This is a genomic window from Cupriavidus sp. UBA2010 (assembly GCF_002335265.1).
GTDB lineage: Bacteria > Pseudomonadota > Gammaproteobacteria > Burkholderiales > Burkholderiaceae > Cupriavidus > Cupriavidus metallidurans.
Genome location: NZ_DDCI01000022.1, coordinates 111,135 through 156,375, shown reverse-complemented (window position 1 = coordinate 156,375; position 45,241 = coordinate 111,135). Strand labels below are relative to the sequence as shown.

Sequence of the window (45,241 nt, the reverse complement as noted above, 5' to 3'; positions counted from 1 at the left end):
GTGGCAAAGATCCTCGACTAAGCAACCTTCCTGGGACATGCCCGCGGGCATGTCCCCTTTCATCCGGGCCACTGGCCCATCGCTCTTTTAAGGAACAATCATGCAGAACCAGAAGATCCGTATCCGCCTGAAGGCTTTCGACTATCGCCTGATCGACCAGTCGGCAGCCGAAATCGTGGATACCGCCAAGCGTACCGGTGCTATCGTCAAGGGTCCCGTGCCCCTGCCGACCCGTATTCAGCGCTTCGACATCCTGCGTTCGCCGCACGTCAACAAGACCAGCCGCGATCAGTTCGAGATCCGCACTCACCAGCGCCTGATGGACATCGTCGACCCGACCGATAAGACCGTCGACGCGCTGATGAAGCTCGACCTGCCGGCAGGCGTGGACGTCGAGATCAAGGTGTAAATATGTTTCGGGCCGCATCGGCGGCCTGTTGCAGCAAAACGGCGAACTTCGGTTCGCCGTTTTTGTTTTGTGGTGACCAGATTTCTTGCCTGGCTCAGCCCCGACCGCGTCGCCGCAAGGTCTCCCCAGGGCACTCACCAAACGCACGCCGGTACTCGACGCTGAATCGCCCCAGGTGAGCAAAGCCCCAGCGCAACGCGGCGGCCGTTACCGAAGACAGCGTTGCGTCATTGAGCAGATCCTGCCTCACTCGTTCCAGACGGACCGTGCGCAGATAGATCATTGGACTCAGGCCCCGATGCTCGCGGAATCCCGCATACAGGCTGCGCAGACTGACCCCCGCCATCTCGGCGAGCAGCGCGGGCGTCACCGCTGCATCGGCGTGGGCATGGATATATTCCTCGACAACCTTCACGTGCCTTGGCGCCAGCGGCTTGCCGTGTTCGCGTAATACGTCGGACAGGCTGTGCGGCTGGAACGTCAGCAATGTGCCGATTGCCAACTGCTCGAGCTGGCAGGCGGTTAGCGGGTGACTCGCGGTCTGCGGCGCGTGGTTCAAGGTGTCGGCCAGATACTGGACGAGCGACTGCCACCCCGTGTTGCGCCAGGCCATGCCGAGCTGGAAGCGCAGCGGCTGGTTCGGCCGCCGGCCCAGATATGCCGCGCAAACGCGTTCCAGCGCGCTGCGCTCGATGCGTACGATGAGTTGGTCGTTGTCGGCGCTCCACCGCATCCGCAGGGGTTCGCTCGGTGTCAGCACCGAGGCGCATTCTGAATCCGAGACAACGTGCTGCCCGCCGCAGTGAATATCCGCCTGGCCAGCCATCGGCATCTGTATCAGCAAGAAATCACCGAGCGGGCCGGGGTCGATGGTCACGTCGCCGCCGTAACTGAGCCGGTTGAAGGACACCGCGCCCACGGGCACGTGATGCATTCGCGCACGCAGTGCATTGCCATGCAGGGTGAGCCGATGGGGCTTGAAGACCGACGCAACCCGCGCACGCGTGGTGTCGAGGTCGTCGGAATCGAACACCAGACGTGCAGTGTTGTGAAGCAGGGCACCTGCCAGCGGCACCATGGCCGGGGCAGTGGGGGGCATCTGCGGCATGTCTCGCTCCTGGCGGGGCCGGCCCGGGCGCTGCCGCATCTGCCGGTGGATCGCCACCCTGACCGAACGTGCGCGCCGCGTGATTCCGGCTGCTGTCAGCCGGCTGGCACGGTGCGCAGCGGCTGATTCGCTGCGCACCACTATAGCGGATTCGTCCCCGGCCCCTACGTCCCCCTTGAACGGGGACGCACTTTCCTGCACTAATCGGATAGCCGCTGCACTAGGCGGCTAGTTTGCTGCGGTGCGGGTCTCCGATCATGTAGGCAACGGCGGGGCACGCACGGCGGCCATACCCACAAAACATACAGGAGCAAAAGGCATGGGCCAGACCATCCAGATCCAGACCCAGGACGGCAACTTCAGTGGCTATCTCGCCACTCCGGCAGTAGGTAAGGGCCCGGGCATCGTGCTGTGCCAGGAGATCTTCGGCGTCAACGCCACCATGCGGCAGGTGGCCGACTACTACGCCGAGGAAGGCTATACCGTGCTGGTGCCGGATCTGTTCTGGCGCATCAAGCCCGGGATCGAGCTAACCGACCGCGGGGCGGACTTCCAGCGTGCACTCGGCTTGTACCAGCAATTTGACGAAGATAAGGGCGTGCAGGACGTCGGCGCCGCTCTCGCCACGCTGCGCCAACGCCCCGAATGCGCTGGCCAGACCGGTGTGCTCGGCTTCTGCCTCGGCGGCAAGCTGGCCTATCTGGCGGCGTGCCGACTGCCGGACGTAGCCTGTGCCGTCGGTTACTACGGGGTTGGTATCGAGCGCGCGCTTGGCGAGGCCAGAAACATCCGTGGCCGGCTGGTACTGCATGTCGCCGAGCGCGATGGCTTCTGCCCGCCCGAGGCGCAGGCGAGCATCCGTGAAGCGCTGTCCGGCCAGCCAGGTGTCGAGTTGTACGTCTATCCGGGGATGGATCACGCGTTTGCGCGCGCCGGCGGCGAGCACTTCGACAAGGCCTCGGCCCTGATGGCGCACCAGCGTTCGATCGCGGCGTTCCGCGCCGAGATGGGGCCGCACTACGATTTCTCCGCGTTGTGGGACAAGCATTGCGAGTACGAATTCGCCACGCGCGATGTCGATGCCACGATGGCGACGATGGTGCCCGAGCCATACGTCAACCACATCCCGACGATGACCGGCGGCGTGGGCTACCGGCAGCTCAAGCGCTTCTACCAGCACCATTTCGTCCACAGCAATCCGCCCGACACCACGCTGATTCCGCTGTCCCGCACGATCGGTGCCAGCCAGGTGGTGGACGAGATCCTCTTCTGCTTTACCCACACCTGCGAGATCGACTGGATGCTCCCCGGCGTGCGTCCAACCGGCAAGCGCGTCGAGATCCCGCTGATCGCCATCATCAAGTTCCGTGGCGACAAGCTCTATCACGAGCATATCTACTGGGACCAGGCCAGCGTGCTGGTGCAGGTCGGCCTGCTCGATCCCAAGGGGCTGCCAGTGGCCGGTATCGAGACGGCACGCAAGCTGCTGGACGAGACGCTGCCATCCAACACGCTGATGGCGCGCTGGAGCGAGAGCGAAGGCAAGTAACGCCCGCAGCCAACGTCGCGGAACGGGCGCAACGCGGGGACGGCACGTCAGAGGCCGCCCCGCACATCAACCGAGGAGACACCATCATGCAAGGCTTGCAGGACAAGGTAGCCATCGTCACAGGCGGCGCCACACTGATCGGCGCGGGAGTTGCACGTGCATTTGCCGAAGCGGGTACCCGCGTGGCGATTCTCGATATCGACGCCGCCGGCGGCGAGCGTGTGGCGGCATCGTTGGGGCCGATGGCCATGTTCGTGCCCACCGACATCACCCAGGACGATCAGGTCCGCAGCGCGGTCGCGCAGGTGGTCAGCCGCTTTGGCGGCGTGGATTTTCTGGTCAACCTGGCCTGCACCTACCTGGATGATGGCTTTCGCTCTTCCCGTGCTGACTGGCTGGCGGCTCTCGATGTGAACGTGGTGTCCGGCGTCATGCTGGCGCAGGCCGTGCACCCGCACATGCGCACGCGTGGCGGCGGTGCCATCGTCAATTTCACCAGCATCTCGGCACGGGTCGCGCAGACCGGACGCTGGCTCTATCCGGTCTCCAAGGCCGCCATGGCGCAACTGACGCGCAGCATGGCGATGGACCTCGCGCCGGACCGCATCCGCGTCAATGCCGTCTCGCCGGGATGGACCTGGTGCCGGCTGATGGACGAAGTCAGCGGTGGCAACCGCGCGCGCACCGATGCTGTGGCCGCGCCCTTCCACATGCTCGGACGCGTTGGTGAGCCGGACGAGGTCGCACAGGTGGTCCTGTTTCTCTGCTCGGATCACGCCAGCTTCGTCACCGGAGCGGACTACGCGGTGGATGGCGGATACGCCGCCATGGGCCCTGAACAGAACGTGCCGGCCATCGGCAAGCTGGCTGGCTGAATCGCCTTCCGAAAACAGATCACGGAGACAACCATGAGCCAACGTATTGCCATCGTCGGTGCCGGCCAGTCCGGATTGCAGATGGCCCTGGGGCTGCAGGCCAGAGGCTATCGGGTGACTTTGCTGTCTAATCGCACCGCGGACCAGATTCGCGCGGGAAAGGTGATGTCCAGCCAATGCATGTTCGATCGCGCGCTGCAGACCGAGCGCGATCTCGATCTCAATTGGTGGGAGGAAGCGTGCCCGCCCGTGGAAGGTATCGGCCTGGCCATTCCCCATCCGGAACGGCATGGCGAGAAGCTGATCGACTGGGCGGCCCCGCTAGACCGCGTGGCGCAGGCAGTGGACCAGCGCCTGAAGATGCCGGCGTGGATGGATGCCTTCGTCGAACGCGGCGGCGATCTGCGCATTGTCGATGTCGGGCTGGATGAACTGGAAGCCCTCACGCTCGAGCACGACCTGGTGCTGCTGGCCGCCGGCAAGGGGGAGATCGTGAGCCGCTTCGAGCGCGACGCCGCACGCAGCCCTTTCAGTGCGCCCCAGCGCGCGCTGGCGCTGACGTACGTCACGGGCATGGTGCCGCGCACACCTTTCTCGCGGGTTTGCTTCAACCTGATCCCGGGGGTAGGGGAGTACTTCGTGTTCCCAGCGCTCACGCTATCCGGGCCATGCGAGATCATGGTGTTCGAAGGGGTTCCGGGCGGCGACATGGACCGCTGGTCCGAAGCGCGTACGCCGGAAGCGCACCTTGAGGAGAGCCTGCGCATTCTGCGTACCTATCTGCCCTGGGAGGCCGAGCGTTGCGATCACGTGGCGCTGACCGATGCCAATGGCATCCTGTCGGGCCGCTTCGCGCCGACGGTGCGCAAGCCGGTGTTGACCCTGCCTTCCGGTCGACTGGTATTCGGAATGGCCGACGCCGTGGTCGTCAACGATCCCATCACTGGCCAGGGCTCGAACAACGCCGCCAAGTGCTGCAAGGTGTATCTGGACGCCATCCTCGCGCGGGATGGGCTTCCCTATGACGCGGACTGGATGAACCAGACGTTCGAGCGGTACTGGGCGTATGCGGGCGATGTGGTCAACTGGACCAACTCGCTGCTGACCCCGCCGCCGCCTCATATCCTCGGCCTCCTGGGCGCCGCGGGCCAGTCGCCGGCATTGGCCGCGCGCATTGCCAACGGATTCGACAATCCACCGGACTTCTTCCCGTGGTGGTCCGATCCGGTGGCATGTCAGCAGTTGATTGACCAGCAACTGGCCAAGGCAGCGTGACATGGACTCGACCAAGATAGTCGCAAGCGCGCCGGCGGGCGCGCCCGATCCCCGGGCCTTGCGAAGGGTCTGCGGACGGTTCGCGACGGGCGTGGCGATCATTGGCGCGTGCGCCCCGCAAGGCCGGCCGGTGGGGCTGACCGTGAACTCGTTCGCCTCGCTGTCGCTGGATCCGCCGCTGATCGTTTGGAGCCTGGCGCGCCATTCGCCCAATGTGGCCCTGTTCCAGTCAGGAGAGGCCTTCGGCGTGAGCATCCTCCGGGCAGGGCACGACGAACTGGCGCGTCGATTCGCCAGACCCCAGCCTGACAAGTTCGCCGGCGTGCCGCACTGGCGCTGTCCGCGTGGCGTGCCGTATCTTGACGAGGCGCTCGCGACGCTCTCGTGCCGTGTCGAGCGTGCCGACCCGCTCGGCGATCACCTGCTGATCGTCGGTGCAGTAGAGGATTTTGCCGCCTCCGATGGTGATCCGCTGGTGTTCTATGGGGGTGATTTCGTCCGCGTGGCCGCCTGAAATGCACACTTCGGCAGCCATCGCGCCGCCACGAGTTGGCTTTACGCCGCAATTTCGCCGAATTCTGCCACTACAGATGTAGTTCTGCGCGGGATTCGGCAATTGAACTTGCCCTTTCCAAGCTCCTGCGATATAGTGTAAGGCTACCCGTTTCTCCGGGTAGCGGGGGCCGTTTTGGTCGTGCGCAATTTCTTTCGCGCAACCCGCACTCACACAGTTTTCGTGTATCAATCAGCCCCGGCCAATCGCAGCTGGGAATGGAGCAAACCATGAGCCTTGGCCTTGTAGGTCGCAAGGTTGGCATGACCCGTATTTTCACGGACGACGGTGATTCGATTCCCGTTACCGTGGTCGAGGTCGGCGACAACCGCGTGACGCAAATCAAGACGGACGAGACCGACGGTTACACCGCCGTTCAAGTCACCTTTGGCAGCCGACGCGCAAGCCGCGTTACCAAGCCGCTGGCGGGTCACCTCGCCAAAGCCGGTGTGGAAGCTGGCGAAGTCATCAAAGAATTCCGCATCGATGCAGCCAAGGCTGCCGAGCTGCAAGCTGGCAGCTCGCTCTCCGTCGACCTGTTCCAGGTTGGCCAGAAGATCGACGTGCAGGGCGTGAGCATCGGTAAGGGCTACGCCGGTACCATCAAGCGCTACCACTTCGCATCGGGTCGTGCCACCCACGGTAACTCGCGTTCGCACAACGTTCCGGGTTCCATCGGTATGGCGCAGGATCCGGGCCGCGTGTTCCCGGGCAAGCGCATGACGGGTCACCTGGGTGACGTTACCCGCACCGTGCAAAACCTCGAGATCGCCAAGATCGACGCAGAGCGCAAGCTGCTGCTGGTCAAGGGCGCCATCCCCGGTTCCAAGGGCGGCAAGGTCATCGTGACCCCGGCCGTCAAGGCCAAAGCTTAAGGAGCGCATGTAATGGAACTCAAGCTCCTCCAGGACAACGGTCAAATCGGCGCCGGCGTTGCCGCGTCTGCCGAAGTGTTCGGCCGTGACTACAACGAAGCCCTCGTTCACCAGATCGTCGTCGCTTACCAGGCCAACGCGCGTAGCGGTAACCGTAAGCAGAAGGATCGTGAAGAGGTCAAGCACACGACCAAGAAGCCGTGGCGCCAGAAGGGTACGGGCCGTGCTCGTGCCGGTATGTCGTCCTCGCCCCTGTGGCGTGGCGGTGGCCGTATCTTCCCGAATTCGCCGGAAGAGAACTTCAGCCAGAAGGTCAACAAGAAGATGTTCCGTGCCGGTATGCGCTCGATTTACTCGCAGCTCGCACGTGAAGGTCGTATCAACGTGGTGGACGGTTTCGCTGTCGACGCGCCCAAGACCAAGCTCTTGGCCGACAAGTTCAAGGCCATGGGCCTGGACTCGGTGCTGATCATCACCGACAACCTCGACGAGAACCTCTACCTGGCTTCGCGCAACCTGCCGAACGTGGCAGTCGTGGAGCCGCGTCATGCTGATCCGCTGTCGCTCGTGCACTACAAGAAGGTGCTGGTGACGAAGGCGGCTGTCGCGCAGATCGAGGAGTTGCTGAAATGACGCAAGTAGCCAAGAACGATCATCGTTTGATGCAGGTGCTGCTCGCGCCGGTGGTTTCCGAAAAGGCAACCCTGGTAGCCGACAAGAATGAACAAGTCGTGTTCGAAGTGGCTCGCGATGCCAACAAGGCAGAAGTGAAGGCCGCAGTCGAACTGCTGTTCAAGGTCGAGGTGCAGTCCGTTCAGATCCTGAACCAGAAGGGCAAGCAAAAGCGCTTTGGCCGCTTCATGGGCCGTCGCAACCACGTGAAGAAAGCTTACGTGTCGCTGAAGCCGGGTCAGGAAATCAATTTTGAAGCGGAGGCCAAGTAATCATGGCACTCGTCAAGACCAAGCCGACTTCCCCGGGCCGTCGCTCGATGGTGAAGGTGGTCAACAAGGACCTTCACAAGGGCGCCCCGCACGCTCCGCTGCTGGAAAAGCAATTCCAGAAATCGGGCCGTAACAACAATGGTCATATCACCACCCGCCACAAGGGCGGTGGTCATAAGCACCACTACCGCGTGGTCGACTTCAAGCGCAACGACAAGGACGGCATCGCCGCCAAGGTCGAGCGCCTGGAATACGATCCGAACCGCAGCGCGAACATCGCGCTGGTGCTGTTCGCCGACGGCGAGCGCCGCTACATCATTGCCACGAAGGGCATGGTGGCTGGCCAAGCCCTGATGAACGGCTCGGAAGCGCCGATCAAGGCTGGTAACAACCTGCCGATCCGCAACATCCCGGTTGGTACCACGATCAACAACGTGGAAATCCTGCCTGGCAAGGGAGCGCAAGTTGCGCGTGCTGCTGGTGGTTCCGCCGTGCTGCTGGCCCGCGAAGGCCTGTACGCTCAGGTTCGTCTGCGCTCCGGTGAAGTGCGTCGCGTGCATATCGAATGCCGCGCCACCATCGGTGAAGTGGGCAACGAAGAGCACAGCCTGCGCGTCATCGGCAAGGCCGGTGCAACCCGCTGGCGCGGTATTCGCCCGACCGTTCGCGGCGTGGTGATGAACCCGGTCGACCACCCGCATGGTGGTGGTGAAGGCAAGACTGCTGCTGGTCGCGATCCTGTGTCGCCGTGGGGTACCCCTGCTAAGGGTTACCGTACCCGCAGCAACAAGCGCACGGACAGCATGATCGTCCAGCGCCGCCACAAGCGCTAATCGGTAGGTAGGAGCTAAAGATATGACTCGTTCCGCAAAAAAGGGTCCGTTCTGCGACGGCCACCTGCTGAAGAAGGTGGAAGCGGCCGTTGGCGGCAAGGACAAGAAGCCCATCAAGACATGGTCGCGTCGTTCGACCATTCTGCCGGACTTCATCGGCCTGACGATCGCCGTGCACAACGGCCGTCAACACGTGCCGGTGTACGTGACGGAAAACATGGTTGGCCACAAGCTCGGCGAATTTGCGATCACTCGCACGTTCAAGGGCCACGCGGCTGACAAGAAAGCGAAGAGGTAAGGTGCCATCATGGAAGTGAAAGCGATTCATCGCGGTGCCCGCATCTCCGCCCAGAAGACGCGTCTGGTTGCTGACCAGATCCGTGGTCTGCCGATCGAGCGTGCGCTCAACATCCTGGCTTTCAGCCCGAAGAAGGCCGCCGGGATCGTGAAGAAGGTGGTCGAATCGGCCATCGCCAACGCTGAGCACAACGAAGGCGCTGACATCGACGAGCTGAAGGTCAAATCGATCTTCGTCGACAAGGCAACCTCGCTCAAGCGCTTCACCGCACGGGCGAAGGGCCGCGGCAACCGCATCGAGAAACAAACCTGTCACATCACTGTGACGCTCGGCAACTAAGGAGTCACGATGGGACAGAAGATTCATCCGACTGGCTTCCGTCTGGCCGTCAGCCGTAACTGGGCTTCGCGTTGGTACGCCAACAACACGAAGTTCGCCGGCATGCTGAAAGAAGACATCGAAGTTCGCGAGTTTCTGAAGAAGAAGCTCAAGAACGCATCGGTTGGCCGCGTCGTGATCGAGCGTCCTGCCCGTAATGCACGTATCACCATTTACAGCTCGCGTCCGGGCGTGGTGATCGGCAAGAAGGGTGAGGACATCGAACTGCTGAAGGCCGAGCTGCAACGTCGCATGGGTGTGCCCGTGCACGTGAACATCGAGGAAATCCGCAAGCCGGAAACCGATGCGCAGCTGATCGCCGATTCGATCACGCAGCAGCTCGAGCGCCGCATCATGTTCCGTCGTGCGATGAAGCGCGCGATGCAGAACGCGATGCGTCTGGGTGCCCAAGGCATCAAGATCATGAGCTCGGGTCGTCTGAACGGTATCGAAATCGCACGTACCGAGTGGTACCGCGAAGGCCGTGTGCCCCTGCACACCCTGCGCGCCGACATCGACTACGGCTTCTCCGAAGCCGAAACCACTTACGGCATCATCGGTGTCAAGGTGTGGGTCTACAAGGGTGATCACCTGGGCCGCAACGATGCGCCTGTGGTTGAAGAGCCGCAAGAAGACCGTCGTCGTCGCCCGGGTCGTCCGGAAGGCCGTCGCCGCGAAGGTGAAGGCCGTCCGGCTGGTAACCGCCGCGGTGGTGCCGGTGCTGGTCGTCGTGCTGCGCCTGGCGCAGATGCGAAGAGTGGAGAATAACAATGCTGCAACCGAAGCGTAGGAAGTATCGCAAGGAGCAGAAGGGCCGCAACACGGGTAAGGCTACCCGTGGTAACGCCGTGTCTTTCGGCGAATTCGGCCTGAAGGCAATGGGCCGTGGTCGCCTGACCGCTCGTCAAATCGAGTCGGCACGTCGTGCGATGACCCGTCACATCAAGCGTGGCGGCCGCATCTGGATCCGGATTTTCCCGGACAAGCCGATCTCGAAGAAGCCTGCCGAAGTTCGTATGGGTAACGGTAAGGGCAACCCGGAATACTACGTGGCTGAAATTCAGCCGGGCAAGATGCTGTACGAAATGGATGGCGTGAGCGAAGAGCTGGCGCGTGAGGCGTTCCGCCTCGCGGCCGCCAAGCTGCCGATCGCCACGAATTTCGTGGTGCGTCAGGTCGGTACGTAAGGAGAGTTAGGGATGAAAGCATCCGAACTGCGCGGCAAGGACGCCGCAGGCCTGAACCAGGAGCTCTCCGAGCTGCTGAAGGCCCAATTTAGCCTGCGCATGCAAAAGGCCACCCAACAGCTGCAGAACACCAGCCAGCTGAAGAAGGTGCGCAAGGACATCGCGCGTGTGCAAACCGTGCTGACCGAAAAGGCGAACGCGAAATGACTGAAGCTGCGAAGACTGAAACGTCGCTTCGCCGTACCCTCGTGGGTCGTGTCGTGAGCGACAAGATGGACAAGACCGTGACGGTCCTGATCGAAAACCGCGTCAAGCACCCCCTGTACGGCAAGTACGTGCTGCGTTCGAAGAAGTACCACGCACACGACGAAGCCAACCAGTACAAGGAAGGCGACAAGGTCGAGATCCAGGAAACCCGTCCGCTGTCGCGGACCAAGTCCTGGGTGGTTTCCCGGCTGGTAGAAGCTGCGCGCGTCATCTAAACACAACAGTGTCGCGATGACTTGCAAGTCCAGGGTTATATGCTATAATCCTGGACTTCCGCTTTGTTGCGCTTGCCCTTGCAGTATCACCCGGGCGGGCCTGTGAAGCGAGCCAGGGTCTGGCGCTCCATGTTTTACGGGGCAACAGGCACTACCGACTTCCAAGTTGATCAACCCAAGCGGTGCGGGGCGCAATGCCAGGTACCGACGGGACCAAGACTGACCGGCGGGCTTCGTATATAGAAAGTCTGGCGGATTAAGTTGGGAAGATAACACCATGATTCAGACAGAAAGCCGGCTCGAAGTGGCCGATAACACCGGTGCGCGCGAAGTGCTGTGCATCAAGGTACTGGGTGGGTCCAAGCGCCGCTATGCGAGCGTGGGCGACATCATCAAGGTGACCGTGAAGGACGCAGCGCCGCGCGGTCGCGTGAAGAAGGGCGACATCTACAACGCAGTCGTCGTGCGTACCGCCAAGGGCGTGCGCCGCGCTGATGGTTCGCTCGTCAAGTTCGACGGCAATGCTGCTGTCCTGCTGAACAACAAGCTCGAGCCGATCGGCACCCGTATCTTCGGGCCGGTGACTCGTGAACTCCGTACCGAGCGCTTCATGAAGATCGTGTCGCTCGCTCCGGAAGTGCTGTAAGGAGCCGCCATGAACAAGATTCGCAAAGGCGACGAAGTCATCGTGCTGACCGGTAAGGACAAGGGCAAGCGCGGCACGGTGCAAGCAGTGCAGGGTGACAAGGTCGTGGTTGAAGGTGTGAACGTTGCCAAGAAGCACGCTCGCCCGAACCCGATGCTGGGCACCACCGGTGGTGTGGTCGACAAGCTCATGCCGCTGCATATTTCCAACGTTGCGCTCGTAGATGCCAATGGCAAGCCGTCGCGCGTCGGTATCAAGGTCGAAGACGGCAAGCGCGTGCGCGTGCTGAAGACGACCGGTGCCGTCCTGGCCGCTTGATTCTGGGCACAGATAGGAGTTGAGCATGACAGCACGTCTGCAAGAGTTTTACAAAGAACAGGTTGTGCCGGCGCTGATGAAGCAGTTCGGCTACAAGTCGGTCATGGAAGTGCCGCGTTTCACCAAGATCACCCTGAACATGGGCCTTGGCGAAGCCATCAATGACAAGAAGGTCATTGAACTGGCCGTTGGCGACCTGACCAAGATCGCCGGTCAGAAGCCTGTGGTGACGAAGGCCAAGAAGGCCATCGCCGGCTTCAAGATCCGTCAGGGCTACCCCATCGGTGCGATGGTGACCCTGCGCGGTGAGCGTATGTTCGAATTCCTGGATCGTTTCGTGACCGTGGCCCTGCCGCGCGTGCGTGACTTCCGTGGTGTGTCGGGCAAATCGTTCGACGGTCGTGGTAACTACAACATCGGTGTGAAAGAGCAGATCATTTTCCCCGAAATTGAGTACGACAAGATCGACGCACTGCGTGGTCTGAACATCAGCATCACGACGACGGCTAAGAACGACGAGGAAGCCAAGGCTCTCCTGAATGCGTTCAAGTTCCCGTTCCGTAATTAAGGGGTAACCGTGGCTAAACTGGCTCTGATTGAACGTGAGAAGAAGCGCGCAAAGCTCGTGGCGAAGTACGCCGACAAGCGCGCAAACCTCAAGGCCATTATTGACGACCAAGAAAAGTCGGAAGAAGAGCGTTATCTGGCGCGCCTCGAGCTGCAAAAGCTCCCGCGCAACGCGAACCCGACTCGCCAGCGTAATCGCTGCGCGATCACCGGTCGTCCCCGCGGTACCTTCCGCAAGTTTGGCCTGGCGCGTAACAAGATTCGTGAAATCGCCTTCAAGGGCGAAATTCCGGGTCTGACGAAAGCCAGCTGGTAATTACGCACAGGCTACAGGAGAAACAGTATGAGCATGAGCGATCCTATCGCCGATATGCTGACGCGCATTCGCAACGCCCAGGGCGTGCAGAAGGCGTCGGTGGTCATGCCCTCGTCCAAACTGAAGGCTGCGATCGCCAAAGTCCTGAAGGACGAAGGCTACGTCGAAGACTTCTCGGTGCAGGAAGAAGGCGGCAAGGCGCAACTGACCATTGGTCTGAAGTATTACGCCGGCCGTCCGGTTATCGAGCGCATTGAGCGCGTTTCGAAGCCCGGTCTGCGCGTGTACAAGGGCCGCAGCGACATTCCCCAAGTGATGAACGGCCTGGGCGTAGCGATCATCTCGACCCCCCAGGGTCTGATGACCGACCGCAAGGCACGTGCCACTGGCGTGGGCGGCGAAGTTCTCTGCTACGTCGCGTAAGGAGCAAACATGTCCCGTGTAGGTAAGGCTCCCATCGCGCTGCCGAAAGGCGCGGAAGTTAATGTGGCGGCTGGCGTGCTCTCCGTGAAGGGCCCGCTCGGTACGCTGTCCCAGCCGATTCATAGCCTGGTGAAGGTCAACGTTGCCGAAGGCACGCTGACGTTCGAACCGGCCGACGAATCGCGCGAAGCTAATGCCCTGCAAGGCACCATGCGCGCGCTCGTCGCGAACATGGTCAAGGGCGTGACCACCGGTTTCGAGCGCAAGCTGCAGCTGGTTGGCGTGGGTTACCGCGCTCAACTGCAGGGCGCCGCTCTGAAGCTCCAGCTTGGTTTCTCGCACGACGTGATCCATGAGATGCCGGAAGGCGTGAAGGCGGAAACGCCGACGCAGACCGAGATCATCATCAAGGGTGCGGACAAGCAGAAAGTCGGTCAGGTTGCCGCGGAAGTTCGCGCGTACCGTCCGCCTGAGCCCTACAAGGGCAAGGGTGTTCGCTACGCTGACGAGCGCGTCATCCTGAAGGAAACCAAGAAGAAGTAAGGGGTGCAATGATGAACAAGAAAGACGCTCGTTTGCGCCGTGCACGTCAGACCCGCGCCAAGATCGCGGAACTGAAGGTGAATCGTCTGACCGTGTTCCGTACGAATTCGCATATTTACGCTCAGGTGTACTCGCCGTGCGGCACGCAAGTGCTGGCTTCGGCTTCGACCGCCGAGGCAGAAGTGCGCAAGGAACTGAATGGCAACGGCGCTACCGTCGCTGCCGCCACCGTGGTGGGCAAGCGTGTTGCCGAGAAGGCAAAGGCTGCCGGCGTGGAAACCGTCGCGTTCGATCGCGCTGGCTTCCGCTTCCACGGCCGCGTGAAGGCTCTGGCTGACGCTGCGCGCGAAGCCGGCCTCAAGTTCTAAGCGCTCACAGAGAGATACGTCATGGCAAAGATGCAAGCAAAAGTCCAACAGGACGAACGCGACGACGGCCTCCGCGAGAAGATGATCTCGGTCAACCGTGTCACCAAAGTGGTGAAGGGTGGTCGTATCCTCGGTTTCGCTGCGCTGACCGTGGTGGGTGACGGCGATGGCCGCATCGGCATGGGCAAGGGCAAGGCCAAGGAAGTTCCGGTGGCCGTGCAGAAGGCAATGGACGAAGCCCGTCGCAAGATGGTCAAGGTCGCACTGAAGAACGGCACGCTGCAGCACGAAGTTGTTGGTCGTCACGGCGCAGCCAAGGTTCTGATGATGCCCGCCAAGGAAGGTACCGGCGTGATCGCCGGCGGCCCGATGCGCGCGATCTTCGAAGTGATGGGTGTGACGAACGTTGTGACCAAGTCGCACGGTTCGACGAACCCTTACAACATGGTTCGTGCCACCCTCGATGGTCTGACCAAGATGAGCACGCCGGCAGAAATCGCCGCCAAGCGTGGCAAGTCGGTTGAAGACATCCTCGGCTAAGGTGAACGAAATGTCGCAGAAAACCGTAAAAGTGCAACTCGTGCGCAGCCTGATCGGCACGCGCGAGGATCATCGCGCCACCGTTCGTGGCCTGGGCCTGCGCCGTCTGAACTCCGTTTCGGAGCTGCAGGACACGCCCGCCGTGCGCGGCATGATCAACAAGGTCTCGTACCTGGTCAAGGTTCTGGCCTGATCGGGACTTGGAGAGCAACATGCAACTGAACAACCTGAAACCGGCTGACGGTTCGAAGCACGCTAAGCGTCGCGTCGGCCGCGGTATCGGCTCCGGCCTGGGCAAGACGGCTGGTCGCGGTCACAAGGGTCAGAAGTCGCGTTCGGGCGGCTTCCACAAGGTGGGCTTCGAAGGCGGTCAAATGCCGCTGTATCGTCGTCTGCCGAAGCGTGGTTTTACCTCGCTGACCAAGGCCTTCACCGCCGAAGTGACGCTGCGCGACATCGAGCGCCTGGAAGCTGCTGAAGTGGACCTGCTGGTCCTGAAGCAAGCTGGCCTGGTAGGCGAGCTGGTCAAGAGCGCAAAGGTCATCAAGGCCGGTGAACTGTCCCGCAAGGTGACGATCAAGGGTCTGGGTGCCACCGCTGGTGCCAAGGCTGCGATCGAAGCCGCTGGCGGCCAGATCGAAGCGTAATTACGCAGTAGCATTCGCAGCATAGGCGAAGTCACAGTCGGAGCATCGTTTGGCCACGGCGAAACCCAATGCAAGCGCGCAGGCCAGGAACACGGCGAAGTACGGCGATCTCAAGCGCCGGTTGATGTTCCTGGTGCTGGCTCTGATCGTTTACCGCATCGGTGCGCATATTCCGGTGCCGGGGATTGATCCGGACCAGCTTGCGAAGCTTTTCCAGTCTCAGTCAGGTGGCATCCTCGGGATGTTCAACCTGTTCTCGGGCGGTGCGCTGTCGCGCTTTACCGTCTTCGCGCTCGGCATCATGCCGTACATCTCGGCATCGATCATCATGCAGTTGTTGACGATCGTACTGCCGCAGTTGGAGTCGTTGAAGAAGGAAGGGCAGGCAGGGCAACGCAAGATTACGCAGTACACGCGTTACGGCACCGTGGTTCTGGCCACGTTCCAGGCGCTGTCGATTGCGGTTGCGCTGGAATCGCAGCCTGGTCTCGTGTTGGAACCGGGTCTGATGTTCCGGGCCACGGCGGTGATCACGCTGGTGACTGGCACGATGTTCCTGATGTGGCTGGGTGAACAGATCACCGAGCGTGGTCTGGGCAACGGTATCTCGATCATCATCTTTGGCGGTATCGCGGCGGGCTTGCCCAATGCGATTGGCGGACTGTTCGAACTGGTCCGTACGGGTTCCATGAGCATCATCGCGGCGATCTTCATCGTGGCGATCATTGCGGGTGTGACCTTCGCCGTGGTGTTTATCGAGCGTGGCCAGCGCAAGATTCTGGTGAACTATGCCAAGCGTCAGGTCGGCAACAAGGTGTACGGCGGTCAGTCGTCGCACCTGCCGCTGAAGCTGAACATGGCAGGGGTGATCCCGCCGATCTTTGCATCGTCGATCATCCTGTTCCCGGCAACGATTGCGGGCTGGTTTACGTCGGACTCGACGAGTGCGGTCGGTCGGTTCATCAAGGACCTGGCTGCCACGCTGTCGCCGGGTCAGCCGGTGTACATCCTGCTGTATGCAACTGCGATTGTTTTCTTCTGCTTCTTCTATACGGCTCTGGTGTACAACAGCCGGGAAGTAGCGGATAACCTGAAAAAGAGTGGTGCCTTCATTCCGGGCATCCGTCCGGGCGAGCAAACGACGCGCTATATCGACAAGATCTTGGTGCGCCTGACGCTGGCTGGTGCGATTTACATCACACTAGTCTGCCTGTTGCCGGAATTCCTGGTGCTGCGCTGGAACGTTCCGTTCTATTTCGGCGGAACCTCGCTGCTGATCATCGTGGTCGTCACGATGGACTTCATGGCACAGGTACAGTCCTACGTCATGTCGCAGCAGTATGAGTCGCTGCTGAAGAAGGCGAATTTCAAGGGTAACCTGACCTTGCGTTAAAAACAGGTTGGGACAGGCTCAGGTATGGCAAAAGACGACGTCATCCAGATGCAAGGGGAGGTCCTGGAAAATCTCCCCAACGCGACGTTCCGCGTCAAGCTTGAAAACGGCCACGTAGTACTGGGCCATATCTCCGGCAAGATGCGAATGAACTACATCCGGATTCTTCCGGGTGACAAGGTGACTGTCGAGCTGACCCCATATGATCTGTCACGCGCACGCATCGTCTTCCGGACGAAGTGAAGCGAACAGGAATTGAAGGAAGAGGAAAATCATGAAAGTGCTGGCTTCTGTTAAGCGCATTTGCCGCAACTGCAAAATCATCAAGCGCAACGGTGTCGTGCGCGTGATCTGCTCGTCGGATCCCCGCCACAAGCAACGCCAAGGCTAATCGGAAAGAGGATTGACGAATGGCACGTATCGCAGGGGTTAACATCCCGAACCACAAGCATACCGAAATCGGCCTGACGGCCATTTACGGTATCGGCCGCTCGCGCGCCCGCAAGATTTGCGAGGCCACCGGTGTACCGTTTGACAAGAAGGTCAAGGACCTGACCGACGCCGACCTGGAAAAGCTTCGTGATGAAGTGGGCAAGGTCACGGTCGAGGGTGACCTGCGTCGTGAAACCACGATGAACATCAAGCGTCTGATGGACCTTGGTTGCTATCGTGGCATGCGTCACCGCAAGGGTCTGCCGATGCGCGGTCAGCGTACCCGCACCAATGCTCGTACCCGTAAGGGTCCGCGCAAGGCCGGCGTGGCACTGAAGAAGTAAAGCCGAAGGCATAGGAAGAATCGAATGGCAAAAGGTCCGAATAACGCCGCCCAGCGCGCGCGTAAGAAGGTCAAGAAGAACGTTGCCGACGGCATTGCGCACGTCCACGCTTCGTTCAACAACACCATCATCACCATCACCGACCGCCAGGGCAACGCTCTGTCGTGGGCGACCGCAGGTGGCCAGGGCTTCAAGGGTTCGCGTAAGTCGACCCCGTTCGCTGCCCAGGTTGCTGCCGAGAACGCCGGCCGTGTTGCGCAAGACCAGGGTATCAAGAACCTGGAAGTGCGCATCAAGGGCCCCGGTCCCGGCCGTGAGTCGGCTGTCCGTGCGCTGAACGCGCTGGGCATCAAGATCGCGGTGATCGAAGATGTGACGCCGGTGCCGCACAACGGCTGCCGCCCGCCGAAGCGCCGCCGTATCTAAGCGCTTGGTTTGCCGGAGAACCGCAAGGGGGTTTTGATCCCTTGCCTCCGGACTGTGGTAGTATCGCGCGTTCGCCTGCTGCAATCTGATTGCAGCAGGTTTTCGTTTTGCGTCTGGACGAAGGGGTCATTGCCTCCGCAGTCCGGCGTGTTGTCATGCTTTTGCGTTGCGTCCGTGCGGCAGGCTGCCTGTCGTTGGCGGATGAAGAACCATAAGCCCACCGTCCGTTACAACCGGTGACGGACTCATGGCGCGTCATGATGGCGCCGTGATCGATCAAAGGAAGATAAAGTGGCACGTTATACCGGCCCGAAGGCCAAACTCTCCCGCCGCGAAGGCACAGATCTGTTCCTGAAGAGCGCACGCCGCTCGCTGGCCGACAAGTGCAAGCTGGACAGCAAGCCTGGCCAACACGGTCGCACTTCGGGCGCCCGTACGTCCGACTACGGCAACCAGCTCCGCGAAAAGCAGAAGGTCAAGCGTATCTACGGCGTACTCGAGCGTCAGTTCCGCCGTTACTTCGCCGAAGCCGATCGCCGCAAGGGCAATACCGGTGAAAAGCTGCTGCAACTGCTGGAATCGCGTCTGGACAACGTCGTGTACCGCATGGGCTTCGGCTCGACCCGCGCTGAAGCGCGTCAGCTGGTGTCGCACAAGGCGATCCTGGTGAACGGTCAGACGCTGAACGTTCCGTCGGCCCAGATCAAGGCGGGCGATATCGTGTCGGTGCGCGAGCAGTCGAAGAAGCAAGTGCGTATCGCCGAAGCACTGTCGCTGGCTGAGCAGTCGGGCTTCCCGACCTGGGTTGCTGTGGATGCCAAGAAGTTCGAAGGCACGTTCAAGCAAGCCCCGGATCGCGCCGACATCTCCGGCGACATCAACGAAAGCCTGATCGTCGAATTGTATTCGCGTTAATCGCCGAATCGATCATCGAACGGTTCAGCGCTTGCCTTTCAAGCAAGGCTTCGCTTTCAGCCCGACGCGCTCTGTGGCGCGTCGGGCTTATTGCCCATCGTACGATGGGATTCTCAGGTTCCAAACGTCAGCCTTATCGGTGTAACGAGCCGAGGGTATTGAAAAGGACAACCTAATGCAAACAGCACTCCTCAAGCCAAAAATCATCGCCGTTGAACCGCTGGGCGACCATCACGCCAAGGTCGTGATGGAGCCGTTCGAGCGCGGTTACGGTCATACGCTCGGTAACGCCCTGCGTCGCGTGCTGCTGTCGTCGATGGTCGGTTATGCGCCGACTGAGGTCACGATCGCTGGGGTGGTCCACGAGTACTCCACCATCGATGGCGTGCAAGAAGACGTCGTCAACCTGCTCCTCAATCTGAAGGGCGTGGTGTTCAAGCTGCACAACCGCGACGAAGTCACGGTTTCTCTGCGCAAGGACGGTGAAGGCGTGGTGACGGCAGCCGATATCGAACTGCCGCACGACGTCGAGATCATCAACCCGGGTCACGTCATTGCTCACCTGTCCGCCGGTGGGAAGCTCGACATGCAGATCAAGGTTGAACAAGGCCGCGGCTATGTGCCGGGTAACGTTCGCAAGTTCGGTGACGAAGCCAGCAAGGTGATCGGCCGTATCGTGCTGGACGCCTCGTTCTCGCCGGTCCGCCGGGTTTCGTACGCCGTCGAATCGGCGCGTGTGGAACAGCGTACCGATCTGGACAAGCTGGTGATGAACATCGAAACCGACGGCGTGATCTCGCCCGAGGAAGCGATTCGTCAGTCGGCCCGTATCCTGGTTGACCAGCTGTCGGTGTTCGCCGCCCTGGAAGGCACCGAATCGGCTGCCGAGGCCGCTTCGAGCCGCGCGCCGCAGATCGATCCGATCCTGCTGCGCCCGGTCGACGACCTCGAACTGACGGTGCGTTCGGCCAACTGCCTGAAGGCCGAGAACATCTACTACATCGGCGACCTGATCCAGCGTACCGAGAACGAACTGCTCAAGACTCCCAACCTGGGTCGCAAGTCGCTCAACGAGATCAAGGAAGTCCTGGCTTCGCGTGGTCTGACGCTCGGCATGAAGCTCGAGAACTGGCCGCCCGCAGGTCTGGAGAAGTAATTGAAGTCGTGGGGTAGCGGTAACGCCGCCCCACGCTTCGTACGCGCCACAGGCATTCCGTCCGTGGCATGGAAGCCCCACCGGCCCGCGCCGTTGCGCAAGCAAAGGCGATAGAAGAGCTGGTTAAACACTGAAATCGAAAGGAATCATCATGCGTCACCGTCATGGTTTGCGGAAACTGAACCGCACCTCGTCGCACCGTCTCGCGATGCTGCGCAACATGTCCAACTCGCTGTTCCAGCACGAGCTGATCAAGACCACCCTGCCCAAGGCGAAGGAACTGCGCAAGGTTGTCGAGCCGCTCATCACGCTGGCCAAGAAGGACACCGTTGCCAACCGCCGTCTGGCTTTCGCCCGTCTGCGCGACCGCGACATGGTTACCAAGCTGTTCACCGAACTGGGCCCGCGCTATGCCACCCGTCCGGGCGGCTACACCCGCATCCTGAAGTTCGGCTTCCGTCAGGGCGACAACGCGCCGATGGCGCTGGTCGAGCTGGTGGATCGTCCGGAAATCACCGAAGCCCCGGCTGAAGAAGCGGCGGAATAAGTGATGCCTGATCCCGTCTTTCGCTGACGGGATTTTGGACACGGCACTACAATCGAGCCAGGCTTTTGCCTGGCTCTTTTGTTTTGTGCCTTGTTTTGCGCCGGAATCTGGAAATGACCGCTTCGAATGCTTCCCTTTCCGCTCAGTCGGCAGATCCGGCGGAGTCGGTGCTGATTGCGATGACGAACCTGCCGGACGAGGCGTCGGCGATCCGCCTGAGCGCGGCCATTCTCGAGGCGCGCGTAGCGGCGTGTGTGAACCGGATGGCACCATGCCAGTCGGAGTACTGGTGGCAGGGTCGGCTGGAGCAAGCGCAGGAGTGGCCGCTGCTGATCAAGACGACGCAGCGTCAGTACGGGGCCCTGGAGGCGTTGATCCGCGCCGCGCATCCTTACGACGTACCGGAGCTTGTCGCATGGCCGCTAGCGGCCGGTTTGCCGGCCTATCTGGACTGGGTCCGGAGCGAAGCGACGGGTGCTGACGACAAGGTCTGAAGCTACTGAAGCTTCTCAAGTATCGGAATATCAACACATGGTAATGACGGGTAGCAGCATCGGAACAATGTGGAAAACCGGTGCGACGCGCGGGAATCTGGTGCGACATATCGCCGCACTATGGCTGACGGTATTCGCCTGCCTCTTCTTCTGGACCGTTGCACATGCGGCGACCGAAGACGATTTCCTGCCGCCGGAGCAGGCCTTCCGATTTGTCGCCAGGCAGATCGACCAGAAAACCGTCGAGGTTCGCTTCGACGTAGCCGATGGCTACTACCTCTACCGGGAGCGCTTCGCCTTTGCTGCCCAGCCGGCTGACGTAAAGCTCGGCAAGCCGGAGATGCCTGCCGGAAAGGTCCATTTCGATGAGACCTTTGGCAAGGACATGGAGACGTATCGCGGTGCCGTCGTGATCAAGGTGCCGGTGGAGCAGGCGCCCGCAGATGGCCGCTGGTCGCTCGTTGTGACGTCGCAGGGCTGTGCGGACAAGGGGCTTTGCTATCCGCCGATGGAAAGCATCTACAAGGTCGGTGGCTCTGTACTTGGCAACTTGTTCGGCGATCGTGGCGCGGCTGCCCAGTCGACGCCGGAGGCGCAGGCTCCAGCCGCCGTGCAATCTGCGCCAGATAGCGCGACGCCGACGCGTCAAAGCAAACTGGTCGACGACACTGATCGGATCGCCAATGCACTCGCCAGTCGCAATCTCGCGCTGATCGGGGCCCTGTTCTTCGGCCTCGGCATTCTTCTGACATTCACGCCGTGCGTGCTGCCGATGGTGCCGATCCTTTCGTCGATCGTCGTCGGCGAGCATGTCACGCGCGGGCGTGCGTTCCTGGTGTCGCTCTCCTATGTGCTTGGCATGGCCGTGGTCTACACCACGGTGGGCGTAGCGGCTGGCCTGGCTGGCGAAGGCCTGGCCGCGGCGCTCCAGACGCCCTGGGTGCTTGGCGCTTTCGCCGCCTTGATGGTCGCGCTCGCGATGTCCATGTTCGGCATGTACGAACTGCAGATGCCGCAGCGCTGGCAAGCCCGACTGACTGAATCCTCGAATCGCCGGCAGAGCGGGCAGTTTGTCGGTGCGGCCCTGATGGGGGCGATTTCCGCGCTGATCGTGGGGCCCTGCGTCACGGCCCCGCTCGCGGGCGCGCTGGCGTATATCGCGCAAACGGGCGACGCCATCACTGGTGGCGGCGCGTTGATGGCAATGGCACTCGGCATGGGCGTGCCGCTGATGCTGGTTGGGATGGGCGCCGGCAATCTGCTGCCACGTGCGGGCAAGTGGATGGAGGCTACCAAGCGCTTCTTCGGCTTCCTGCTTCTGGGCGTGGCGATCTGGATGGTGACGCCCGTACTGCCGGCCTGGGTCGTGATGCTGGCTTGGGCGGCGCTGCTGCTTGTGGCAGCCGTCTATCTCGGTGCGTTCGATGCGCTGGGCCCGGACCCTCGGGGCCTGATGCGACTGGGCAAGGGGCTTGGCCTGCTGGCGGCACTGGTAGGGGCGATTCAGATCGTTGGTGTGGCGTCGGGCGGACGCAATCCTTTGCAGCCACTTTCCCATCTGAGTCTGTCGGCGGCTACGCTGCCACCGCATGCGGCGGAGACTCGCTTCGAGCGCGTGCGGAGCATCGCCGAACTGGATGCGCGGATCGCGCAGGCCTCCGCTGCCGGGCGTCCGGTGCTGCTGGATTTCTATGCCGACTGGTGCGTCAGTTGCAAGGAGATGGAGAAGCTGACGTTCCCGGACGCGAAAGTCAGGGCGCAACTCGCGGACGTCGTCCTGTTGCAGGCTGACGTGACAGCCAACAATGCCGACGATCGCGCGTTACTGAAGCGTTTCGGTCTGTTCGGCCCGCCGGGCATCATCCTTTTCGGCAAGGATGGCCAGGAGCGCCCGGTGCGGGTGATCGGCTATCAATCGGCATCGCGCTTCCTCGAAAGCCTTGAGCGCGCGCTGGGGCCACGGTCGCAGACCTGACCTGACCCGGCCCGCATCCTAGCGATCCAGCCAGCGGCCCAGGCCCCAGACGCCACCGATCACGGTGACCACGGCTCCCATCAGCCCGATTGACCACCAGAAGCCGTCTGGCTCTTGCAGCCACGGCATTCGCGCGAAGTTCATGCCGAAGATGCCCGTGATGAGCGTCAGCGGCATGAAGACCGCCGTGATGACGGTCAGCGCGCGCATGGTCCGGTTGGTTCGGTGAGCCACTGCGGAAAAATGGATCTGCACCGCGGATTCGATCGAATCCTCGAGTCGCCGGGCGTGCGCCAGCACGCGCAGGATGTGCTCCATCAGGTCGTTGATGCGTACGAGCAGGACTTCGTCGCGGCTCGCTTCCTGCGCCCCTTCGGCATCTTCGGCGCTATAGCGATTGTCGAGCAGACTGTCGCGAAACTCCTGCAGCGCATCCCGCTGCTCTTCACTGAGATGCTCGAGCCGCCTGAGCTGGATGCGCGCATCCAGCAGACCTTCCCAGCTTGAGAAACTATGGCGACTGCTCAGCAGCGCCCGCTGCCAGCGATCGAGCTGCCGGGTCAGCGGAGCACGCAGATCCAAGTAGCGGTCGACCATCGCGTTCAGCAGTCGCAGCATCAGGTCTTCGGGCCGGGTTGGCGGCCTGACGCCATGCACCAGCGCCGCTGTACCGCCGGCACGCGCGGACGCGGGGCGAGGCGCGCCACAGCTTTCGAGTAGCCTTTGGCGTACCTGTTCGATCGTGCGTGACGGCGAGGGCCGCACGGTTACCAGTACGTTGTCGAAGACGAAGAATGCAACTGGCTGCGTATCAATGCGCGCGAGCGCCGGCAGGAAGCCCGGCGCGTATTTGCGCGACGCCTTGCGCTGCGTGACGGACTGTGTGGCCTCGGCCTCGGCGAACTGCCGGCTGGTTTCGAAGGTGAGCTTGCGGAAGATCACCATGTCGTACGCGTGGGTCGTATCGAAGAACGACGGATGCGCAGGATTGGTGGCGTCGGCCAGATGCAGGTCGAGGATGGGTGCGCCCGTCAGCGCCATCAGGCTGTCGCGCCAGGCGCCGGGCGCCGGCGTAACTTCCTCGGTGCCGAAGTCCGCCCAGACAAACCGCGCGGCCGCATTTCCGGAGAGGAAGTCGCGCGCCGCGTCGAGTGTGTCCAGCGGATGTACCTGGTTGGCCGAGAAGCCCAGCAGCTGCATCCGCCGCTCAGGCCTGCAGCAGGCGCGCGGCGTCGCGCGCGAAGTAGGTCAGGATGCCATCCGCGCCAGCACGGCGGAATGCCAGCAGCGATTCCATCATGACCTTGTCGTGGTCGAGCCAGCCATTCTGCGCGGCGGCCTTGAGCATCGCGTACTCGCCGCTGACCTGATACACGTACGTCGGGAAGCGAAACTCGTCCTTCACGCGGCGCACGATGTCGAGGTACGGCATACCCGGCTTCACCATGACCATGTCGGCGCCTTCCATGATGTCCTGTGCGACTTCACGCAGGGCCTCGTCGGTATTGGCCGGGTCCATCTGGTAAGTCATCTTGTTGCCCTTGCCCAGATTGCTGGCCGAGCCCACCGCATCGCGGAACGGGCCGTAGAACGCTGACGCGTACTTGGCCGAGTAGGCCATGATGCGCGTGTGGATGTGGCCAGCTTCTTCCAGTGCGTTGCGCACGGCGCCGATACGGCCGTCCATCATGTCGGACGGCGCGACGATGTCGACACCTGCTTCCGCCTGGACAAGCGCCTGCTTGACGAGGATCTCGACGGTGATGTCGTTGATCACGTAGCCGTTCTCGTCGAGCACGCCATCCTGGCCATGGCTCGTGTACGGATCGAGCGCGACGTCGGTCAGCACGCCAAGCTCGGGAAAGCGATCCTTCAGTGCGCGCACGGCGCGAGGCACCAGGCCTTCGGGGTTCGTGGCCTCGATGCCGTCAGGTGATTTCAGCGACGGATCGATCACCGGGAACAGCGCGATGACCGGAATGCCGAGCTTCACGCAGTCTTCCGCGACCGGCATCAGCAGGTCCACGGACACACGTTCCACGCCGGGCATCGACGCCACGGTCTGTCGCTGGTTCTGGCCTTCCAGGATAAAGACCGGATAGATCAGGTTGTCAGGCGACAGGCGATTCTCGCGCATCATGCGGCGCGAGAAGTCGTCGCGACGCATGCGGCGGGGACGGAACTCGGGGAACGTGGACATGGCTGAATCTTGGGAGAGTCGTGGACGAATGCGCGGCGCACGTCACCGCGAGAAGCCCGCGGCAGACAGCAGCAGAAGTACGCCGAAAGAAAAAAGAACTTTTGTGCGTGCCCGCTATCATACTCGCGGACACCCTGTGTTGCTCCGCGCAGCGCGGATGTCCCCCGCTACTCCTCCCTGAGCGGGTACCCGCCCTGAACCGGCGGGAAAGTTCGTCCCCGTTGTTCGCAACGGGGCTTTTTTTTGCCGGTTCGAAGTCGATGCGTGGCCTCAGCCCTGCGGCGTGTCGGGCGTATCCGTCTTCGCAACGGCAGGCTGCGCTTCAGGCAACGCCAGCCAACCCGCCACTACCCGCTGTGCTTCTTCGATGCCACGACGCTTCAGGCTGGAGAACAACTGGGCGGTGAGCGCCGGCGGGTTTTCCATCTGCGCCGCGTAATCGGCGAGCACCTTGCGCGTTTCGCGCAGCGCCTTGGCATTATCGCTGGTGGTCAGCTTGTCCGCCTTGGTCAACAACACGTGGATCGGCTTGCCGGTCGGCAGAAACCACTCGACCATCTGGCAATCGAGGTCCGTGAATGGGCGGCGCGCATCCATCATCAGGATCAGGCCGGACAACTGCGTCCGGGCCTGCACGTAGTCGGAAAGCAGGCCTTGCCAGTGAAACTTGGCGCTGCCAGATACTTCCGCATAGCCGTAGCCGGGCAGGTCGACCAGGAAGCCGACAGGATCGGGGGCCTTGACCGGCGCCACGGTGAAGAAGTTGATATGTTGCGTGCGCCCGGGCGTGCGTGACGAGAACGCCAGCCGCTTCTGGTTGCACAGGATGTTGATGGCCGTGGACTTGCCGGCGTTGGAGCGGCCGGCGAACGCCACCTCGGGAACGGCCGTGGCAGGCAGGTCGCGGAGGTGGTTGACGGTCGTGAAAAAGCGAGCCTGATGTAGGAGGGACATGCGCTGGAGTGGTGAGGCGGGTGACGAGTCGGCGGGGTGGTATACGACCCCTTGAAGGGACGTCGCCACAGAGACTGATCTAAGTCAATCCGGAAAGCGATTTATTGTACAATAACCCGGTTTACGGTCTCCTGAGCAGGTGACGTGTGGCATCCTTGCGCGATGTCATCGGCGATGCCTTAAATCGCCCGGGAAGCAATGTCCTGGGCGGGTTGGTGGGCGTTGCGTATACCGGTCTCACCCCTTGCTCGAAAAGGCGCTTCCTCACCGCCTGGCAAGGGAAGATCGGCATGCATTACGGTGTTCATAACAAATCTGACAAGGTATACGAATGAACCGCATTGCGAAACTTCTGGGTGTCATGGCGCTGGCTGTTCCGATGGCCGCCATGAGTGGGCTGGCATCTGCCGCAGAGCAGGCCGCCGCGAAGGCAGATCCCGCCAAGGGCGAGACGCTATATTCGCAAGGCGCACCCGATCGCAATGTGCCAGCATGTCTTTCCTGCCACGGCGCAGCCGGCAACAGTGCCGCGGCCACCAATCCTAAGCTGGCCGGCCAGCAAGCGGAGTACGTGCACAAGCAACTGGCAGACTTCAAGGCCAAGAGCCGTAACAACGCCATCATGACGCCGTATGCGTCGGCGCTGAACGACCAGGAAATGAAGGACATCGGTGCCTATCTCGCCAAGCAGCAGGTCAAGCCTGCCACAGCGAAGAACAAGGACACGATCGAGATTGGCCAGAAGATCTACCGCGGTGGTATCGCGGCCAAGGGCGTGCCGGCCTGCGCTGGCTGCCACGGTCCGACCGGTGCCGGCATCCCGGCGCAATATCCGCGAATCGGCGGCCAGTATTCCGAGTACACCGAAGCGCAACTGGTGGCGTTCCGCCAGGGCACCCGTACCAACAATTCGGTCATGAGCACGATCGCCGCCCAGATGTCGGATACCGAGATCAAGGCGGTCGCGGACTACGTCGCCGGCGTCCGTTAAGTCGTATCCGGCCGGCATGGCAGGGTATCCCCTTGGGGGATGAACCAGCCGTGCCAGCAGCAATCGAAGAGGGTGGCCTGCTTGCCAAAGCACGTCCACCCTCTTTTGTTTTCCGGCGCCCAACCGGCGTCACATCAAGCACCAAACCGGATATCGGGTATTACCGCACATGTCGACCCCTTCCACTTCAGGCCTGCACCTGAAGACTCATCACCGCGTGCTGCGCGACGCCGTCGAGTTGCTGTCCTCGATGCGCTTCGCCATCACGCTGCTGACGGTGATTGCCATCGCCAGCATCATCGGCACGGTGCTCAAGCAGAACGAACCGTACCCGAATTACGTCAATCAGTTCGGGCCGTTCTGGGCGGACCTGTTCCACGCGCTGTCCCTGCAGAAGGTGTACAGCTCCTGGTGGTTCCTGCTGATCCTGGGCTTTCTCGTTGTCTCGACTTCGCTCTGTATCGCGCGCAATGGGCCGAAGATGATCGTCGACATGCGCTCGTGGAAGGATCACGTGCGCGAGCGCAGCCTGCGCGCATTCCATCATCGGGGTGAGTACGATGCGTCGCGCGTCCGTACCGATGCCACCGGCCGGGTGTATGCGCTGCTGCGCAACCGGGGTTATCGCATCAAGCCCGTCGAGCACGAGGGCGCCACGTTGCTGGCTGCCAAGGCCGGTTCGGCGAACAAGCTCGGCTACATCCTCGCGCACACCGCCATCGTCGTGATCTGCCTGGGGGGTTTGCTTGATGGCGACATGCTGATCCGGGCGCAGATGTGGTTTGGCGGCAAGTCCCCGATCGACGGCAATGCCATCATCAGCGAGATTCCGGCCAAGCACAGGCTCTCGCCAAGCAATCCGGGCTTCCGTGGCAATGCGTTCGTGCCCGAAGGTGCGACCGTGTCGACCGCGATCCTCAACATCGCCGACGGCGCGCTGGTGCAGGACCTGCCGTTCACGATCATGCTCAAGAAGTTCACCGTGGACTTCTATTCCACTGGGATGCCCAAGTTGTTCGCCTCCGATGTGGTGGTGACCGACCGGGCAACCGGCAAGAAGACCGAGGCGACGATCAAGGTCAACGAGCCATTGGTCATCGACGGCGTGGCCATCTATCAGTCGAGCTTCGAAGACGGCGGCTCGCGTCTGAAGTTCGTCGGGTATCCCATGACGGGCAGTACCCATGCGACGTTCCCGTTTGCCGGCACGATCGGTGGCAACGCGCCCCTCGCGGGCACGGGCACTGGTGCCGACAAGGATGGATTGACCGTCGAGTTCAGCGATTTCCGGCTGATGAACGTCGAGACGGTCACGGATGCGTCGGGCAAGGCCGACGCGCGTGGCGTGGCGCGCAAATCCTCGCTGGGCACGCTGGAGCAGCACCTCGGCGCCGCTGCCAATCCGAACAAGGAAAAGGACCTGCGCAATGTTGGTCCGTCGGTGCAGTACAAGCTGCGCGACGCAAATGGTCAGGCTCGCGAGTTCAACAACTACATGCTGCCGGTGCAACTGGATGGGCAGACCGTGTTCCTGGCCGGTATGCGCGAATCGCCGAATGAGCCATTCCGCTACCTGAGAATTCCGGCCGATGACCAGAGTAGTGTGGCGGACTGGATGCGTCTGCGCGCGGCGCTGCAGGACAAGGGGATGCGCGGCGAAGCTGCCCGCCGTTTCGCCGAGATATCGATGCCGGGCGCCGACAAGGCGGACCTGCGCAAGCAACTGGCCGAAAGCGCCATGCGTGCGTTGGACCTGTTTGCTGGGGCCACTCGCACGTCGCCCGACGCGCCTCCGGGCGGTTTCACGGCGATCGCTGCCTTCCTGGAAAAATCGGTCCCGCAGGCTGATCAGCAAAAGGCCGCGGACGTGCTTTTGAAGATTCTCAACGGCTCGATGTGGGAGCTCTGGCAACTGGCGCGCGAGCAGGACAAGCTGCCGGCCATCCCAAATGACACGAAAAGCGGCGTATTCCTCCAGCAGGCAATCAATGCGCTTTCGGACAGTTTCTTCTACGCCGCGCCGGTGTTTCTGCAGCTAGAAGACTTCCAGCAGGTCCAGGCCAGCGTGTTCCAGATGACTCGTGCGCCGGGCAAGAACATCGTGTATCTTGGGTGCTTGCTGCTTGTCCTGGGCGTGTTCGCAATGTTCTACATTCGCGAACGGCGCGTCTGGATCTGGATCAAGGACAAGGGCGTCGATGCTGCCGGACACTCCAGCGGTAGTCACGTCCTGATGGCGATGTCCACACAACGTCGCACGATGGATTTCGAGAAGGAATTCGTGGCGTTGCGCGCCGATATCGGCCGCGCCGTTGGCGCCGAGGTGACGGAAGCGGCGGGTGGTCATGATGCCGCGATGACGCAAGGCGCACCGCAATCGGGGCCATCAGCGTCAGATGATAAGCACGCGTCATCGCTATAGTACAAAGTACAAGAGCATGAACCGGCGTCAGCCTGTGCGGAGACACGCGGGCGGGGGCGCAGCAGATAAAACAGGCGCTTAGCGCCAAAGAGCAGGAATGCCATGTCCTCGAATGTGAATCACGTCAATCCTGGCCTGACGCCGCGGCGTGCCGCGGCAACCGATGATGTGTCCCGTGACGCATCCGGCCAGGACACCGCCTATCTCGAACCTTCATTCCTGAGCCGCCTGGGCTGGACCGATTGGGTCTTCGCGCTGCTGCTCGTGGTCGGCGCCGGGTTTGCGCTCTCGCGCTACGGCCAGTGGATGAACGTCTATGACAAGGGCGTGCTGATTGCCGCAGTGCCGACGTTCGCGCTGCTGGGCTGGCACTGGAAGCCCGTCCGTCTGCTGATGATCGGCATCGCGGCGTTTTCGCTGTTCGCGATCCAGCTCTATCAGGGTGACCTCGCGCGCGCCGAGCAGGCTTTCTTCCTGAAGTACTTCCTGTCGAGCCAGTCGGCCATCCTCTGGATGAGTGCGCTGGTGTTCCTCTCGACCCTGTTCTACTGGGTTGGACTGATTTCGCGGTCGGAAACCGGCTACAGCATTGGCAGCAAGCTCTGCTGGGCGGCCGTCGTGCTGGGCTTCACGGGTCTGATGGTGCGGTGGTACGAGTCGTACCTGATCGGCGCGGACATCGGCCATATTCCAATCTCGAACCTCTATGAGGTTTTCGTTCTCTTCTCGCTGATCACGTCCCTGTTTTATCTGTACTACGAGCGCCGCTATGCAACCCGCGCGCTTGGACCGTTCGTGATGCTCGTGGTGTCAGCGGCAGTCGGTTTCTTGCTGTGGTACACGGTCAGCCGCAATGCACAGGAGATCCAGCCGTTGGTGCCCGCCCTGCAGAGCTGGTGGATGAAGATCCACGTGCCGGCGAACTTCATCGGATACGGCACGTTCGCGCTGGCGGCAATGGTGTCGGTGGCCTACCTGCTCAAGCAACGTGGCATTCTGGCCGAGCGTCTGCCTTCGCTCGAGTTGCTCGACGACGTCATGTACAAGGCGATCGCGGTCGGTTTCGCCTTCTTCACGATCGCAACGATCCTCGGCGCACTGTGGGCTGCCGAGGCTTGGGGTGGCTACTGGAGCTGGGATCCGAAAGAAACCTGGGCGCTGATCGTCTGGCTCAACTATGCAGCTTGGCTGCACATGCGCCTGATGAAGGGGCTGCGCGGTACGGTTGCTGCATGGTGGGCGCTGGTTGGCCTGTTGGTGACGACCTTCGCCTTTCTCGGTGTGAACATGTTCCTGTCGGGGCTGCACAGCTACGGCGAACTCTGATCCGCCAGATCAACCTGTCCCGATGACGAAGCCTGCCGATTCCGGCAGGCTTTTTTGTTTCCTGAGCGGACCCTGAACATCGGACAGGCTCGAACCGTCGCATCATGTTTCGCAGAGAATGCGCTTCGGTTTTCTAAATATGCGTCATTAGGCATTTATCACCATCTAAGAAGCCACTTTCCGCCGCTGAACGCCACATTTTTTTGAGGTGGGAGGAATAAACACATCACATCGGGTGTTTACTGAAAGAGAACGGCGCCGGTTGTCGGCACCGCCCTGAAGAAGGAGACCCTCATGATGGCTTCTCGTCACACTGCTGTATCGAAGCTCCGCCCGATCGCACTCGCGCTGGGTGCTGCCACTGTCCTGCTGGCCGGTTGTTCCAGCCTGGGGATGGGTGGTGGCGACATGCCGCCTACCGTGAAAGTCACCAACGGCGCGCTGACCGATCCGCAGGGCCTGACGCTGTACACGTTCGATCGTGACCCGGCGAACGGCGGCAAGAGCGTCTGCAACGGCATGTGCTCGACCAACTGGCCGCCGCTGCTGGCTGAGCCAGGCAAGAGCGCATCGGGTGACTACTCGATCATCACGCGCGATGACGGTACCCGGCAGTGGGCGTACAAGGGCAAGCCGCTTTATCGCTTTGCCAAGGACGCCAAGGCGGGCGACAAGTCAGGCGACAACTTCAACGCCGTCTGGCACGTCGCGCTGCCGTGAAGCCCTGATCGTCGCTAGGCAATCCCGGCATGGAACCGTTTGAACGTCAGTTGGTGGTACTGGCGCCGCGTTTGCGGCGCCATGCCCGCGGTCTGACCGGCGATGCCATGCTGGCCGACGATCTCGTGCAGGACACGCTCGAGCGTGCCCTGCGCTATCGCTGGAGATTTCGCCTTCGCCCCGGCGCGTTATGGGGCGATGGCGCGGATGGGCTGCTGCCATGGTTGCTGACACTGATGCATCGGCTGCGCCTGAATCATCTGCGCAAGAGTGATGTCGTGACCGCAATGGATACGCTGCCGGAGGTGGTTGCCCATACCGCCGACCCGGGCCTGCGTCGCGATCTGTTACAGGCACTCGGCCAGTTACCGGAGCCACAGCGCGCGGTGCTGCTGCTCGTCAGCCTGGAGCAGTTCTCGTACGCCGAGGCCGCCAGGGTGCTCGACGTGCCGATCGGCACCGTGATGTCGCGCCTGGCGCGCGCGCGCGAACATATGCGTCGCCTGCTGGATGGCGGCGCCGATAGTGCTGCGGCAACAACCTCGTTGCAGCGGGTGAAATGATGGTGACCCCGACTCCAGTCGGCGAAGCCGACCTCCATGCATACGCGGACGGCCAGTTAAGCGGCCCGCGCCGGGCCGAAGTCGAAGCCTTCCTGGCAGCCGATCCGGAAGCCGCGCGCAAGGTCGAGGCCTGGCGTCGCCAAACGGCGGGGCTGCACGCATCATTGAACGCCGTCCTCAAGGAGGCGGTACCGCTGGACGCGCTTCCACGCGGATTACGCGCCGGCAGCGGGCGCGCAAAGGCTCATCGCCCGCTCTGGCCCGTGGCGCTAGCGCTGGCCGCCAGCGTCGCGACATTCATCATCGGTGGCACGAGCGGCTGGATGGCGCGTGGTCGATTTGACGCCGACCTCGGCGGCGTGCCTCCACTCGAACGATTTGCACGCGACGCATTGGCCAGCCATGTGGTTTATGCACCCGAGGTTCGCCATGTGGTCGAGGTTCCCGCCAGCGATGAGGCGCACATGGTCGCTTGGCTGTCCAAGCGGCTCGGTGCGCCGTTGCAGGTCCCTGATCTCCGCGCACAGGGCTTTCGCCTGATCGGCGGGCGGCTCGGTGTGGCCGAGGGCGGTCCGATGGCTATCCTGATGTATGAGAATGACGCCGGGACACGCCTGTCGCTGCAATTGCGGCGGATGGCGCAAGGGACACCGGATACCGCATTCCGGCTCGAACGGCTGGCGCCTGCCCAAGGTGCTCAATCCACCGGGCCCGCTGCCATGGCGTTTTACTGGGTCGATCACAGTCTCGGTTTCGCACTGGCGGGGCCGATCGATCGTGAGCGACTGCTGGCGCTGGCGACGGCCGTCTATCAGCAATACCAACGGGGATAATCGCACCGCCCGCCGCACCTTTCAGCAGTCTTCCCTGTCAAACTCCCCAGGCTCCATCAGGCTTCGTTCGAACCATGCTGATTCCCTCTCCGAAATGGCTGCGCGGCGATGACATCGCTGCCTCCGAGATCACCCCGAAGCACGTATTCACGGCGCGACGGCGCCTGCTGGCCATGGCGGCAGCGGGTACGGCCGGGGGCCTGGCAGCACCTTGGTTTGCGCGGGAGGCGTTCGCGCAGGGCTCGCCAGGCAAGCTCCCCAAGTTGGCGGCCACGCTGAACAATGCCTACGCGGTGACGGAAAAACGTACCTCGTATGAGGACGTCACGACCTACAACAACTTCTACGAGTTCGGCACCGATAAGTCCGACCCGGCGCGATACGCCGCTACGCTGCGGCCGCGTCCGTGGCAGGTCGCGGTGGAGGGGCTGGTCAAGCAGCCCAAGGTGTTCGACCTCGACGAACTTCTCAGGCTTGCACCGCTTGAGGAGCGGATCTATCGGCTCCGCTGTGTCGAAGGTTGGTCGATGGTGATCCCGTGGATCGGCTATCCGCTTGCTGAGTTGATCCGGCGTGTCGAGCCGCAGCCGGGCGCGAAGTTCGTCCAGTTCATCACGCTGGCCGACAAGAAGCAGATGCCCGGTATCAGCAGCGGGGTGCTGGAATGGCCCTACAGCGAAGGCTTGCGCATGGACGAGGCCATGCATCCGTTGGCGCTGCTCACATTTGGACTCTACGGTGAGGTGTTGCCGAACCAGAACGGCGCACCGGTGCGCATGGTGGTGCCCTGGAAGTATGGCTTCAAGAGTGCCAAGTCGATCGTGAAGATCCGCTTTGTCGACAAGCAGCCACCGACGAGCTGGAACATCGCCGCGGCGAACGAGTACGGCTTCTACTCGAACGTGAATCCTGACGTGGACCATCCGCGCTGGAGCCAGGCCACGGAACGGCGTATCGGCGAAGACAAGGGGGGAGGCGGTTTCTCGGCCCTGTTCGCGCCGAAGCGCAAGACCTTGATGTTCAATGGCTACGGAGCGCAGGTGGCGTCGCTCTATCAGGGCATGGACCTGAGGAAGAATTTCTGATGGCCGAGCGCGATCTGCCGGCGTCGGCCGCGCAGGATTCGCCGCGCCACGCTGGGTTGGCGTTGCTCGCGCCGTCACGCGTGCGCGCGGTGAAGGTCTGTGCCTGGCTTCTGGCGCTCCTGCCGTTCGCGCGATTGATGTACCTCGGCGCCACGTCGCAGTTCGGCGCGAATCCACTCGAGTTCGTCACACGATCGACGGGCACCTGGACGCTAGTCATGCTGTGCGTCACGCTCGCGGTAACGCCGCTGCGCCGGATCACCAGCTGGCACTGGCTGATCCGGTTGCGCCGCATGTTTGGCCTGTTCACGTTTTTCTACGGCGTGCTGCACTTCATGCTGTGGCTCGCGGTGGATCGCGGCTTCGACGTGGCCTACATGATCAAGGACATCGGCAAGCGGCCATTTATCACGGTGGGTTTTGCGGCATTCGTGCTGATGGCCCCGTTGGCCGCCACATCTGCCAATGCGATGGTGCGTTGGCTTGGCGGTAGACGCTGGCAATTGCTGCACCGTGCGATCTATGCGATTGCCGTACTGGCGATCCTGCACTACTGGTGGCACAAAGCGGGCAAGAACGATTTCCAGGAGGTGTCGATCTATGCCGTAGTGGTGTTCGTACTGCTGGCGCTACGCGTGTGGTGGTGGCTGCAGAGGCGGCGGGCAATGCCATAAAAAAGGGCGACGTAGAACGTCGCCCTTTTTGTTTTGGCCGAGAGCCTGTCAGGCCTCAAGCCTCAAGCCTAAAGCCTCAAGCCCTTGGCCTCAGGTCAGGCCTTCAGCAGTCGCTCGTTGCGGAACAGGTCCGCGGGCAACTCGCGCTCGCGCACCAGATGCACGGTATCGCCATCGACCATCACCTCGGCCGCGCGGCCGCGCGTGTTGTAGTTCGAACTCATCACGAAACCATAGGCGCCAGCCGACATCACCGCCAGCAGGTCGCCGGCCTGAACGGCCAGCGTGCGGTCGCGGCCGAGCCAGTCGCCGGACTCGCAGACCGGACCCACTACGTCGTACATCACCCCCGCGTCGTTGCGAGGGGCGACCGGCTCGATGCGGTGGAATGCCTCATACATCGCGGGACGCGCCAGATCGTTCATTGCCGCGTCGACGATGCAGAAGTTCTTGGCCGCGCCGGGCTTCAGGAATTCCACACGGGTCAACAACACGCCGGCGTTGCCGACCAGCGAACGGCCCGGTTCGAACAGGACCTCGCGGTGCCCGTGGCCGCGCGCGGCCACACGGTCGATCAGCGTGGTGGCGAACTTCGTGATGTCCGGCGGGGTTTCATCGTTGTAGGTGATGCCCAGGCCGCCGCCCACATCGATATGTTCCAGCTTGATGCCTTCGGCCTCGAGTGCTTCAACCACGTCGAGCACCTTGTCGAGCGCCTCCAGATAAGGCGCCACCTCGGTGATCTGCGAGCCGATATGGCAGTCGATGCCCGTGACCTCGATATTCGGCAGCGCTGCGGCAGCACGATAGGTCGGCAGCACGTCCTCGAAGGCGACGCCGAACTTGTTGGCCTTGAGGCCCGTCGAGATGTACGGATGCGTCTTGGCATCCACATCCGGGTTGATGCGCAGCGACACGCGCGCGCGCTTGCCGAGGCGGCCGGCAACAGCGTTCAGGCGGTCCAGTTCGGGAATCGACTCGACGTTGAAGCCGCGCACGTCGTGGCTCAGCGCCAGCTCCATGTCCGCGATGTTCTTCGCGACACCGGAGAACACCACCTTGCGCGGGTCGCCGCCAGCGGCGATCACACGCAGCAGCTCACCACCGGAGACGATGTCGAATCCCGCGCCGAGTTGCGCAAATACCTGCAGCACGGCCAGGTTCGAATTGGCCTTCACCGCATATTGCACGTGGGCGTTGCGGCCCTTGCACGCGGCCGCGTAGGCGTTGTACGCGGCCGTCAGCGCGGCCCGCGAATAGACGAAGGTCGGCGAGCCGAACTGGTCGGCAATGCGGGTCAGCGGGGCTTGCTCGACGGAGAGGATGCCATCGCGGCGCGAAAAGAAATCGGTCATGTTCAAACGGCACTCAACGTGCTGAGGGGGCGGAACTGCCACGAGCCGGTTCCACGGGCACGGGCGAGGCGGTCGACGGCTCCGACATGGGGCGCGCGGGCTCGACGGCTCCGGGCGCATCGGGTTTGCCCAGTCCGGGATCGGCCACGGTTGGCGCCGTCGGAGCGGGTGGCACGATCGGCATGTACAGCGGGCCGCGAATGCCACATCCGGCCAGGGGCATCGCGAGTGTGGCGGCAAACGCCGATACAATCGCAGCACGACGCAGCATCGGGAAGTCCTTCATTGTCTGGATGGGTTCTCGGATGGCTGCGGGAAGCGCAAGGTTTCCCGACTTTTCCATCAATTGATGCCGGCCCGAGTGCCCAATCCGAACGGGGCGCCGGCGGCCTTGGAGTGTAGCATGCCCCCCCTCAGTGAAAGCGAGTTCCTGGCGCTGGCCAGCAAGGCCCTGGACCAACTGGAAGCGGCGATCGAAGCCGCCGCCGATGCGGCCGACGCCGACGTGGAAATCAATCGGACCGGCAACGTGATGGAACTCGAGTTCGAGGACGGCTCCAAGATCATCGTCAACAGCCAGGCCCCCATGCAGGAACTGTGGGTGGCAGCCAAGGCCGGTGGCTTCCATTTCCGCAACGATGGCAGCAAATGGGTCGATACGCGGGGTGGTGGCGAACTGTATGCCGCGCTGTCCGGGTACATGAGCCAGCAGGCAGGGGTCACCTTGACACTGAAGTAAGCGTTCCGGCACGCCACGCCGAAACAAAAAACCGGCCGCGAGGGCCGGTTTTTCGTTGGGGGGCGGCGCCGGTCAGGCTCCGCCGAACATCTCCAGGATCTTCTTCTTTTCCGCCTCGGTGTCCTGTGGAGGGCGCGAGCTTTCGTCCGGCTTGCCAGGCCACGGGTCGCCCAGGCCCACCGATGCCACGCCTGCGCCGCCGGCATTTTCCTCGAGCGTCCAGTCTCCCGCTACCATGACCACACCTTCAGGCGGCTGGCGATCCGGGCTTTCTGGCACCCCCTTGAGCGCCTTGCTCATGTAGCCGACCCAGATTGGCAGTGCCAGTCCGCCACCGGTCTCGCGCACGCCCAGGCTCTTGGGCTGGTCGTAGCCCATCCAGGCAATCGCCACCAGTTTCGGCGTGTAGCCGGCGAACCACGCATCGACCGCATCGTTGGTGGTGCCGGTCTTGCCGGCCAAGTCGCTACGGCCCAGGCGCTGCTTGGCCGGGTTTGCCGTGCCGCTACGCACCACCTCGCGCAGCATGCTGTCGGCGATAAACGCGGTGCGCGCGTCGAGCACCCGCACGGCATCGCCACCAGCCTTCTGAGGATGAGTCTCCGAGACGATCTTGCCGCGCGAATCCTCGACCCGCTGGATCAGGAACGGGTTAATGCGATAGCCGCCATTGGCAAACACCGAGTAGGCGCCCGCCATCTGCAGCGGCGTCACGCTACCCGCGCCAAGCGCCATCGGCAGGTAGGCCGGATGCTTGTCGGCCTCGAAGCCGAAACGCGTGATGTAGTCCTGGGCGTACTGCGTGCCGATCGCGCGCAGGATACGCACCGACACCAGGTTCTTCGACTTGGCCAGGGCGCGGCGCATCGTCATCGGCCCTTCGAACTTGCCGTCGTAGTTCTTGGGTTCCCAGACCTGGCCACCCGTATCCGGTCCGATCGTCAGCGGTGCGTCATTGATCACCGTGGCCGGCGAGAAGCCCTTTTCGAGCGCAGCCGTGTAGATGAACGGCTTGAAGCTCGACCCGGGCTGACGCCAGGCTTGCGTCACATGGTTGAACTTGTTCCGGTTGTAGTCGAAACCACCCACCATCGAGCGTATCGCACCGTCCTCGGGGTTGATCGAGATGAACGCGGCGGCGACTTCCGGCAATTGCGTCACCGTCCACGAGTTGTCCTTCGGGTCCTGCGTCACGCGGATAATCGCGCCCGGGCGGATCTTCACCTTGGGCTGCGCGCTGGCCGCCAACGACGGCGCGATGAAGCGCAGCGCCGTGCCTTCGATCGTTGCCACCTCGCCCGATAGCAGAGTTGCGCGGACCTGTTTCGGCGAGATGCTCGTGACCACGGCGGAGCGCAGGTCGTCGCTGCCCGGATGCTCGACCAGCGCATCGTCGATGGCCTGTTCACGCTCGGCCGGATCGGACGGCAGGTCGATGAACGCTTCGGGGCCGCGATAGCCGTGCTTGCGCTCGTAGTTCATGATGCCGCTGCGCACGGACTCATAGGCGGCGTCCTGGTCGGGCTTGGTTAGCGTGGTGTAGACCGTCAGGCCGCGGGTATAGGTCTCCTCGCGGTACTGCGCGTACATCAGCTGGCGCACGATTTCCGCCACGTACTCGGCGTGGGTCGAGAATTCGTTGCCTTCGCTACGCACATTCAGCGGCTCGCGCACTGCCTGGTCGTACTGTTCCGGCGTGATGTAGTGCAGGTCGCGCATGCGTTGCAGGATGTACTCCTGGCGCACCTTCGCGCGGCGTGGGTTGACCACCGGGTTGTAGGCCGACGGCGCCTTGGGCAGGCCGGCCAGCATGGCGGCCTCGGCCGGCGTCACGTCCTTGATCGACTTGCCGAAGTACACGCGCGCCGCGCTGGCGAAGCCGTAGGCGCGCTGCCCCAGATAGATCTGGTTCATGTAGAGCTCGAGGATCTGATCCTTGCTCAGATTTGCCTCGATCTTGTACGCGAGCAGCATTTCATAGATCTTGCGCGTGTAGGTCTTCTCGCTCGAAAGGAAGAAGTTGCGCGCCACCTGCATCGTGATCGTCGAGGCGCCTTGCGACAGGCCGCCGCGCAGGTTGGCCAGGCCGGCGCGCATCACGCCGACGAAGTCCACGCCGCCGTGTTCGTAGAACCGGTCGTCCTCGATCGCGAGCACGGCCTTCTTCATGACGTCGGGGATTTCGGTGATCGGCACGAAGTTGCGGCGTTCCTCGCCGAATTCGCCGATCAGCACGTTGTCGGCCGTATAGATCCGAAGGGGGATCTTGGGGCGGTAGTCGGTGATCGTGTCCAGCGACGGCAGGTTCGGCGCCGCCACAACCAACGCATAGCCAACCAGCAGCGCTACCGCTGCCATGCCGGCGACAAGCAGTCCGATCACCCAGATCATGATCCGTGCCCACAATGGGCGGCGGACGGGAAGGGACGGCTTCTGTTGTGCTGTGGCCATAAGGGTTTACCTAATCAGAGTGCCCGGATTATATCGCCGCCCCTCCGGCGGCCCGGCGTTCCTGTGGCGCGAAAGGCGCTATCGCGCTGTTACAAGATGTAATGGCCTGAGAGCTTGCGTGTCCTGCCGTGCAGGCGATTGCCATGGAACGCGCGCGGCGGGCCGGAAACGGGAGCGGTGGTGTCGAGTGTGTCGCCAGGAATACGGGCAAGGATCGCAGAATTGGCGCGGGGCAACGCTATGCAACGAAGTTGTTGTTGAGCGTCGGATTTTGGCAACGCTTTGGCAGGGGCGATCTGAAAAAGAAAGCGTGGTTAAACCGGCACATTGCCAGCGCCCTTGGATTTTGTAAGAATCGTCGACCATAAAAGAGCAAAACGTTTCATCCAAAGAAACTGGCTCGCACCGTTAGAGCAGACATGCCGTGGGCGAGTTCAAATGTCAGGGGGTCACCTTGCGACGGGGCATCTTGTCGGGTCTTCTACGCCGGACTACGGTCGGCGTAGATATTGGGTCGTCTAGCGTCAAGGTCGTGGAGCTGTCCGTCGGGGCAGGCAGAAACGACTTCAGGCTGGAAAAATGCGCCAGCGAATTGCTGGATCGCAACGCCGTTGCCGATGGCAACGTGGTCAACATCGAGGCCGTGGGTATCGCGCTGAAGCGCGCGCTCGGCAAGGCTGGCATCCGCACGAAGGAAGTCGTGCTCGGCGTGCCGTCTATGCTGACGGAGTCCCAGACGGTCAGTCTTCCGGACAATCTCTCGGAAGACGAACTCTATTCCCAGGTCGAATCCGAGGCGCACCGCCTCTATCCGCCTTCGCAGGCGGTCAACTTCGACTTTGCGGTGATTGGTCCCAGCGAAACCGAAGGCGGCATCGGCGTGCGTGTCACGGCCGCCAATAGCGATCGCGTTCAGGAGCGCGTGACGGCCGCCGAGATGGCTGGCCTGAAGCCTCAGGTGATGGACGTCGAAGAGTACGCCGTGCAGCGCTCGATCGTGCAGATGCTCGGCGTGCCAGAAGGTCTCTCGGAAGCCGATGCCAAGGACCTCCCGGTTGTGGCGGTCGTCCATCTTGGCGGTAGCCGCTCCAAGGCGATCTTCTACCAGGGCTGGAAGGAACTGTACGAGCAGCCACTGAACAGCTACGGCGATCAGCTCACCCAGAGCGCCGCGCGCATGTTCACGCTCGATGCGCTCAAGGCCGAAATCAAGAAGCGCAAGAACACGCTGCCGGAGTCGTGGCGCGCGCAACTGCTCAAGCCGTCGCTCGAGGCGCTGGCCATGGAAGTGCAGGGCGCCATCGGCAACTTCATCGCCAGTTCCAGCCTTGGCCGTGTGGACGAGATCCTGCTTTCGGGCGGACATGCGTCCCTGCTCGGCGTGCAGGCGGCTATCCAGCAACAGACACAGATCACGACGACGCTGGCCAATCCTTTCGCAAACATGATGACCGCAGGCAAGGTCAACGAGCGCTATCTCCAGCGTGACCTGCCTGCGTACATCGTCAGTGCGGGACTGGCGCTGCGCGGTTTGCAATAACCCACCGGGGGGCAAGCATGTCCACGACGACGAATTCCATTCCGTCGGTCAACCTGCTGCCGTATCACGAGGCGCGCAAGGCGGCCCGGCGGAAGAAGGTCTACACGATGCTGGGCGGAGCAGCGGGCGCGGGGGCGCTCGTGGTTCTGATCGGCGGTTTCTATATCGACTCGCAGATCGATGCCGTCGCGGCACGCAATCAGGTGCTGAAGACGGAAAACGCCAGCATGGATGCGACGATCAGCAGGGTCAACTCGCTGAAGAAGGACATCGAGGCACTGCTGGATCGCCAACGCGCGATCGAGAGCCTTCAGGCGCAGCGAAACCTGCCCGTGCAACTGCTCGAGGAGCTCGTGCGTCAGGTGCCGGAAGGCGTCTACCTGTCCAGCCTCAAGCAGACCGGTGACAAGTTCGTGATGACCGGCGTGGCGCAGTCCAACGAACGAGTGTCCGAGCTGTTGCGCAACATCAGCCAGGTGACCTGGCTCGACCAGGCGGATCTGGTGGAGTCCAAGGCCATCACCATGACCAACAACCTGCGCGAACAGCGCCGGTTGTTCGAATTCTCGATGCGCTTTTCCTATCGCGCGCCGGAAGTCCCGGGCGACAAGAAAAAGGGCGCCTCCGACGCCGCGGGCATGCCCGCTGGTCGAAAGGTCTGATCATGGCGCTCAATACCGAAATCTCACTGCAGGACCTGACCGCGCAGTTCCGTGGCCTGAACCTGAACGAGCCGGAGACCTGGCCGACGGCGCCGCGCGTAGCCTTCTCCGCGCTTGCCGCCGCCATTGTGCTGGCGCTCGGCTGGCAGTTCTACTGGAGCGACAAGAGCGACGATCTGGACCGCAAGCGCGCCGAGCAGGAAACGCTGAAGCAGCAGTTCCAGACCAAGGTGGCGCAGGTCGCGAACCTCGACGCGCTGGTCGCGCAGAAGGCCGAGGTCGAAAAGCGCGTGGCGCTTGCCGAGCACCAACTGCCGAACAGCACCGAGATGGATGCGCTGCTGGCCGATGTGAACCACGCCGGCGTGGCGCGCGGACTGCAGTTCGAACTGTTCAAGCCTCAGCCAGCCACGATCAAGGCGTACTACGCCGAAATTCCGGTCAACCTGAAAGTGACGGGCCGCTACCACGATGTCGCGCTCTTTAACGCCGACGTGGCGGCACTCTCGCGGATTGTTTCGATGGGGAACCTGAACATGTCGGTGAGCAAGGACGGCACGCTATCAATGGAAGCTGTCGCCATGGCCTACCGCGCATTGGATCCCGACGAGCAGGCCGCGCAGCGCAAGGCAGCCGCGGACGCCGCGAAGAAGGCCAAGGGAGGTGCCAAGTGAGCCGCCTGACCCGACGCCCCCCCATGGCCCTGCGCGCAGTGGCGGTTGCGGCATTGGCCGTTGTCGCCCTGGCCGGTTGCGGTGCAGGCGAGGATGAACACCTCCAGCAATGGATGGCGCAGACGCGCGCGGCAAAGGTGCCGCCGCCTGAGCCGTTGCCCGAGGTCAAGCCCTATGAGCCGCGCCAGTATGCGGGCACCAAATCTCCCGAGCCCTTCGCGCAGACGAAGATCGGCGAGTTGAACAAGGCGATGTCGGAGTCGCCGGAGGCCGGACGGCGGCACGAGCCCCTTGAAGACTATCCGCTGGAGAACTTCAAGATGCTCGGGATGCTGAAGAAAAACGGCGAGACCTACGGTGTCGTACGCGTAGATAACAAGATCCATCACGTAAAGGTGGGTCAGTATCTCGGCCAGAACTATGGCCGGGTGGTCCGCATCACCGATCAGGAGATCGTGCTGCGCGAATTGGTCCGGGAAGGGGTCTCAGAGTGGAAAGAGAAAATGACCAGCCTGAAGCTGGAGGCATCGGCATGATCACGGCACGATGGGTCAAGGCGCTCGCGGGCGCGGCAACGATGGTGCTGGTGCTCGCCTCTCCGGCGGCGCTGGCGCAGAACAACCAGGTCAAGCAGATGGAAGCCAACGTGCTTGGCGAGCAGACCGTATTCACGATCGATCTGCAGGGACCATTGGCGCAGAAACCGGCGGACTTCACCACGCAGAATCCGGCGAAGATCGCGATCGACTTCTTCGACACGGGCTTCGCGGCGGGGCGCGCCCAGTACGAGTACGGCGGCAAGGTGCTCAAGAGCGCCAACGTGATGCAGATCGGGGACCGCACACGTGTGGTGCTGAACCTGAGCCGGTCGACGACATACCGCACCGAGGTGCGTGGTAACCAGTTCGTGGTGATGCTGGACAACGTCCAGCAGGCCGCAACTGGCGCGGTGCCGACGTTCGCGCCGGCGACGACGATGCCGACATCGGCGATGGCAGCGAATCGTCCGTCGATTCGGAACATCGATTTCCGTCGCGGGGGCGATGGCGCCGGGCGTGTGGTGGTGGATCTCTCGTCGCGTGATTCGGGCATCAACATCGCGCAGCAGGGCCAGAACCTCGTGGTCGACTTCATGGGCACGTCAGTGCCGGCCGATCTGCGCCGCCGCTTCGATGTGACGGATTTCGGCACGCCGATCCAGAGTATGCGAGCGAGCGATGCCAATGGCAGCGCGAAACTGACGATCGAGCCGCGTGGCAACTGGGAGTACAGCTCGTACCAGACGGACAACCAGTTCGTGGTGGAGGTGCGGCAGGTCAAGGATGACCCGAACAAGCTGATCGCGGGCCAAGGTTTCCGCGGCGAGCGGCTGTCCCTGAACTTCCAGAACATCGACATCCGCTCGCTGCTGCAGGTGTTCGCGGACTTCACGAACCTGAACATCATCACGAGCGACACGGTCCAGGGCAACCTGACGTTGCGCCTGAAGGATGTGCCGTGGGACCAGGCGCTGCAGATCGTGATGGATTCGAAGGGCCTGGCCTCGCGCCGCAACGGCAATGTGCTGTGGGTGGCGCCCAAGGCGGAACTGGCGACCAAGGAGAAGCTCGAACTCGAGGCGATGCAGCAGATCAACGAACTCGAACCGATCCGCAGCCAGGTGTTCCAGCTCAACTACCAGCGTGCCGATGACGTTCGCAAGATGTTGCTGGGCATGGTTACAGGCACTGCCGGGGCGGCAGGTGCGATGCCGATGCCGGTTGGTGGCGCGGCAGGCATGATGGGCGCGACGCGGATGCTGTCCAAGCGCGGTTCGCTGACAGCGGATCCCCGCACGAACCAGCTGTTTGTGTCCGATGTCTCGAGCAAGCTGGAGGAAGTGCAGATCTTCCTGCAGAAGATCGATATCCCGGTGCGGCAGGTGATCATCGAGGCACGCATCGTCGAGGCTAGCGATACCTTTAGCCGGAACCTCGGTGTGAAGCTCGGCTTTGCGTTGCCGAAGTCTGGCAGCTCGCTGAGCACCAACTACGGCAACTCGCTGCCGAATGCCACGAACGACGGTACCCCGGCACTGAGCCTGCCTGCCGCAGCCATCAACAGCGTGAACCCGGCTACGGCGGCATTCAGTATCTTCAACGCTGCTGCAGGCCGATTCCTGGATCTGGAACTGTCCGCACTGGAAGCCGACGGCAAGGGCAAGATCATCTCGAGCCCGCGCGTCGTGACGGCCAACAACATCAAGGCACTGATCGAGCAGGGTACCGAACTGCCGTACCAGTCGGCCACCTCCAGCGGCGCGACCTCGGTGCAGTTCCGCAAGGCCAACCTGAAGCTTGAAGTCACGCCGCAGATCACGCCGGAAGGCAATGTGCTGCTGGACGTCGATGTGAACAAGGACAGCGTCGGTATCCGGACGGACAACGGCTTCGCCATCGACACCAAGCACGTGCAGACGCAGGTGCTGGTGGAGAATGGCGGCACGGTCGTAATCGGCGGTATCTATAGCCAGGAAGAGTCCAATACCGTGAACAAGGTACCTTGGCTGGGCGACCTCCCGGTGCTTGGCAACTTCTTCAAGAACAACGCCAAGGTCAATAACCGGACCGAACTGCTGGTGTTCCTGACGCCGCGTGTCCTGAACGATAACGTGTCGCTCAAATAACGCCGGCCGGGTGCAGCAGGGGGCCCGGATGCAGTAGACTGGCAGGCCGCGTCGCAAAGCGACGCGGCCTTTTTCTATTTGGCGGCAACGTTGGCGGCTCTGAGGGTCGGCCAGGACCAGCGCGGCGGGATGATGCACAATGGCGTATGCATCACGCCCCTTGCGGGTTCCCGGCCTGACGCGGGTGCCCGCCGCCTTATTGTGCAAGACCTCAGTCCAGTGACAGCCAATCGCCCGAATATCTTCTTTGTTGGCCTGATGGGCGCCGGCAAGACCACCGTCGGCCGCACCGTGGCCCGTCGTCTCAACTATCCGTTCTTCGATTCCGATCATGAACTTGAGGCGCGCTGCGGGGTGCGAATCCCGATAATTTTCGAGCATGAGGGCGAAGCGGGGTTCCGTGATCGCGAGGCCCAGGTGATTGCCGAGCTGACCGGGCGCAGTGGCATCGTGCTGGCCACGGGCGGCGGCGCGGTGCTCCGCGAGGTCAACCGCGCAGCGCTGAAGGCCAATGGCACCGTGGTCTATCTGCGCGCCAGCCCGCACGATCTGTGGCTGCGCACGCGGCATG

Annotated in this window: 57 protein-coding genes (1 of these 57 running past the window's edge); 50 read left to right on the top strand and 7 right to left on the bottom strand. The window is 62.4% G+C overall.

Annotation, left to right across the window (positions count from 1 at the left end):
• Window positions 1–100: 100 nt before the first annotated feature.
• A complete protein-coding gene (gene rpsJ / locus B2246_RS17665; RefSeq protein WP_006160488.1) occupies window positions 101–409 on the top strand; it encodes a 30S ribosomal protein S10 in 309 nt (102 codons plus the stop codon).
• Between the two features lie 94 nt (window positions 410–503).
• On the opposite strand, the gene B2246_RS17660 is transcribed toward rpsJ, so the two are convergent.
• Window positions 504–1,517 carry an AraC family transcriptional regulator gene (locus B2246_RS17660; RefSeq protein ID WP_035881088.1) on the bottom strand — a complete coding sequence of 338 codons (1,014 nt, stop codon included), beginning with the start codon at window positions 1,515–1,517 and terminating at the stop codon, window positions 504–506.
• A 319-nt stretch (window positions 1,518–1,836) separates the two neighbouring features.
• On the opposite strand from B2246_RS17660, the gene B2246_RS17655 reads away from it, so the two are divergent.
• The 34 genes from B2246_RS17655 (at window position 1,837) to dsbD (ending at window position 22,816) form a co-directional block, all read left to right on the top strand.
• Window positions 1,837–3,066 carry a dienelactone hydrolase family protein gene (locus B2246_RS17655; RefSeq protein ID WP_035881089.1) on the top strand — a complete coding sequence of 410 codons (1,230 nt, stop codon included), beginning with the start codon at window positions 1,837–1,839 and terminating at the stop codon, window positions 3,064–3,066.
• An 86-nt stretch (window positions 3,067–3,152) separates the two neighbouring features.
• The gene (locus B2246_RS17650; protein WP_008642904.1) at window positions 3,153–3,941 is read left to right on the top strand and encodes an SDR family oxidoreductase; all 789 of its coding nucleotides are present in this window, start codon (window positions 3,153–3,155) and stop codon (window positions 3,939–3,941) included.
• Between the two features lie 33 nt (window positions 3,942–3,974).
• Complete coding sequence (locus tag B2246_RS17645) at window positions 3,975–5,216, top strand: styrene monooxygenase/indole monooxygenase family protein (protein WP_035881090.1); 1,242 nt, start codon at window positions 3,975–3,977, stop codon at window positions 5,214–5,216.
• Window position 5,217: 1 nt separating this feature from the next.
• Window positions 5,218–5,730, top strand: a complete 513-nt coding sequence (locus tag B2246_RS17640; protein WP_035881091.1) for a flavin reductase family protein — start codon at window positions 5,218–5,220, stop codon at window positions 5,728–5,730.
• Window positions 5,731–5,999: 269 nt separating this feature from the next.
• Window positions 6,000–6,644 carry a 50S ribosomal protein L3 gene (rplC, locus tag B2246_RS17635; protein WP_008642922.1) on the top strand — a complete coding sequence of 215 codons (645 nt, stop codon included), beginning with the start codon at window positions 6,000–6,002 and terminating at the stop codon, window positions 6,642–6,644.
• A gap of 12 nt (window positions 6,645–6,656) precedes the next feature.
• On the top strand, window positions 6,657–7,277 hold the full coding sequence (gene rplD, locus B2246_RS17630; protein ID WP_008642923.1) for a 50S ribosomal protein L4: 621 nt from the start codon (window positions 6,657–6,659) through the stop codon (window positions 7,275–7,277).
• Window positions 7,274–7,588, top strand: coding sequence for a 50S ribosomal protein L23 (gene rplW / locus B2246_RS17625; RefSeq protein WP_006576245.1), 315 nt, complete (start codon window positions 7,274–7,276; stop codon window positions 7,586–7,588). The genes rplD and rplW overlap by 4 nt, the downstream gene beginning before the upstream one ends.
• 2 nt (window positions 7,589–7,590) lie before the next feature.
• A complete protein-coding gene (gene rplB / locus B2246_RS17620) occupies window positions 7,591–8,421 on the top strand; it encodes a 50S ribosomal protein L2 (protein WP_008642926.1) in 831 nt (276 codons plus the stop codon).
• Between the two features lie 22 nt (window positions 8,422–8,443).
• Window positions 8,444–8,719, top strand: coding sequence for a 30S ribosomal protein S19 (rpsS, locus tag B2246_RS17615; RefSeq protein ID WP_008642928.1), 276 nt, complete (start codon window positions 8,444–8,446; stop codon window positions 8,717–8,719).
• Window positions 8,720–8,728: 9 nt separating this feature from the next.
• Window positions 8,729–9,058, top strand: a complete 330-nt coding sequence (gene rplV / locus B2246_RS17610) for a 50S ribosomal protein L22 (protein ID WP_008642930.1) — start codon at window positions 8,729–8,731, stop codon at window positions 9,056–9,058.
• Window positions 9,059–9,067: 9 nt separating this feature from the next.
• Window positions 9,068–9,865: a 30S ribosomal protein S3 gene (gene rpsC / locus B2246_RS17605; RefSeq protein WP_008642932.1), complete on the top strand. Its 798-nt coding sequence runs from the start codon at window positions 9,068–9,070 to the stop codon at window positions 9,863–9,865.
• A gap of 2 nt (window positions 9,866–9,867) precedes the next feature.
• A complete protein-coding gene (rplP, locus tag B2246_RS17600) occupies window positions 9,868–10,284 on the top strand; it encodes a 50S ribosomal protein L16 (protein WP_006576240.1) in 417 nt (138 codons plus the stop codon).
• 12 nt (window positions 10,285–10,296) lie between these two features.
• Window positions 10,297–10,491: a 50S ribosomal protein L29 gene (gene rpmC / locus B2246_RS17595; protein WP_008642937.1), complete on the top strand. Its 195-nt coding sequence runs from the start codon at window positions 10,297–10,299 to the stop codon at window positions 10,489–10,491.
• Window positions 10,488–10,766, top strand: coding sequence for a 30S ribosomal protein S17 (gene rpsQ / locus B2246_RS17590; RefSeq protein ID WP_008642939.1), 279 nt, complete (start codon window positions 10,488–10,490; stop codon window positions 10,764–10,766). The genes rpmC and rpsQ overlap by 4 nt, the downstream gene beginning before the upstream one ends.
• Before the next feature lie 277 nt (window positions 10,767–11,043).
• Window positions 11,044–11,412 carry a 50S ribosomal protein L14 gene (rplN, locus tag B2246_RS17585; protein ID WP_006576237.1) on the top strand — a complete coding sequence of 123 codons (369 nt, stop codon included), beginning with the start codon at window positions 11,044–11,046 and terminating at the stop codon, window positions 11,410–11,412.
• A gap of 9 nt (window positions 11,413–11,421) precedes the next feature.
• Window positions 11,422–11,730, top strand: coding sequence for a 50S ribosomal protein L24 (gene rplX, locus B2246_RS17580; RefSeq protein WP_008642940.1), 309 nt, complete (start codon window positions 11,422–11,424; stop codon window positions 11,728–11,730).
• A 25-nt stretch (window positions 11,731–11,755) separates the two neighbouring features.
• A complete protein-coding gene (gene rplE, locus B2246_RS17575; RefSeq protein WP_008642941.1) occupies window positions 11,756–12,298 on the top strand; it encodes a 50S ribosomal protein L5 in 543 nt (180 codons plus the stop codon).
• A 9-nt stretch (window positions 12,299–12,307) separates the two neighbouring features.
• Window positions 12,308–12,613 carry a 30S ribosomal protein S14 gene (rpsN, locus tag B2246_RS17570; protein WP_008642942.1) on the top strand — a complete coding sequence of 102 codons (306 nt, stop codon included), beginning with the start codon at window positions 12,308–12,310 and terminating at the stop codon, window positions 12,611–12,613.
• Window positions 12,614–12,640: 27 nt separating this feature from the next.
• Window positions 12,641–13,036, top strand: a complete 396-nt coding sequence (gene rpsH / locus B2246_RS17565) for a 30S ribosomal protein S8 (RefSeq protein ID WP_008642944.1) — start codon at window positions 12,641–12,643, stop codon at window positions 13,034–13,036.
• Window positions 13,037–13,045: 9 nt separating this feature from the next.
• Entirely contained in the window at window positions 13,046–13,579 is a 534-nt protein-coding gene (gene rplF, locus B2246_RS17560; protein WP_008642946.1) for a 50S ribosomal protein L6, read from the top strand.
• Window positions 13,580–13,590: 11 nt separating this feature from the next.
• The gene (gene rplR, locus B2246_RS17555) at window positions 13,591–13,947 is read left to right on the top strand and encodes a 50S ribosomal protein L18 (RefSeq protein ID WP_008642949.1); all 357 of its coding nucleotides are present in this window, start codon (window positions 13,591–13,593) and stop codon (window positions 13,945–13,947) included.
• Window positions 13,948–13,968: 21 nt separating this feature from the next.
• Window positions 13,969–14,487 (top strand): 30S ribosomal protein S5, encoded by a 519-nt coding sequence (gene rpsE / locus B2246_RS17550; protein ID WP_008642951.1) that lies wholly within the window; start codon window positions 13,969–13,971, stop codon window positions 14,485–14,487.
• Window positions 14,488–14,497: 10 nt separating this feature from the next.
• Window positions 14,498–14,680 carry a 50S ribosomal protein L30 gene (gene rpmD, locus B2246_RS17545; protein ID WP_008642953.1) on the top strand — a complete coding sequence of 61 codons (183 nt, stop codon included), beginning with the start codon at window positions 14,498–14,500 and terminating at the stop codon, window positions 14,678–14,680.
• Window positions 14,681–14,699: 19 nt separating this feature from the next.
• Entirely contained in the window at window positions 14,700–15,134 is a 435-nt protein-coding gene (gene rplO / locus B2246_RS17540) for a 50S ribosomal protein L15 (protein WP_008642954.1), read from the top strand.
• A 49-nt stretch (window positions 15,135–15,183) separates the two neighbouring features.
• A complete protein-coding gene (secY, locus tag B2246_RS17535; RefSeq protein WP_008642955.1) occupies window positions 15,184–16,527 on the top strand; it encodes a preprotein translocase subunit SecY in 1,344 nt (447 codons plus the stop codon).
• 24 nt (window positions 16,528–16,551) lie between these two features.
• The gene (gene infA, locus B2246_RS17530) at window positions 16,552–16,770 is read left to right on the top strand and encodes a translation initiation factor IF-1 (RefSeq protein ID WP_010812378.1); all 219 of its coding nucleotides are present in this window, start codon (window positions 16,552–16,554) and stop codon (window positions 16,768–16,770) included.
• A 31-nt stretch (window positions 16,771–16,801) separates the two neighbouring features.
• Window positions 16,802–16,918, top strand: coding sequence for a 50S ribosomal protein L36 (rpmJ, locus tag B2246_RS17525; RefSeq protein WP_008642959.1), 117 nt, complete (start codon window positions 16,802–16,804; stop codon window positions 16,916–16,918).
• Window positions 16,919–16,937: 19 nt separating this feature from the next.
• On the top strand, window positions 16,938–17,303 hold the full coding sequence (gene rpsM / locus B2246_RS17520) for a 30S ribosomal protein S13 (protein ID WP_008642961.1): 366 nt from the start codon (window positions 16,938–16,940) through the stop codon (window positions 17,301–17,303).
• Between the two features lie 24 nt (window positions 17,304–17,327).
• Window positions 17,328–17,729 (top strand): 30S ribosomal protein S11, encoded by a 402-nt coding sequence (gene rpsK, locus B2246_RS17515; protein ID WP_008642963.1) that lies wholly within the window; start codon window positions 17,328–17,330, stop codon window positions 17,727–17,729.
• A gap of 291 nt (window positions 17,730–18,020) precedes the next feature.
• Window positions 18,021–18,644 (top strand): 30S ribosomal protein S4, encoded by a 624-nt coding sequence (gene rpsD / locus B2246_RS17510; protein ID WP_008642965.1) that lies wholly within the window; start codon window positions 18,021–18,023, stop codon window positions 18,642–18,644.
• Between the two features lie 175 nt (window positions 18,645–18,819).
• Complete coding sequence (locus tag B2246_RS17505; RefSeq protein ID WP_008642968.1) at window positions 18,820–19,800, top strand: DNA-directed RNA polymerase subunit alpha; 981 nt, start codon at window positions 18,820–18,822, stop codon at window positions 19,798–19,800.
• A gap of 151 nt (window positions 19,801–19,951) precedes the next feature.
• Window positions 19,952–20,347: a 50S ribosomal protein L17 gene (gene rplQ, locus B2246_RS17500; RefSeq protein ID WP_008642987.1), complete on the top strand. Its 396-nt coding sequence runs from the start codon at window positions 19,952–19,954 to the stop codon at window positions 20,345–20,347.
• Window positions 20,348–20,460: 113 nt separating this feature from the next.
• Entirely contained in the window at window positions 20,461–20,841 is a 381-nt protein-coding gene (gene cutA / locus B2246_RS17495) for a divalent-cation tolerance protein CutA (RefSeq protein WP_035881092.1), read from the top strand.
• Window positions 20,842–20,908: 67 nt separating this feature from the next.
• Window positions 20,909–22,816, top strand: coding sequence for a protein-disulfide reductase DsbD (gene dsbD, locus B2246_RS17490; protein WP_051705286.1), 1,908 nt, complete (start codon window positions 20,909–20,911; stop codon window positions 22,814–22,816).
• Between the two features lie 18 nt (window positions 22,817–22,834).
• Here the strand turns inward: dsbD and B2246_RS17485 are convergent, their stop codons facing one another.
• The 3 genes from B2246_RS17485 to yihA form a co-directional block, all read right to left on the bottom strand.
• Complete coding sequence (locus B2246_RS17485; protein WP_035881094.1) at window positions 22,835–24,016, bottom strand: magnesium transporter CorA family protein; 1,182 nt, start codon at window positions 24,014–24,016, stop codon at window positions 22,835–22,837.
• Between the two features lie 7 nt (window positions 24,017–24,023).
• The gene (gene hemB / locus B2246_RS17480) at window positions 24,024–25,016 is read right to left on the bottom strand and encodes a porphobilinogen synthase (RefSeq protein ID WP_035881095.1); all 993 of its coding nucleotides are present in this window, start codon (window positions 25,014–25,016) and stop codon (window positions 24,024–24,026) included.
• 270 nt (window positions 25,017–25,286) lie between these two features.
• A complete protein-coding gene (gene yihA / locus B2246_RS17475) occupies window positions 25,287–25,970 on the bottom strand; it encodes a ribosome biogenesis GTP-binding protein YihA/YsxC (RefSeq protein ID WP_008642992.1) in 684 nt (227 codons plus the stop codon).
• Window positions 25,971–26,301: 331 nt separating this feature from the next.
• Between yihA and B2246_RS17470 the strand changes: the two genes are divergently transcribed.
• The 8 genes from B2246_RS17470 to msrQ all read left to right on the top strand — a co-directional run bounded on the left by B2246_RS17470 (window position 26,302) and on the right by msrQ (window position 34,584).
• Window positions 26,302–26,961: a c-type cytochrome gene (locus tag B2246_RS17470; protein ID WP_008642993.1), complete on the top strand. Its 660-nt coding sequence runs from the start codon at window positions 26,302–26,304 to the stop codon at window positions 26,959–26,961.
• A gap of 169 nt (window positions 26,962–27,130) precedes the next feature.
• Window positions 27,131–29,383: a cytochrome c biogenesis protein ResB gene (locus B2246_RS17465; protein WP_035881096.1), complete on the top strand. Its 2,253-nt coding sequence runs from the start codon at window positions 27,131–27,133 to the stop codon at window positions 29,381–29,383.
• Between the two features lie 102 nt (window positions 29,384–29,485).
• Window positions 29,486–30,709, top strand: a complete 1,224-nt coding sequence (ccsB, locus tag B2246_RS17460; protein WP_035881097.1) for a c-type cytochrome biogenesis protein CcsB — start codon at window positions 29,486–29,488, stop codon at window positions 30,707–30,709.
• A 294-nt stretch (window positions 30,710–31,003) separates the two neighbouring features.
• Window positions 31,004–31,429, top strand: coding sequence for a lipoprotein (locus B2246_RS17455; protein WP_008642997.1), 426 nt, complete (start codon window positions 31,004–31,006; stop codon window positions 31,427–31,429).
• 29 nt (window positions 31,430–31,458) lie between these two features.
• Window positions 31,459–31,992 carry an RNA polymerase sigma factor gene (locus tag B2246_RS17450; protein WP_008642998.1) on the top strand — a complete coding sequence of 178 codons (534 nt, stop codon included), beginning with the start codon at window positions 31,459–31,461 and terminating at the stop codon, window positions 31,990–31,992.
• The gene (locus B2246_RS17445; RefSeq protein ID WP_035881139.1) at window positions 31,992–32,825 is read left to right on the top strand and encodes an anti-sigma factor family protein; all 834 of its coding nucleotides are present in this window, start codon (window positions 31,992–31,994) and stop codon (window positions 32,823–32,825) included. The genes B2246_RS17450 and B2246_RS17445 overlap by 1 nt, the downstream gene beginning before the upstream one ends.
• Before the next feature lie 74 nt (window positions 32,826–32,899).
• On the top strand, window positions 32,900–33,910 hold the full coding sequence (gene msrP / locus B2246_RS17440; RefSeq protein WP_035881098.1) for a protein-methionine-sulfoxide reductase catalytic subunit MsrP: 1,011 nt from the start codon (window positions 32,900–32,902) through the stop codon (window positions 33,908–33,910).
• Window positions 33,910–34,584, top strand: a complete 675-nt coding sequence (msrQ, locus tag B2246_RS17435) for a protein-methionine-sulfoxide reductase heme-binding subunit MsrQ (RefSeq protein WP_051705287.1) — start codon at window positions 33,910–33,912, stop codon at window positions 34,582–34,584. The genes msrP and msrQ overlap by 1 nt, the downstream gene beginning before the upstream one ends.
• A 95-nt stretch (window positions 34,585–34,679) precedes the next feature.
• Here msrQ and lysA read toward each other — a convergent pair whose 3' ends face one another.
• Both lysA and lptM read right to left on the bottom strand, forming a co-directional pair.
• On the bottom strand, window positions 34,680–35,939 hold the full coding sequence (gene lysA / locus B2246_RS17430) for a diaminopimelate decarboxylase (protein ID WP_035881099.1): 1,260 nt from the start codon (window positions 35,937–35,939) through the stop codon (window positions 34,680–34,682).
• A 13-nt stretch (window positions 35,940–35,952) separates the two neighbouring features.
• Window positions 35,953–36,210, bottom strand: a complete 258-nt coding sequence (gene lptM / locus B2246_RS17425; protein ID WP_035881141.1) for an LPS translocon maturation chaperone LptM — start codon at window positions 36,208–36,210, stop codon at window positions 35,953–35,955.
• Between the two features lie 132 nt (window positions 36,211–36,342).
• Between lptM and cyaY the strand changes: the two genes are divergently transcribed.
• Window positions 36,343–36,678 carry an iron donor protein CyaY gene (cyaY, locus tag B2246_RS17420; protein WP_011517748.1) on the top strand — a complete coding sequence of 112 codons (336 nt, stop codon included), beginning with the start codon at window positions 36,343–36,345 and terminating at the stop codon, window positions 36,676–36,678.
• Between the two features lie 72 nt (window positions 36,679–36,750).
• On the opposite strand, the gene B2246_RS17415 is transcribed toward cyaY, so the two are convergent.
• Entirely contained in the window at window positions 36,751–39,129 is a 2,379-nt protein-coding gene (locus B2246_RS17415) for a penicillin-binding protein 1A (protein WP_035881100.1), read from the bottom strand.
• 469 nt (window positions 39,130–39,598) lie between these two features.
• Here B2246_RS17415 and pilM point away from each other — a divergent pair, with 469 nt between their 5' ends.
• The 6 genes from pilM to B2246_RS17385 form a co-directional block, all read left to right on the top strand.
• The gene (gene pilM / locus B2246_RS17410) at window positions 39,599–40,669 is read left to right on the top strand and encodes a type IV pilus assembly protein PilM (protein WP_029308627.1); all 1,071 of its coding nucleotides are present in this window, start codon (window positions 39,599–39,601) and stop codon (window positions 40,667–40,669) included.
• 17 nt (window positions 40,670–40,686) lie between these two features.
• The gene (locus B2246_RS17405) at window positions 40,687–41,331 is read left to right on the top strand and encodes a PilN domain-containing protein (protein WP_008643010.1); all 645 of its coding nucleotides are present in this window, start codon (window positions 40,687–40,689) and stop codon (window positions 41,329–41,331) included.
• Between the two features lie 2 nt (window positions 41,332–41,333).
• On the top strand, window positions 41,334–42,005 hold the full coding sequence (locus B2246_RS17400; protein WP_008643011.1) for a type 4a pilus biogenesis protein PilO: 672 nt from the start codon (window positions 41,334–41,336) through the stop codon (window positions 42,003–42,005).
• Between the two features lie 23 nt (window positions 42,006–42,028).
• Window positions 42,029–42,541 (top strand): pilus assembly protein PilP, encoded by a 513-nt coding sequence (locus B2246_RS17395; protein WP_008643012.1) that lies wholly within the window; start codon window positions 42,029–42,031, stop codon window positions 42,539–42,541.
• Window positions 42,538–44,670, top strand: coding sequence for a type IV pilus secretin PilQ (gene pilQ, locus B2246_RS17390; RefSeq protein WP_008643013.1), 2,133 nt, complete (start codon window positions 42,538–42,540; stop codon window positions 44,668–44,670). Before B2246_RS17395 ends, pilQ begins: the two co-directional genes overlap by 4 nt.
• Window positions 44,671–44,889: 219 nt before the next feature.
• Window positions 44,890–45,241, top strand: partial view of a shikimate kinase gene (locus tag B2246_RS17385; protein ID WP_008643014.1) — the 5' portion only. Its footprint extends 248 nt past the window's final position; the window shows 352 of its 600 coding nt (coding positions 1–352); the start codon lies at window positions 44,890–44,892; its stop codon lies beyond the right edge, outside the window.

Coding starts and splice junctions, on each gene's coding strand:
- rplQ (WP_008642987.1), top strand. CDS start 19,952: ATGCGTCACCGTCATGGTTTGCGGAAACTGAACCGCACCTCGTCGCAC.
- cutA (WP_035881092.1), top strand. CDS start 20,461: ATGACCGCTTCGAATGCTTCCCTTTCCGCTCAGTCGGCAGATCCGGCG.
- pilQ (WP_008643013.1), top strand. CDS start 42,538: ATGATCACGGCACGATGGGTCAAGGCGCTCGCGGGCGCGGCAACGATG.
- rplD (WP_008642923.1), top strand. CDS start 6,657: ATGGAACTCAAGCTCCTCCAGGACAACGGTCAAATCGGCGCCGGCGTT.
- rpmJ (WP_008642959.1), top strand. CDS start 16,802: ATGAAAGTGCTGGCTTCTGTTAAGCGCATTTGCCGCAACTGCAAAATC.
- rplC (WP_008642922.1), top strand. CDS start 6,000: ATGAGCCTTGGCCTTGTAGGTCGCAAGGTTGGCATGACCCGTATTTTC.
- rplW (WP_006576245.1), top strand. CDS start 7,274: ATGACGCAAGTAGCCAAGAACGATCATCGTTTGATGCAGGTGCTGCTC.
- rplV (WP_008642930.1), top strand. CDS start 8,729: ATGGAAGTGAAAGCGATTCATCGCGGTGCCCGCATCTCCGCCCAGAAG.
- msrP (WP_035881098.1), top strand. CDS start 32,900: ATGCTGATTCCCTCTCCGAAATGGCTGCGCGGCGATGACATCGCTGCC.
- rpsE (WP_008642951.1), top strand. CDS start 13,969: ATGGCAAAGATGCAAGCAAAAGTCCAACAGGACGAACGCGACGACGGC.
- rpsC (WP_008642932.1), top strand. CDS start 9,068: ATGGGACAGAAGATTCATCCGACTGGCTTCCGTCTGGCCGTCAGCCGT.
- lptM (WP_035881141.1), bottom strand. CDS start 36,210: ATGCTGCGTCGTGCTGCGATTGTATCGGCGTTTGCCGCCACACTCGCG.
- ccsB (WP_035881097.1), top strand. CDS start 29,486: ATGTCCTCGAATGTGAATCACGTCAATCCTGGCCTGACGCCGCGGCGT.
- msrQ (WP_051705287.1), top strand. CDS start 33,910: ATGGCCGAGCGCGATCTGCCGGCGTCGGCCGCGCAGGATTCGCCGCGC.
- rplE (WP_008642941.1), top strand. CDS start 11,756: ATGACAGCACGTCTGCAAGAGTTTTACAAAGAACAGGTTGTGCCGGCG.
- hemB (WP_035881095.1), bottom strand. CDS start 25,016: ATGTCCACGTTCCCCGAGTTCCGTCCCCGCCGCATGCGTCGCGACGAC.
- B2246_RS17450 (WP_008642998.1), top strand. CDS start 31,459: ATGGAACCGTTTGAACGTCAGTTGGTGGTACTGGCGCCGCGTTTGCGG.
- cyaY (WP_011517748.1), top strand. CDS start 36,343: ATGCCCCCCCTCAGTGAAAGCGAGTTCCTGGCGCTGGCCAGCAAGGCC.
- rpsK (WP_008642963.1), top strand. CDS start 17,328: ATGGCAAAAGGTCCGAATAACGCCGCCCAGCGCGCGCGTAAGAAGGTC.
- rplO (WP_008642954.1), top strand. CDS start 14,700: ATGCAACTGAACAACCTGAAACCGGCTGACGGTTCGAAGCACGCTAAG.
- B2246_RS17505 (WP_008642968.1), top strand. CDS start 18,820: ATGCAAACAGCACTCCTCAAGCCAAAAATCATCGCCGTTGAACCGCTG.
- B2246_RS17645 (WP_035881090.1), top strand. CDS start 3,975: ATGAGCCAACGTATTGCCATCGTCGGTGCCGGCCAGTCCGGATTGCAG.
- B2246_RS17650 (WP_008642904.1), top strand. CDS start 3,153: ATGCAAGGCTTGCAGGACAAGGTAGCCATCGTCACAGGCGGCGCCACA.
- dsbD (WP_051705286.1), top strand. CDS start 20,909: ATGTGGAAAACCGGTGCGACGCGCGGGAATCTGGTGCGACATATCGCC.
- B2246_RS17395 (WP_008643012.1), top strand. CDS start 42,029: ATGGCCCTGCGCGCAGTGGCGGTTGCGGCATTGGCCGTTGTCGCCCTG.
- yihA (WP_008642992.1), bottom strand. CDS start 25,970: ATGTCCCTCCTACATCAGGCTCGCTTTTTCACGACCGTCAACCACCTC.
- B2246_RS17445 (WP_035881139.1), top strand. CDS start 31,992: ATGGTGACCCCGACTCCAGTCGGCGAAGCCGACCTCCATGCATACGCG.
- rpsQ (WP_008642939.1), top strand. CDS start 10,488: ATGACTGAAGCTGCGAAGACTGAAACGTCGCTTCGCCGTACCCTCGTG.
- rpsH (WP_008642944.1), top strand. CDS start 12,641: ATGAGCATGAGCGATCCTATCGCCGATATGCTGACGCGCATTCGCAAC.
- rpsJ (WP_006160488.1), top strand. CDS start 101: ATGCAGAACCAGAAGATCCGTATCCGCCTGAAGGCTTTCGACTATCGC.
- rplR (WP_008642949.1), top strand. CDS start 13,591: ATGAACAAGAAAGACGCTCGTTTGCGCCGTGCACGTCAGACCCGCGCC.
- B2246_RS17485 (WP_035881094.1), bottom strand. CDS start 24,016: ATGCAGCTGCTGGGCTTCTCGGCCAACCAGGTACATCCGCTGGACACA.
- rpsS (WP_008642928.1), top strand. CDS start 8,444: ATGACTCGTTCCGCAAAAAAGGGTCCGTTCTGCGACGGCCACCTGCTG.
- B2246_RS17405 (WP_008643010.1), top strand. CDS start 40,687: ATGTCCACGACGACGAATTCCATTCCGTCGGTCAACCTGCTGCCGTAT.
- rplP (WP_006576240.1), top strand. CDS start 9,868: ATGCTGCAACCGAAGCGTAGGAAGTATCGCAAGGAGCAGAAGGGCCGC.
- rpsM (WP_008642961.1), top strand. CDS start 16,938: ATGGCACGTATCGCAGGGGTTAACATCCCGAACCACAAGCATACCGAA.
- rplX (WP_008642940.1), top strand. CDS start 11,422: ATGAACAAGATTCGCAAAGGCGACGAAGTCATCGTGCTGACCGGTAAG.
- rplN (WP_006576237.1), top strand. CDS start 11,044: ATGATTCAGACAGAAAGCCGGCTCGAAGTGGCCGATAACACCGGTGCG.
- rpmC (WP_008642937.1), top strand. CDS start 10,297: ATGAAAGCATCCGAACTGCGCGGCAAGGACGCCGCAGGCCTGAACCAG.
- B2246_RS17470 (WP_008642993.1), top strand. CDS start 26,302: ATGAACCGCATTGCGAAACTTCTGGGTGTCATGGCGCTGGCTGTTCCG.
- B2246_RS17400 (WP_008643011.1), top strand. CDS start 41,334: ATGGCGCTCAATACCGAAATCTCACTGCAGGACCTGACCGCGCAGTTC.
- B2246_RS17455 (WP_008642997.1), top strand. CDS start 31,004: ATGATGGCTTCTCGTCACACTGCTGTATCGAAGCTCCGCCCGATCGCA.
- infA (WP_010812378.1), top strand. CDS start 16,552: ATGGCAAAAGACGACGTCATCCAGATGCAAGGGGAGGTCCTGGAAAAT.
- rplB (WP_008642926.1), top strand. CDS start 7,591: ATGGCACTCGTCAAGACCAAGCCGACTTCCCCGGGCCGTCGCTCGATG.
- B2246_RS17415 (WP_035881100.1), bottom strand. CDS start 39,129: ATGGCCACAGCACAACAGAAGCCGTCCCTTCCCGTCCGCCGCCCATTG.
- lysA (WP_035881099.1), bottom strand. CDS start 35,939: ATGACCGATTTCTTTTCGCGCCGCGATGGCATCCTCTCCGTCGAGCAA.
- B2246_RS17655 (WP_035881089.1), top strand. CDS start 1,837: ATGGGCCAGACCATCCAGATCCAGACCCAGGACGGCAACTTCAGTGGC.
- rplF (WP_008642946.1), top strand. CDS start 13,046: ATGTCCCGTGTAGGTAAGGCTCCCATCGCGCTGCCGAAAGGCGCGGAA.
- rpmD (WP_008642953.1), top strand. CDS start 14,498: ATGTCGCAGAAAACCGTAAAAGTGCAACTCGTGCGCAGCCTGATCGGC.
- B2246_RS17660 (WP_035881088.1), bottom strand. CDS start 1,517: ATGCCGCAGATGCCCCCCACTGCCCCGGCCATGGTGCCGCTGGCAGGT.
- B2246_RS17640 (WP_035881091.1), top strand. CDS start 5,218: ATGGACTCGACCAAGATAGTCGCAAGCGCGCCGGCGGGCGCGCCCGAT.
- B2246_RS17465 (WP_035881096.1), top strand. CDS start 27,131: ATGTCGACCCCTTCCACTTCAGGCCTGCACCTGAAGACTCATCACCGC.